Consider the following 55546-nt stretch of genomic DNA (forward strand, 5'->3'; position numbering starts at 1 on the left):
CGATACGGATCTGCTGGCCGCGGTAGCGCGCGAAGCGATAGCGCGGCACGTCGATGTCGAGCGTCGCAGGATCGGGGGCGGGCAAATCCGCATAGCCCGTCAGCAGGTCCGGGCCGACGGCGACGCGGTAATAGACGTTGTCGCGCTCGGTGTTCTCCAGCATCCCGAACGCCGCCGACGGCAGATCGAGCGTCACCTCGCCGCGCTCGACCTGCACCGTCTCCGCGATCGCGCCGAGCGCACCGCCGAGCACGCGGTCATTGGTGCGGCGGACGACGTCGGCGATCAGCGTCGCACCGACCACGCCGATCAGGATCGCCGCCGCCAGCAACGGCCCGAGCACCGCGACCAGCAGGCGCGTGCGTAGCGCTGGCGTTCGAGTCTCAGCCGGCATCGAGCATATAGCCGACCCCGCGGACGGTGCGGATACCGGGGCCGTCGGGCGCAAGTTTTCCCCGCAGCCGCGTGACATGGACCTCGATCGCATTGTCGCCGACCGGCTCGTCGAACCCGAACACCTCACCGATCAGCAACGCGCGGGGAACGACCCGGCCTGCTCGGGTTGCAAGTGCCTCCAGCACCGCGCGCTCCCGCCGACGCAGATCAAGCGCACGACCGGCGATGTCCGCGTCGCCGGTCGAGCGGTTGATCGTCAGCGTACCGACACTGAGCACCGGCAGCGGATCGCCGCCCCGCCGCCGTCCCAGCGCCCGAACGCGCGCCTCCAGCTCTTCGGGATCGAACGGCTTCCGCAGATAATCGTCGGCGCCGAGATCGAGCCCGCGCACGCGGTCGTCGAGCGCATCGCGTGCGGTCAGCATCAACACCGGCACCCGCTCACCGCGCCGCCGCAGCGTCTCCAACACGGTGAACCCGTCGATGCCCGGCAACCCGACGTCGAGGATCACCAGCGCATACGGCTCCCCCGCCACCACCGACAACGCGTCCTCGCCCGTCGCCACGTGATCGACCGCATTACCGCCCGCACGCAGCAACGCCGCGATGCTGCGCGCCAACGCCGCGTCGTCCTCGATCAGCAGGATGCGCATGAAAAACCATGAAAGGTTGGTGACAGGTTCGGTTCGTACTCCACCGTTGCAGTCTATCCGAACACAGAGACGGAAGGCGAGGAGAGTGACGATGGCACGAATTTTTCTGAAGATCGCACTGCTGGCTACGAGCTTCACCGCGACCGCCGTCGTGGCGCAGCGCCCTGCCAACTACCCGCGCTCCTACGACCAGCTGATCTCCGACGCGCGCGTCGAGCGACAAGTGCGGATCTATGGCAATGCCGATCGCGCCGAGCTGCTGCCGGTCGTTGCAGCATTCCGGAAGCGCTATCCGGGCATTACCGTGCTGTACGCGGACATCGGCTCGACCGAGATGTACCGCCGCTTCGTCACCGAGACGCGCGCGCGCCGCATGTCCGCCGACCTCGTCTGGTCGTCGGCGATGGACCTCCAGGTGAAGCTGATCAACGACGGCTTCGCGCAAGGCTATGCGAGCCCGGAAAAGCCCGCGCTGCCGCCCGTATCGGTGTGGAAGAACATGGGCTTCGGCGTCACCGCGGAGCCGATCGGGATCGTCTACAACAAGCGTCTCGTGCCCGCCGGACAGATGCCGCGCACGCACGCCGCGCTGGAGACATGGTTGCGGAAGAATGCGCGCGCCCTGACAGGCCGGGTGACCACGTTCGATCCGGCGCGCTCGAATGTCGGCTATCTGTACCTGTCGGAGGATCTCGCGATCACGCGCGACACGCGGTCGTTGCTCGAGGCGATCGCCGCGACCAAGCCCGTGCTGTCGCGGACCAGCGAGCCGATGCTGCGCGGCGTCGCCGAGGGGCGGCAGGCGATCGCGTACAACGTCATCGGCTCCTACGCGGTGGAACGGGCGCGGACCGATCCCCGCATCGGCGTCGCGTTCCTCCAGGACTATACGATCGTCACCTCGCGGATCGCGTTCATCGCGCGCGAGGCCGCGCATCCGGCGGCGGCCAAGCTGTTCCTCGATTTCCTGCTGTCGCGCGAGGGTCAGTCGCTGCTCGCCAGGCGCAGCCTGTGGCCGGTCCGCACCGACGTTGCTGCCCGCCGTCTCCCCCAAGCACAGGCCCGGCCGATCCGCGTCGGCCCGCAACTTCTCGTCAACCTCGACCGCGTCAAGCGCCAGCGTTTCCTGCGCGACTGGACCGCGATTCTCGCCACCGGAGCCCAACAATGACTCTCTTCCGTACCGGGTGCGCCGCACTCGCGCTGATCACCGCGACTCCGGCGCTGGCCCAAGCTCCGACCGACGCCGACCTCGCCGCACTGGTGCGTGCGCAGGCCGCCGAGATCGCGGCGCTGAAGTCGCGTCTCGATCGGCTGGAGAACAACGCCGCCGTCGCGCAGGCGTCCGTTCCCGCAGCCCCGTTGCAGCCGGCACCGCAGGCAGTCGCGCAGAACAACGAGCCGCGCCGCACCCTGCCGTTCGCGCCGCAATTGGCCCCTCCCGGCCCCGCCGATCGCAGCGTCGCGCAGGCGGTCGCCGCACGCGACAATCCGTCGGGCGTGACCACCGAGTGGGGCGCCGGCCTGCCCGTGTTCCACTCGGCGGACGGCGTCTACACGTTCAAGCCGCGCGGCCGCATCCTGACCGACGTCAGCTCGAGCTTCGGCTCGAAATATGACGGCCGCAACATCACGACGACGGGCATGCGCGCACTCCGCCTCGGTCTCGAAGGCGGCGTCGGCACGCATTTCTTCTACCAGTTCGAGAGCGATTTCTCGGAGAACGAGGTCGACGTCGTCACCGCGTTCGTCGGCTGGCGCAACAAGATCAAGCCGGGCCTCGACTACGACGTCCGCGCCGGCCACCTGTTCAACGATCGCGGCTTCGAAGGCTCAACCGGCTCGGATTCGACCCCGTTCCTGGAGCGCACCACGGTCGCCACCGCGATCATCCCGCAGCGCGGCTTCTACGGCATCGGCGTGATGCCGCGCATCTTCTGGAAGACCGGCCACGCATCGGTGACTATTACCGGCGACCGGATCGACGGCACGCAGACCGTCGGCGACAGCCGCACGGTGCTCGGCCGCGCGCACTGGAACCCGATCAAGTCCGATACCGGCGTGCTGCACATCGGCGCGTGGGGCTTCGACGAGTCGCTCTCCTCGGTCGCGGGCACGCTGACCCGCAACACGGTGATCGGCGGCCGCTTCAACGGCGCGCTGCGCGTGTCGACCGGGCCGCTGATCGGCGGCACCGGCACGACCGGCTACGGGGTCGAGCTCGGCGGCTATCGCGGTCCGTTGTGGGTGATGGGCGAAGCGGGCCGCCGCAACGCGCGGCTCGACGGCGGGCGTCCCGATTTCGTCAGCAAGGCGTGGAGCGTCTCGGGCGGGCTGTTCCTGACCGGCGACCTGCCGCCGTACAACCCGCGGCTCGGCAGCTTCGGCCAACCCAAGGTGTTGAAGCCTACGTTCGACGGCGGGGTCGGTGCGATCGAGCTGACTGCACGCTACGAAAGCCTCGATTTCGACAATCTGCTGACCGGCGGCGACGGCTGGGCGGCGACCGTCGGCGTCAACTGGTACCTCAACTCCTTCACCCGCTTCCAGGTGAACGCGATCCAGTGGAACACCGACAACCGCGCCGGCGACTATGTCGGCAACGACAGCGGCCAGACCCTCAGCGCCCGCGTCGGGGTGACGTTCTGATGCTGGCAGTCGCCAACACCCCTCCGTCACCCCGGACCGGTTCCGGGGTCCACCGTTCCGCAAGCCAAACTCTCATGATTTTGCGGTGCCGTGGATGCCGGAACGAGCCCGGCATGACGGAGAAGATAGCGCGTCCGTCGACCCGGACTGGTCGGCGTTGGGCGCCCGTATTCGACACTACGCCAACCCTATTCACGCCCTTTCCTAGGACGATGCGATGAACCTTGCCCTGCTCGGCTTCCTGATGGTCGCCACGTTCATGACGTTGATCATGACCAAGAAGATGACGCCGCTGGTCGCGCTCATCGTGATTCCGTCGATCTTCGGCGTGTTCGCGGGCGAGGCCGCGGGCCTCGGCCCGATGATGATCGACGGCATCAAGAACCTCGCGCCGACCGGCGTCATGCTGCTGTTCGCGATCCTGTTCTTCTCGACGATGACCGACACGGGCCTGTTCGATCCGCTGGTCGGACGGCTGATCCGGATGGTCCACGGCGATCCGATGCGAATCCTGATCGGGACGGTCGTGCTGTGCGCGCTCGTCAGCCTCGATGGCGACGGCTCGACCACCTACATCATCACGATCGCCGCGCTGTTGCCGCTCTACAAGCGCTTCAACATGAACCGGCTGTACCTCGTCTGCCTGTTGATGACGACGAGCGGGATCATGAACCTGACGCCGTGGGGCGGGCCGACCGCGCGCGCGGCGAGCGCACTGAAGCTCGATCCGGCGACGCTGTTCCTGCCGCTGATCCCCGGCATGATCGCAGGGCTCGCCTTCCTGATCGGCCTCGCCGTGTATTTCGGGCGCAAGGAGCGCGTGCGGATGGGTGAAGCGGGGATCACCGCGGACACCGAGTTCACCGGCATGGCCGTCTCGCAATATCCCGAGGCACGCCGCCCGAAGCTGATCTGGTTCAACGCCGCGCTCGTCATCACGCTGCTGACTTTGCTGGTCTGGGGCATCCTGCCCTTGTCGGTGCTGATGATGCTGGCGTTCGCGATCGCGATGATCGTCAATTACCCCGGCGTCGCCGACCAGAAGGAGCGCATCTCCGCGCATGCCGGCAACGTGCTGGCGGTGGTGTCGCTGATCTTCGCGGCAGGCATCTTCACTGGCATTTTGGGCGGGACCGGCATGGTCGAAGCGATGAGCAAGGCGGTGGTCGGCGTGATCCCGCCCGCGTTCGGGCCGTACATGGCGCCGATCACCGCGGTGCTGAGCATGCCGTTCACCTTCTTCATCTCGAACGACGCGTTCTATTTCGGGATGCTGCCGATCCTCGCCGAGGCCGGCGCGCATTACGGCGTCGCGCCCGAGGCGATCGCGCGCGCGTCGCTGATGGGCCAGCCGGTCCATTTGCTCAGCCCGCTGGTGCCGTCGACCTATCTGCTGGTCAGCCTGGTCGGGATCGACCTCGCCGATCACCAGCGCTTCACGCTCGTGCCCGCGATCGCCGTCTGCGTCGTGATGACGATCGTCGGCATGATCGCGCTCGCCTTCCCGTTCGTCGCCTGACGTGAGCATCCCCGCAACCCGCCGCTACCGGAGATTTCGCATGGTCCGACCGCGTACACCGTTGATGCTGCTCCCCGCGATGGGCTGCGACGGGCAGCTCTGGGCGCGCCAGATCGTCGACCTCGCCGCCGTCGCACAGGTCGAGTTCGGCGACCTGTCGCAGGACGATACGTTGTCCGAAATGGCCGCACGCGTGCTCGCCAGCGCACCGCCGCGGTTCGCTGTCGCGGGCGTCAGCCTCGGCGGCTACGTCGCGATGGAGATGGTGCGCCAAGCCCCCGACCGGATCGAGCGGATCGCGCTGTTCGGCACCCGCGCGTCGATGGAGGTCCGCCCGCGTACCGTTGTCGGCCAGGGCCTACTCGCCACCGCACCGCACGCCGACCCGCGCCTGACCGCGATCGTCGCCGGCCCCGCACAGGCGATGGCGGAACGCGTCGGCCAGACCGTCTTCGAACGCCAGCAACGCGCGCTGCTCGCCCGTCCCGACATCAGCGAGGCGATCGCCGCGATCCACGTCCCGACGCTGGTGGCGGTCGGCGACCGCGACCTGATCTGCACCCCCGACGACGCACGGGCGCTGAGTGCGCGGATCGAGGGGTCGCAGTTCCACATGCTGCGCTCCTGCGGCCACCTCGCACCGATGGAGCGTCCCGGCGAAGTCACCGCGCTGCTCCGCCAGTGGTTGAAGACCGGCTGATCAACTAGGAGGGCCCTCTGCCAGGACCGTGCAGGCGTCGTTCGCTCAACGGTCGGCACGGACCCTGCCCTTCGACGAAAGCGCATCATGACCTCGACCGACCACCGGCTTCGCGTATTGGCAATCCTGTGGTCGATCGGGCTCTTGGCATCCGGCTGGGCCCCCGCCGACCGCGCGACGTGGTGGATGGAGATCGCACCCGTCCTCATCGCCTTCCCCATATTGGTCGCTCTGCGACGCAGCTTCGCGTTCACGACGCTCGCCCTCGTGCTGATCGCGCTCCACGGCCTCGTTCTCATGCTGGGCGGCGCCTACACCTATGCCCGCGTACCGATCGGTTTCGCGGTGCAGGACTGGCTGCATCTTGCGCGCAATCCGTATGATCGGTTCGGCCATCTGATGCAGGGCTTCGTGCCCGCGATCGTCCTGCGCGAGATCCTCATCCGGACCGGCAGCATCGCGTCGCGCCGACTGCTGACGGTCACCGTCCTCGCCTACTGCCTGTCCGTCAGCGCCTTGTACGAACTGATCGAGTTCGGCGCCGCCGTCGCGCTCGGCCAAGGCGCGGACGCGTTTCTCGGGACGCAGGGCGACCCGTGGGATACGCAGTGGGACATGCTGATGTGCCTGGTCGGCGCCATACTCGCATTGCTCCTGCTATCCCGCGTTCACGACAGGCAGATTGCCCGCCTCAGACCTTGAGGCCCTGCAACAGCTTCGGGAGATCGCCGCTTTCACCGCGTGCCTCCGCCATGAAGCGGTCCTTGAGCGGCGGGATCGCGTTGACAGCGCTGATGCCGAACCGGCGGACGGCGCTGGCGGTCTTGCCAGGGAGACCGAACAGGCGGGTGAGCGTGTCGGTGGCGGCTGCGGTCATGAACGTGTCGAGCCCGCGCCAGCGCTGATACCGCGCGAGCAGCGCCGCGTCGCCGAGATCGAGGCCGAGCCGCTTGCCCTCGACCAGCACTTCGGCGAGCGTCGCAACGTCGCGGAAGCCGAGGTTAAGCCCCTGCCCCGCGATCGGGTGGATGCCGTGGCCTGCGTCCCCAACCAGCGCGAGCCGCGTGTCGGTGATGCGCGCGGCGTGGTGGAAGCCGAGCGGGTAGGACGAGCGTGGCGTCGCCATCGACAGCGTGCCGAGGAAGCCGCCCATGCTCTTTTCCGCTTCGGCGAGGAACGCGCGGTCGCCGAGCTTGAGCATGCCGGGGGCGTTCTTCGCGTCGACCGTCCAGACGATCGCCGAGCGATGGCCATCGGCGTCATCCGGCAGCGGGAGCAGCGCGAACGGGCCGCTCGCGTAGAAGATCTCGTACGCGACGTCCTCGTGCGAGCGTTCGTGGTGGAACGCGGCGATGATCGCGGTGTGCTCGTACGACCAGCGCGCGATCGTGATCCCGGCGGCCTCGCGCGTCGGCGAGTTGCGGCCCTCCGCGGCGATCAACAGCGGCGCGCGGATGACGTCGCCCGAGTCCAGCGTGGCGGTGACGCCCGATTCGGCACGGTCGACCGTCGTCGCGCGCGTCTGCATGCGGAGGTCGACATGCGCTGCGGCGGTCGCGGCGTCGAACAGCGTGCGGCGGAGGAGCTTGTTCTCGTACATCGTGCCGAGCGCGCCATCGTCCGCGGCGGGGACGAAATCGAGCGCGCCGGGTTCGAGGCCGTCGCTCACCCGGATCTGGCGGATCGCACAGCCCTGCCCCGCCAGCGTCGCGCCGATGCCGATCGCGTCGAGCATGCGGTGGCTGGCGCTTGCGACTGCCGAGGCGCGGCCGTCGAAGCCGGGCGCGAGCGTCACCGCGGGGTCCGCGGGGTCGATCACGATCGTCGAAATGCCGTGCACGTCGAGCGCCACGGCGAGCGTCGCACCGACCAGCCCGCCACCGAGGATGATTACATCTGTGTCCATGGCGCCCGCTTTATCCCGCCAGCCGGTCGCTGCCAACGACGTTCCCGACGCGGTTTAACCCGTGTTTCAGCGTGGTTGCTTGACGTCCGAGCAACCCAGCGCGATGCAAGATCACTATCAAAGTGAATCTGGAGAATACGGGTCATGGCCAGCCGCGCGCAGCCAGCCTTGTGGCGTGAGACGGTGAAGGCGGGTGCCGTCCGCAGCGGCGCGCTGATCGCGGCGATCGCCTTGTTCGTCGGCACGCTGCTGATGGCGCTGGCGCTGGCGAGCTATCACCCGAGCGACCCCGCGCTCAACACCGCGTCGGGCGGCGACCCCGCCAATCTGGTCGGGCCGCCGGGGGCGTGGTTCGCCGATATCGCGCTCACGCTGTTCGGACCCGCCGTCGCGCTGTTGCTCCCGATCGGGCCGATTCTCGGGATGCGACTGTGGCGTGACGCGCCGCTGGGGCATTGGGTGCGGATGGTGCGCGGCGCGGCGATAGGCGTCGCACTGATGGCGAGCGCGCTGGCGTTCGTGTCGGGCACGTCGGTGCTCGCGCTCCCCGCCGGCTGGGGCGGCGTGATCGGCCTGTCGGTGTCCAGCGCGGTGCATTGGGCGTTGAGCTTCATCGGCCAGCCGGTCGCCGAACTCTGGTCCGCGCGCGCGATCGGGCTGGTCGCGGCGATTGCGGGCGCGATCGTCTGGGGCAAGAGCATCGAGATCGATCTCGGCGAGCGCAAATGGCGCCTCCCCCGCCGCAACCGCACCGAGGCGCTGGGCTATGACGGCTTTGCGGAGATCGACGAAGACGACGACGAGCCGCTGACTCTGACCCGGAAACCGGTCGAGCCGCGTGCCGTGGCAGAGCCCGACCCGCGCCCTGCCCCGGTGATCGCGGATCGCCAGAACGCGCCGTCGCAGGCGAAACCCAAGGAGCGCCAGTCGTCGCTCGACCTGCGCGACAATTTCACGCTGCCGAGCCTCGACCTGCTGACGCCGTCGCCGCCGAGCCAGGGCAATGTGATCGACAAGGCCGGGCTCGAACGCAACGCACGGCTGCTCGAGAACGTGCTCGACGATTTCCACGTGAAGGGATCGATCATCGAAGTGCGGCCGGGTCCGGTCGTGACGATGTACGAACTCGAGCCCGCGCCCGGCATCAAGGCAAGCCGCGTGATCGCGCTGGCCGACGATATCGCGCGCAACATGTCCGCCATTTCGGCACGCGTCGCGGTGATCCCAGGGCGCAACGTCATCGGGATCGAGCTGCCCAACGCCCGGCGCGAGGCGGTGAGCTTGCACGAACTCGTCGGCAGCCAGACGTTCGAGGACCAGTCGGCGCAGTTGCCGATCATCCTGGGTAAGAACATCGCGGGCGATTCGGTGATCGCCGATCTCGCGCCGATGCCGCATCTGCTGGTCGCGGGCACCACCGGCTCGGGCAAGTCGGTCGGCCTGAACAGCATGATCCTGTCGCTGCTGTACAAGCTGACGCCGAATCAGTGTCGGATGATCATGATCGATCCGAAGATGCTCGAACTGAGCATGTACGACGACATTCCGCACCTGCTGTCGCCGGTCGTCACCGATCCGGCCAAGGCAGTGCGCGCGCTGAAATGGGCGGTCGAGACGATGGAGGACCGCTATCGCCAGATGTCCTCCGTTGGTGTCCGCAGCCTCGCCGGCTTCAACGACAAGGTGCGCGGCGCGAAGGCCAAGGGGCAGCCGCTCGGACGGAAAGTTCAGACCGGCTATCATCCCGACACCGGCGCGCCGATGTACGAGGAGGAGAAGCTCGAATACGACGTTTTGCCGCAGATCGTGGTGATCGTCGACGAGCTTGCCGATCTGATGATGACCGCGGGCAAGGAAGTCGAATTCCTCATCCAGCGGCTCGCGCAGAAGGCACGCGCGGCGGGCATCCACCTCATCATGGCGACGCAGCGGCCGTCGGTCGACGTCATTACCGGCGTCATCAAGGCCAACCTGCCGACCCGGATCAGCTTCCACGTCACCTCGAAGATCGATTCGCGCACCATCCTCGGCGAGCAGGGTGCGGAGCAGCTGCTCGGCAAGGGCGACATGCTCTACATGCCCGGCGGCAAGGGCATCGTCCGTGTCCACGGGCCGTTCGTGACCGACGACGAAGTGCGGCTGGTGGCGGATCACTGGCGCTCGCAGGGGCTGCCGGATTACATCTCCTCCGTCACTGAGGAGCCTGAGGAGAGCTTTGCGCTGGAGGGCTCGCCGACCGGTGAAGACTCCGCGGAGGACCAGCAATATCGCCAGGCGATCCAGCTGGTGTGCGAGTCGCAGAAGGCGTCGACCTCGTGGCTGCAGCGCCAGTTGCGGATCGGCTACAACTCGGCTGCGCGATTGATCGAGCGGATGGAGAAGGACGGCATCGTAGGTCGCCCGGATCATGTCGGCCGCCGCGAAGTGCTGCGCGATACCGAGGGGCATGCGATCTAGCGTCGGACTCGATCCTCCCCCGCCAGGGGGAGGTGGCTGGCACTTGCCAGACGGAGGGGGAGGCAAGCCACCACCTCGGCTCCGTGCCCTCCCCCTCCGTCACCTGCGGTGCCACCTCCCCCTGGCGGGGGAGAATTCCTGGAATCCCTTGGCTTGTCGAGGGTTTCGGACTGCGAAGGCCCGGTATACGGGATTGATACAGGTTACGAAAAACAGGTGGGCGTTATGGGAAATTGGCGGTTCTGTGCAGCAGCAGCGTTGACGCTCGCAATACCCGGTCAGGTCTCCGCGCAGGATACCGCCAAGCAGACCCCCGGCAGCAGTGCGACCGACACGCAGCACCGCCCGCGCTCCGGCGTGCGCCGTGACAGCGATCTCTCACCCTCTGCGCTGACCGCCGATACGCAGCGTACACCGCCCCCCGGCCTGTTCGCCGACTGGTTCAATATCCGCAAACGACTGGCCGATCGCGGTATTGGGCTCAGCGCGCGCTATGCCTCGGAAAGCGCGTATAATTTTTCCGGCGGCGACCGGAAGCTGCTGCGCGAGACCGGTCAGTTCGACGTCGGCGTGCTCCTCGATCTCGACAAGGTCGTCGGCCTCAGGGGCGGTGCGTTCCAGGCGACCGTCACCTACCGCCGTGGCCGCGATCTGGGTGCGGACGCCAATCTCGGCGTGCTGCAACAGGTGCAGGAAGTGTACGGCCGCGGCCAGACCGTCCGCCTCACGCAATTCTGGTACGAGCAGAAACTTGGCGAAAAGCTCGAACTCAAGATCGGCCGCACCAATCCGGGCGAAGATTTCGCGTCCTTCTCGTGCTATTTCCAGAACCTCAGCTTTTGCGGTGCGCCGCCGGGGAATCTGAATGGCGATTACTGGCAGAACTGGCCGGTCAGCCAATGGGGCGCGCGGCTGCGCTACGACGTCAACGATCACCTCACGCTGAAGACCGCCGCCTACGAAGTGAACCCGCGCAACCTCGAAAAGGACTTCGTGATCGGCCGGTTCCACGGCGCAACCGGCGCGCTGATCCCCGTCGAGGCCGAATGGCGGCGCGGCGACGACGACGGCCGGGTCGGCGCGTACAAGGTCGGCGGTTGGGTCAATACCTCGAACGGCGACGACGTGTTCTACGACCTGAACCGCCGGCCGATCGCGATCACCGGCCTCGAACCGCTCCGCCGCAGCGCGCGCTACGGCGTGTATTTCAACATCCAGCAACAGGTCACCGGCACGTCTAAGGACGGCAAGTCGGTCACCGGGCTCAGCGTGTTCCTCAACGCGACGCAGGCCGACCGCGCCACCTCGACCACCGACAACCAGATCGCTGCCGGGCTGTTCTACAAGGGGCTGGTGCCGTGGCGGCCGAATGACATCCTCGGCTTCGGCGTGGCGCGGACCAACGTGAACGGACGCGTAGCGAAGGGCCAGGCACTCGATCCGGCGCGGCCCGCGGTGCAGGATGCGGAATACGCGTCGGAAATCTATTACAGCGTCCACCCGACCAAGTGGCTCGAGTTGCGCCCGAACGTTCAGTTCATCCACAACCCCGGCGGCGTGCACGACGCGAACGACGTCGCGGTGCTCGGGCTGAAGGGCGCGATTACGCTGTAGCCGTACGCTCTGGCGGAACCCGCCGAATTCAGTGGCGGTTCAAGCGCGGGCGGGCAACGGTCGCGCCTTGAGGAGATTTCGATGTTCAATACCCGCCCCGCGGTGATCGCGACGATCGCCGCTTTGTCCGTCGCCGCCGTGCCCGCGCCGATCGCCGCGCAGGCGACCGGTGATCTCGCGGCTGTGCAGAAGCACCTGCAATCGGTCGAGACGATGACCGCGAATTTCTCGCAGGCGGATCGCAACGGCAAGGTGCTGACCGGCGTGCTGACGCTGAAAAAGCCCGGCAAGCTGCGCTTCCAGTACGAAAAGGGCGTGCCGATCCTGATCGTCGCGGAGGGCGGCGCGCTGACCTTCATCGATTATTCGGTGAAGCAGGTGCAGCGCTGGCCGATCAAGAACTCGCCGCTGGGCGTGCTGCTCGATCCGACCCGCGACATCACGCGGTATGCGAAACTCGTCCCCGGCTACGACCAGCGAATCACGTCGGTCGAGGCGAACGATCCCAAGCACCCCGAATATGGCCGGATCACGTTGGTGTTCGTCCGCAACGCGAGCGCGCCGGGCGGGTTAATGCTGCAGGGCTGGGTCGCACTCGACAGCCAGAACAACCGGACGACGATCCGCCTGACCAACCAGAAGTTTGGTGAACCGGTCAGCGACAACAGCTTCCGCTGGAACGATCCGCGCCGCACGGGTGTAAGAAAATAACATAAAATTCGTGTCATTCATGCAAGCGACAGGTTCGGCCTCCTAGAGAGTGGCTCGCGGATGTGGGGCATTCGGGATTTTTCCCCCTGTTGCCCGGATGGTTTCCCCATTTCTTGCCTGCGTGACGAACGCTGAGTTGGCCCTCGCTCCATGCCCCCGGAGCGGGGGTCTTTCGCGTAGAGCGGCAGGCAAAAAGATCTGCCTGACTCGCTCGAGCGCGGCCGACGGGCGATAGCCCGGTCGACGACATGGGCTTTGCCCGTGGCGCCTTCTGACCTTCTAAAACCGAAGCGTCGGATGCGTGGAAACCGACCCACCCCCTGCCCCTCCCTTTCAGGGATGGGAGACCGTTGCGCTTCAGACGCTTCCTTGTCCCCACCCCCCCGCAACGCTACATCGCGCCGGTGAAGATCGTCTCCTGGAACATCAACTCGGTCCGTTTCCGGATCCCCATCGTCGAACAGTTTCTGCGCGACGAGCAGCCCGACATCCTGTGCCTGCAGGAGACCAAGGTCATCGACGGCGACTTCCCGTTGGCGGCGTTCCGCGCGCTTGGTTACGAACACATCGTCCTGCACGGCCAGCGCATGCATCACGGCGTCGCGATCCTGAGCCGTGTGCCGATCGTCGAGGACGACCGGTTCGACTGGCAGGCGAACAGCGAGGCGCGCCACATCGGCGTCCGGCTGGAGAACGGCGTGCGGCTCGAGAACGTCTACGTCCCCGCCGGCGGCGATGTTCCCAATCGCGAGGTGAACCCCAAGTTCGGCCAGAAGCTCGACTTCATCGAGCGCATGACGACCTGGTCGGAAACCCTCCCCGGCCCCACCATCCTGGTCGGCGACTTCAACATCGCCCCGCTCGAATCGGACGTCTGGAGCCACAAGCAGTTGCTCGACGTCGTCAGCCACACTCCCATCGAGGTCGAGGCGCTCGGGAAGTTGCAGGCGGCAGGCGACTGGGTCGATCTCGGCCGCCATTTCCACCCCGCCCCCGCCCGCCTGTTCACCTGGTGGAGCTACCGAGCCAAGGATTGGGCAGCCTCGGATCGCGGGCGAAGGCTCGATCATATGTGGGCAACCGGTGCCGCGGCCGAAGCCGCGGTGTCGCATCACGTCTACGAACGCTGCCGGAGTTGGCTGAAGCCGTCCGACCACGTCCCGATCATGACCGAGTTCGCGTTTTGAGTAATCCTCGCGCAGCGGCACGCGCGGTCGACGCGCTGCGCCGCGGCTGGCCGATCGCGATCGACGGGCTGGTGCTGCTCGCCGTCGAGACGGCGGATGCCGAGCGGTTGGCGGCGTTCGATCCCGAAGCGAGTGGCAGCGTGCTGATCTCGTCGGGCCGCGCGGCAACGTTGAAGCTCGCGAACCAGCTCCCGGCCGCGGATCCGACCGAGCCCGTGCTCGTCGATCGCGCCCCCTGGATCGACTTCGCCGCCGCGACCGCGCTGGCCGATCCGCAATTCGACTTGGCCACCCCCCTCAAGGGTCCGTTCCAGACGCTCCCGCTCGCCGATCCGGACGCGGCGGCAGCTGCCTTGCGACTTGCCCGGATCGCGGGATTGCTGCCGGCGTTCTTCCTCGGCACGGGCGAACCCGAGGTCCGCATAACCACTGCCGATATAGACGCACACGAAGATGCGAACCGACTGACACTCGCGGCACGCGCGCGGCTTCCGGTCGAGGGCGCCGAGGATGCGGAGATCGTCGCCTTCCGTAGCCCCGAAAGCGCAGACGAGCACATCGCGCTGCTGATCGGCCAGCCCAACGGCCAGCCGCCGCTCGTCCGCCTCCACAGCGAGTGCCTGACGGGCGACGTGCTCGGCAGCCTAAAATGCGACTGCGGGCCACAGTTGCACGCCGCGATCCACGCGATCCAGCATGGCGGCTGGGGGATCCTGCTCTATCTGCGACAGGAAGGCCGCGGGATCGGCCTGGTCAACAAGCTGCGCGCGTATGCGTTGCAGGACCAGGGGTTCGACACGGTCGATGCGAACACGCGACTTGGCTTCGCGGTCGACGCGCGCGATTTCGGGGTGGCGGCGCGGATGCTGACGCTGCTCGGCCAGCGCGAAATACGGTTGCTGACCAACAACCCCGCCAAGGTCGCCGGGCTCGAAGCGGCTGGCGTGACGGTGATCGAACGCGTGCCGCATTTCCTGCCGTCGAACCCGCACAACGCGCAGTATCTCGCCACCAAGCGCGACCGCACGGGGCATCAGTTCTGACCGATATCCCACCCTCAAGACGCCTGATCGTGGTGTTCGGCGCGGCGGTTCGTCCCGACGGCAGCCCGAGCCCCACCCTCGCCCGCCGCATCGCGTTCGCAGCGGCGGCGGCGGCGCGCTACGTCGATGCGGACCTGTTCTGCTCCGGCGCGAAGGGGACGCATGGCCCGTCCGAAGCGTCGGTGATGGCGGGTGTGCTCGCCGAGACGGTCGATCGTTCGCGAATCCATCTCGACGAGGTGAGCGTGGATACGTTGCAGAGTGTCGTGGCCGCGACCGCGTTCGCGCGCGCGGGCCACTATGCGCAGTGCATGATCTGCACCGACGGTTATCACCAGCCGCGCATCCGTATGCTGTTCGCAATGCTCGGCATGCCCGCGAGTGCGATCCACGTGCCGCATGGCGGGAGCCGGCGGTACCAGCTCAAGATGCGGTCGCGGGAAGCGGCGGCAATTCCGTATGATCTGGTTGCGGGGATCGGTGCGATCTGGCGGCGTAAGCGGGGCTAGCGGTTCTCCTGCGAACGCAGGAGCCCAGGGTACCGAGCCCAGTCCGTGGTTACCCTGGATTCCTGCGTTCGCAGGAAAACGGTTTTGCAGCCCCGATACCTTCTCCGTCACTCTGGCATGACGGGGCAAGCCGCTAGTGTGCCTCGATCAACCGCGCGACGTCCTCAAAACTCTCCGCCAGCGCATCGACACCGATCGCCTTCAACCGCGCACCATGCTCGGCATTGCAATGTGACCCCGCCGACAAGCCGATAACATAGCCCCCCGAAGCCACAGCCCCAGTCGCACCCACAGGCGAATCCTCAAGGATAGCCGTCCGCGCAATATCGACGCCAAGTTGCCGCGCGCCGAACAGATACAGATCAGGCGCGGGCTTGCCGTTCGTCACATGCTCCCGCCCGCTATAGAGGTGATCACCGAACGCATCGCGCAAGCCGATATGCTCCAGATGCCGCGCGATCCACGAGACGGGGCTCGACGAAACGATCGCCTTGGGCAAATCGGCAGGGAGAGAGCGGACGAACGCAACCGCGCCCTCGATCGCATCGACGCCAGCCGCCATCACCCGCTCGTCCTCGGCCTTCCGCGCGGCGTAGAACTCCTCGGGCAGCGGCCGGTCGATCCAGCGCTCGATCGCGTCGATGAACTGAGGCCCGGCAAGCCCCATGAAGTTCGCCATCGAATCTTCGGCGCTGGTCGGGTGCCCCGCGGCGGTCAGCCATTCCGCGATGTGGCGATTGCCGACGGCTTCGCTGTCGATCAGCACGCCGTCGAAGTCGAACAGCAGCGCATCGAACCGAACTGGAATGCTCACACGCCCGTCCCCCGCGCGCCGAACAACGCGCTGCCGATCCGGACGTGAGTCGCGCCGATCGTCACCGCGGTCTCGAAATCGTCGGACATGCCCATGCTGAGCCCAGTCAGCCCGTGATCACGCGCCAGCTTTGCGAGCAACGCGAAATACGGCGCCGGCTCGATATCCGCGGGCGGCAGGCACATCAGTCCCGCGATCGGCAAACCGGCGGCGCGCGCCTGCTCCACCAGCGCGGGCAGGTCCGCGATCGCGCACCCACCCTTTTGCGGCTCATCGCCGATGTTGACTTGAAGGAAGCAGTCCGGCCGACGATCGCTCGCCTCCATCGCCTTCCCCAGCGCGGCGACCAGCGACGGGCGATCGACCGCATGGATGCAGTCGAACAACGCCACTGCCTCGGCTGCCTTGTTCGACTGGAGCTGCCCGATCAGGTGCAGCTCGACGTCGGGATACGCCGCACGCAATGCCGGCCATTTCTCCGACGCTTCCTGCACGCGATTCTCGCCGAACACGCGCTGGCCCTCGGCGAGCAGCGGCTCGATCGCCTCGACCGGATGCGTCTTGGAGACAGCGATCAGCGTCACGTCGTCCGCGCGGCGATCCGCGATCTCGGCGGCCTTGGCGATCCGGGTGCGGATGGCCTGCAATTTGGTGGTGTCGTCAGCAATCATGCGGCGCGCTATAGGCAGCGGCGTGGCCCGTCGTAACCCCATTCCCGCGCGCTGGCTGATGACCGACGAGCGGATGGGCGACGCCTTGTGGCGTGCGTTGAGGCGATTGCCCCCCGGATCAGGGGTGGTGTTCCGGCATTATGCCACGCCCGAGCGAGATCGGCGGGTATTGCTGCGGCGGGTTATTCGCATCGCGCAAGCGCGCCGGCTAGTCGTCGTGGTGGCCGGAAAGCCTGTGATCGCGGCCAACGGTGTGCATGGTCGAGGAAAGACTCACGGGATCAGAACCTGGCCAGCGCATTCGAGAGGCGAGGCCTTGGCTGGCAAGCGCGCTGGGGCTGCTGCCCTGTTCGTGTCGCCGATCCATCCCACCCAATCGCACGACGGCACGGCGGGGATCGGTCCGGCGCGGGCTATGCGGATCGGACGGGGACTCGGGGGGATACCGATGATCGCGCTAGGCGGAATGAGCGAGTTGCGCTGGCGGCGCATCCAGCGTTTCGGCTTCCACGGCTGGGCCGCGATCGATGCCTGGATGCCTAGTACGCCGTCATCCTGACGAAAGTCAGGATACAGAGTAACCGATCACTGCGTCTCATGGCACTGGATCCTGACTTTCGTCAGGATGACGGGAAGGGAGAGTTGCGCACCACCCCAATCCAGCTAGCTACTATCGGTCTCTGTTTCCGACGAGCCTCGCTCTGTCGGACGCTTAGAACCGGAACGCAGTGCCCAGGTACACGGCTTGGCTGTCACGACGGTCATCATCGACCTTCACGAAGCGCTCGCGGTCCGACCGGTACCGCACGCCAGCCGTCACCGCGAGGCTACGCGTCAGAGCGTAGGACCCGCCAAGATCGACCGAATAGCTCGGCGCATCCTCGACGAGGCGCGGCGCGCTCGACAGCGGACGATCCGCCGCAGCCTTCACCGTCCCGCTGAAGCGCTTGGCGCTATAGCTCACCGCAAGGTCAGCCGCCTCGCGCCCACCCGGCATCACGCCGAGATCAAGCTTGTTCACGTCACCCGAGATCGCGAACCGCTTCCACCCGACCGACATGCCGAGGTTGTAGGCGATCGGCGCAATACCGACGGTCGGCGTGGTCGAAGCGAGGCTGGCCGTGTTCGCGACACCGCGGTTGGTCTGCGCACGGACCGCGACGGTCACCGCGCGGTTGTCCTGGCGCGTTTCGGCGGGCGTGAACTTGAAGCTGCCGGCGTCGAAGCCACCGCGCGCGAACATCGCGGCAAGGCGGGGGTCGGCAGCGGCCGGCGTGAACGATCCGATACCGCGAACCGCGGCGACGTTATGCTTGGCGATCCGGGCGGGCTGTTCGCTAGCGCCAAAGGCAGGCGCGACGATTGCGGCGGTGGCGACAAGCGCCCCGGCAACCACCCCAACTATTCCCCCACGCGTCATCACAACGAATCTGTCCTTCGAATCCCGTAATCGGATCCTGTTAAACCGCATCTAACATTAATTGATCCACAGCAAAGGCCGCAGAACCGCCCATTCCCACCCTTCGTCGCCGAATTGTCGGACAGTGTTGCAATCAGCACACAGATCGCCGCGATAGCGCTACCGAATCGGTCGCTTTCCCGGATCGGCCAGCCCCCCGCGCATACGCTCGTCGCGCACGCCGGCGTCTGCTTGCGGGCACGCGGGCTCGCCTGTAGAGCAAGGGCTGATTTTCTTGCCAGGATGATGCCCATGTTCCGCCGCTCGCGTATCGCAGTCGTGCTGTTTGCCCTGCCTCTCGTCGCTTGCGGCGGCGGATCGGCACGTCCCAAGGCGGATCTCGCCGCGTCGAAGATCACGACGATCGGCGTGAACAGCTACCTGTGGCGCGCAAGCCTCGACACGCTGGGCTTCATGCCGCTGCTCCAGACCGACTCCAATGGCGGCGTGATCGTCACCGACTGGTACATCAATCCGCAGACGCCGACCGAGCGCATGAAGGTCACCGTCTCGATCCTTGACCAGGATCTGCGCGCCGATGCGCTGCGCGTCGCTGCCCTGCGCGAAGTCAATCGCAACGGCCAGTGGGTCTCGTCGCCGGTCCAGGCAGCGACCACGCAGAAGCTCGAGGACATCATCCTGACCAAGGCCCGCGACCTGCGCCGCGCCTCGATCGCGGGCTGAGGACTGATATAATGGCGTCGCGTTTCAATGCGTTGAAGGCGGACGCGGCGTGGCAGAAGGTCTGGGACGAGCGCAAGACGTTCGCCGCCGACGATCTGTCGACCAAGCCGCGTTCGTACGTGCTCGAGATGTTCCCCTATCCGTCGGGGCGCATCCACATGGGGCATGTCCGAAACTACACGATGGGCGACGTGCTCGCGCGGTTCCGTCGGATGAAGGGCATGGAAGTGCTCCATCCGATGGGCTGGGACGCGTTCGGCATGCCCGCCGAGAACGCGGCGATGGAAAAGGGCGTGCATCCGGGCAACTGGACGCGCGCCAACATCGCGACGATGAAGGCGCAGCTGAAGCGGCTCGGCTTCGCGCTCGATTGGACGCGCGAACTGGCGACGTGCGAGCCTGAATATTATGGCCACGAGCAGGCGCTGTTCCTCGACCTGTTCGCGGCGGGGCTGGTCTACCGCAAGGAATCGGCGGTCAACTGGGATCCGGTCGACATGACCGTGCTCGCCAACGAGCAGGTGATCGACGGTCGCGGCTGGCGCTCGGGCGCGCTGGTCGAGCGGCGGAAGCTGTCGCAGTGGTTCCTGAAGATCACCGACTTCGCCGACGAACTGGTCGACGGGTTGGGCGCGCTCGAACATTGGCCCGACAAGGTCAAGCTGATGCAGGAAAACTGGATCGGCCGCAGCCAGGGCCTGCAGTTCAAGTTCGACCTCACTGCTCCCCTCCCGCGAGCGGGAGGGGTCGGGGGAGGGCTTGACACGAACGCGGCGGCAGCGTCCGAGGATGCCTCCCCTCCCCTGACCCCTCCCGCAAGCGGGAAGGGAATAGAGAGCGTCGAGGTCTTCACCACGCGTCCCGACACGATGTTCGGATCGAGCTTCGTCGCCGTCGCCGCCGATCACCCGATCGCGCGCGCCATCGCCGAGACGAACCCCGATGCGGCTGCGTTCATCGAACTCTGCAAGCGTGGCGGCACTACTGCGGCCGAGCTCGATACGCAGGAGAAGCTAGGCTTCGACACCGGTATCCGCGCGGTACATCCGCTCGACAAGAAATGGCACCTCCCCGTCTACATCGCCAACTTCGTGCTGATGGAATACGGCACCGGCGCGGTGTTCGGCGTCCCCGCGCACGACCAGCGCGATCTCGATTTCGCGCGCAAATACGACCTGCCCGTCAAGCGCGTCGTCAGCGAAGGCGATGACGAAGCCCCCGTGTTCGTCGGCGACATCGCCTGGACCGGCGCCGGCACGATCGTGAACTCGCATTTCCTCGACGGCATGGACATCGAGGACGCCAAGCGCGTCGTGATCGAGCGCGCCGAGAGCGAAGGCTGGGGCAAAGGCACGACCGTGTTCCGCCTGCGCGACTGGGGTGTCAGCCGCCAGCGGTATTGGGGCACGCCGATCCCGATCATCCACTGCGACGCATGCGGCGCGGTGCCGGTGCCCAAGGACCAGCTGCCGATCGTCCTGCCCGAGGACGTCAGCTTCGACATCCCCGGCAACCCGCTCGATCGCCACCCGACCTGGAAGCACGTCCCCTGCCCGTCCTGCGGTGCGAACGCGCGGCGCGAGACCGATACGCTCGACACGTTCGTCGATTCGTCGTGGTATTTCATCCGCTTCGCCAGCCAGCCGGACGCGAAACCGTTCGACCGGACGGGCGCGGAGAAGTGGCTGCCGGTCAACCAGTATATCGGCGGTGTCGAGCACGCGATCCTGCATCTGCTCTACGCCCGCTTCTGGACGCGCGCGCTGAAGCATATCGGCATGCTCGACATCGCCGAGCCGTTCGCCGGGCTGTTCACGCAAGGCATGGTCACGCACGAGACGTATAGCCGAGGCGACGCCGGCGACGCGCTGCCGGAAGCCGACACCGACGACGACGATTCGAGCGACGCACCGGTAAAGACGAAGTGGCTGTCCCCCGACGAGGTCCGCAAGACCGACGCGGGGTATATCGAGATCGCGACCGGCGGCCCTGTGACGGTCGGTCGCGTGACGAAGATGTCGAAGTCGAAGAAGAATACCGTCGATCCCGAGCCGATCGTCGACCAGTATGGCGCCGACGCGGTGCGCTGGTTCGTGCTCTCCGACTCGCCCCCCGAGCGCGATCTCCCCTGGAGCGAATCCGGCATTGAAGGCGCATGGCGGTTCGTCCAGCGTCTCTGGCGCCTGATCGAGTCCGACGACACCGCCAAGGCCGAGGGCGACGACATTGCCCTTCGCAAACTCTGCCACCGCACGACCGTCGGTATCGAGAGCGATATCAACGCCTTGCAGTTCAACAAGGCGGTCGCGCGGCTCTACTCGCTGTGCAGCGCGATCGAGAAGGCGGCGCCCTCCGCAGACCGCGAACAGGCGATCCGCACGTTGCTGTTGCTCGTCAGCCCGATGGTCCCGCACGTCGCCGAGGAAGCTTGGGCGACCGCCGGAAACGACGGCCTGATCGCCGACGCCGCCTGGCCGATCGTCGATCCGGCGATGCTGGTCGACGACGAGGTCACGATCGCGGTGCAGGTCAACGGCAAGCTCCGCGACACGCTCGTCTTCCCCAAGGGCGCACCGAAGGACGAGGTCGAAGCCGCCGCGCTCGCCTCCGAAAAGATCGTCCGCCTGCTCGAGGGCAAGCCGCCCCGGAAAGTGATCGTCGTGCCCGACCGTCTCGTGAACATCGTCGCATGAAGCGCCTAGCGATCCTCAGCGCGTTGGCGCTCGCTCCCGCGCTGTCGGGCTGCGGCCTGCACCCGCTCTACGCGGGCGGCAGCAGCGGCCCGGTCGCCGGCGCGCTCGGCCAGGTCGAGATCGCACCGATCGCGGGCAAGAACGGCTGGCTGATGGCCACCGCGCTGCGCGACCGCCTACCCTCGAACGGCGCACCGGCGCTCTACCGGATCGACATCCGCCTCGACGACACGATCAGCGGCCTCGGCGTCCGCACCGACGACAGCGTCTCGCGCGAACGCCGCACGTTGCGCGCGCGTTATCAACTCGTGCGGATCGGCGACAATTCGGTGCTGCTCGACGCGACCGCCGGCTCCGACGCCGGCATCGACGTCGTCCGCTCCGAATATGCGACGATCGCGGCCGAGAACACTGCGCTCGAACGCCTGTCGCAGATCGTCGCCGACCAGATCGTCGCGCGCGTTGCGCTGTATGCACGCAACACGCCTGCGGTCGCCGCGGCGCAGGCCACTCCGCCCGCCAAGTGAAGGCCAGCGCCGGCCAGATCCGCGGTGCGCTGGCCAAACCGGGCGGCGACATCCGCCTGTACCTGCTCCACGGCCCCGACGAGCCCGGCGCGAGCGACCTCGCCCGCGTGCTGGCCAAGGCGATGGGCGCGGATGCCGAGCGCGTCGATCTCGACGGCTCGACGCTGAAAAGCGACCCCGGCCGGCTGACCGACGATGCCGCCTCGCTATCGTTGTTCGCCGGCGCAAGGTTCGTCCGCGTCGCCTCGGCAGGCGAGGAAAGCCTCGAAGCGTTCACCAACCTCTTGGCCGCCGAACGCGTCGGTAACCCCGTCGTCGCGATCGCCCCGACCGTCAAATCCACCGCCAAGATCGTCAAGCTCGCGATCGACTCGCCACGCGCGATGGCGTTCGCCTGCTACGCCCCGACCGCGCAGGACGCCGAACGCCTCGCGACGACGATCGCCAACGAGAACGGCCTCCGCCCCGCCCCCGGCGTCGCCCGCCGCCTCGTCGATACGACCGGCGGCGACCGCGCCGTCATTTCGCGCGAGATCGAGAAGCTCGCGCTATACCTCGATGCCGCACCCGATCGCCCCGCGGACCTCGATCACCACGCACTCGATGCCGTCGGTGCAGACCTCGGCGATGCGGAAATGAGCCGTGCGATCGATGCGGTGATCGAAGGCCGGGTCGACGATCTCGGTGCCGAACTCGCCGTGCTCGAAGAAGCCGGCACCTCGCCGATCCCCTGGCTCCGCCAACTCGTCCGCCGCCTGATCGCGCTCGCCGACATGCGTGGCGAAATCGACCGCGGCGAAGCAGTCGACGCGGTGATGAAACGCCACCGCGTGTTCTTCAAGGAAGAGGCCAGCACGGCTAGGTCGCTACGCCGCTGGTCACCGGTAATGCTCGCCACCGCGATCCAGCGCGTCCGGACCGCCGAGCGCGCGATCATGGCGTCGGGGAATGCCGGCGGGGTGGTGGCGGAGGCAGCGGTGGTGGCGCTATCCCAAGCGATCGCACGGCGAAACTAACGCATTTGCCCCCCCCCGTTCGTGCTGAGTAGAGACCGAGTAGCTCCGTCAGGAGCGTATCGAGGGCTCGTATCGAAGCATGGGTTCCGCGCGCCAACCTGTCCTTCGATACGCCATCTCGATACGCGGCAATGCCGCTACTCGATGGCTACTCAGGACGAACGGGGTTGAGATCCGTCGCCACTCAGATCGCCCCACCCGTAAGCCGCTGGCAAACCATATCGAGCTGGTCCAACGTCGAGTAACTCAACGTCAACGTCCCCCCAGTCTCGGTATGCGCAACCCGGACCTGCAACCCCAGCAGATCCGCCAACTGCCGCTCCAACGCCGCGATATCCGCATCCGGCACCCGAGGCTCGGACGACCCACCGCCGCCACGACTCCGCCCAGGCTTCGCATCCCGCGCCAGCTTCTCGGTCTCGCGTACCGACAGCCCCCGCGACACGACCTGGTCCGCGAGCGACTCCACATCGGGCGACCCGAGCAAAGCCCGAGCATGCCCCATCGACAGCGACCCATCGACCACCTGCGACTGCACCTGCGCAGGCAGCTCCAGCAGCCGCAGCAGGTTCGCGACATGACTGCGCGACTTGTGGACGATCTTGGCGAGCACCTCCTGCGTATGCCCATATTCGCCCGCCAGCCGCTGATACGCCTGCGCTTCTTCGATCGCGTTGAGATCCTCGCGCTGGATGTTCTCAATCAGAGCGATCTCAAGCGTCTCGGCGTCGTCGAAGTCGCGGACGACGACCGGCACCTCGTGCAGACGCGCACGCTGCGCCGCCCGCCAGCGCCGCTCGCCCGCAACGATCTGAAAGTCATGCCCGTGCGGTCGCACCACGATGGGCTGGATCAGCCCGCGCGACGCGATCGACGCGGCCAGTTCGTCGAGCATCGCTTCGTCGAAATGGCGACGCGGCTGATCGGGATGTGGCGATAGCGAACTGACCGGCAGCATCCGCACACCCGACGATTGCTGCGCCGCACCATCGGCTGAAACCGGCGTCTCGCGCGCCATCTCGCCGAGCAGCGCGTTGAGGCCCCTGCCCAAGCCCGGCCGACCGCGTTTGTTACCGTCGCTCATGCCGCAACCTGCGCAGTTGCCGGAAGCCGCCCGATAAGTTCGCGGGCGAGCGCAATATACGCCTGCGACCCCGAACACCGGTGATCGTAGATCAGGGCCGGCAACCCATGGCTTGGCGCCTCCGAGAGCCGGACGTTGCGCGGGATCACCGTCTCGAAAACGACCTTGCCCAACACGGCGCGAACATCCGCCGAGACCTGATCGGTCAACCGGTTCCGGCGATCGAACATTGTCAGCGCCACGCCCAAAATCGACAGGCCTGGGTTAAACCGCTGGCGGATGCGCTCGACCGTACTCAACAACTGCGACAACCCCTCAAGCGCGAAAAACTCGCATTGCAGCGGCACCAGCAGTGAATCCGCCGCGACCATAGCGTTGATCGTCAGTAGCCCCAGCGACGGCGGGCAATCGATCAGCGCAATGTCCCACGGCCCCTGCGCCGCCTTCACCGCGCGATCGAGCCGGTGCGTCCGCGCGTCGAAATCGACCAACTCGATCTCCGCCCCCGACAGGTCCACGGTCGCCGGCACGATATCGAGCCGCGGCACGCGCGTATGCACCACCGCTTCCTCGATCGACGTTTCGCCTACCAGCACATCGTAGCTCGACCGTTCGCGCTGCGAATGGCCGATGCCGAGGCCGGTCGATGCGTTGCCCTGCGGATCGAGATCGACCAGCAGCACGCGCATACCCGTCGCCGCGAGCGCGGTCGCGAGGTTGATGGCGCTGGTGGTCTTGCCCACCCCGCCCTTTTGATTGGCGACCGCGATGGTGATCATCGCGCGCTTACCCGATCCAGAACCACGATCGACGACTCCGGGTTCGTGACGCTTTGTTCCACGTGGAACATAAACCGCCAATGCTGCTTGAGCGCGGCCAGCTCCTCCTCGTCGAAACGCCCCCGAGGAAGCAACCACCGCGTCTCCGTTGTGGCGCAGTGCGCCGCGCCACGCAAAAGGTTTTGCAACGACGCGACCGCACGAGCGGAAATGATCGAAGCGTCCGCGGTCATATTTTCGACTTTCGAGGCGTGAACGCGGACCTGCTCTCCAAGCCCCAGCCGGGCGACACACAGCTGAAGAAAGTCCGCACGCCGGCGCCGGGGCTCGACCAGATCAACCGGCCCCTCGCGAACCAGTGCAACGACCATACCAGGAAATCCCCCGCCAGTGCCGATATCGAGCCAGCGCTTCGACGACGTATCCGCCCCTGAAAGCGCAACCAACTGAAGCGAATCCACCACGTGCCGGTCCCAGATCGTCGGGATCGTCGACGGCGCGATTAGGTTCTGATGCGGCGCTTCCTCGACGACCATCGCCACGAACGCGTTCAAGCGCTCGGTCGCTGCCGCCCCGAACCGCTCCTTGGTCCAGCCCTGTGCGTCGTCTTCAGTCATGCTGGCACTCGTTTCGTATGCAATAGAACAGCCGACAAAGCCGCCGGGGTGATCCCCCGCACCCGCGCCGCCGCCGCCAGCGAGGTCGGCCGCGCAGCGCTCAGGCGATCGATCATCTCGTTCGAAAGGCCCGGCACGCGATCATAGGCAAGGTCCTCCGGCAAACGGATCGCCTCGTCGGCCCGCAACCGCGCGACCTCCTGCGCCTGCCGCTCGATATACGGAGCGTAGCGCGCGTCCTCTAACACTTCGTCAACGACCGCCATCGGGATTCCCGCCGCAGCGTCCGGCGCGACATGCGCGAGCGTCACGCCCTCAAACCGGAGCCAGTCGAAGGCCGTCCGCCGCGCGCCATCTCGACCAATCGCCACACCCTGATCGGCCACGTGGGTTGCAGTCCGCTCGCAGTCGAGTGCCGAACGGAAACGAGCACGATCCTCGGCCAGCGCATGCTGATGTGCCAACCGCTCGGGTCCAAGACACCCCGCCGCCTCCGCAATCCCGCCCAGCCGAGTCTCCGCATTGTCCGCGCGCAACGACAACCGGAACTCCGCCCGTGCCGTCAGCATCCGATACGGCTCGGTCACCCCCTGCAGCGTAAGGTCGTCGATCATCACCCCAAGATAGCTCGACGCACGATCCAGGATCACCGGCGCCAGCTCGCACGCATACGCCGCCGCGTTTAGCCCAGCGACGAGACCCTGCCCCGCCGCTTCCTCATACCCGGTCGTACCGTTGATCTGCCCCGCGCAGAACACGCCCTCGATCGCACCCAACGCAAGCCGCGTATCGAGCGCGCGCGGATCGATATAATCATATTCGACCGCATAGCCCGGCATCGTCATAGTCACCCGCTCAAGCCCGGGAATGCTGGCCAGCATCGCCGCCTGAACCTCGACCGGCAGCGACGTCGACAACCCGTTCGGGTAAACCGTCGCATCATCGAGCCCCTCGGGTTCGAGGAAAACCTGGTGCCCGTCCCGGTCGCCAAACCGATGCACCTTATCCTCGATCGAAGGACAGTAACGCGGCCCCGCCGCCTCGATCGCACCGGTGAACAAAGGCGACCGGTGGAACGCCTCACGAATAATCGCATGCGTCCGATCGGTCGTCCGCGTGATGGCACACGCGACCTGGGGCAATGGACGCGCACCGGTCATCGGCGACATAGTCCAGGGATCGAGGTCCGACGGCTGTTCGGCAAGCGCGCCCCAATCGATCGTCCGCCCATCGAGACGGGGTGGTGTCCCGGTCTTGAGTCGCGCCATCGGCAGGTCCCGCGCGCGCAACTGGTCCGCGAGTGGCTTGGCGGCCCGTTCGCCGATCCGGCCCCCTTCCTCGCGGTCATCCCCCCGGAATATACGTCCCCCAAGGAATGTCCCGGTCGCCAATACGACCGCTCGTGCTGCGACGATCGAGCCATCCGCCAGCACGACACCCGCCAAGCGATCGCCGTCAAAGTGCAACTCAGTCGCCTCGCCCTCGACGATCGAAAGCCCCTCGGTGGCCGCAAGCATCGCCTGGATCGCTCCCGAGTAAAGGCGGCGATCAGCCTGGATCCGAGGCCCCTGCACCGCCGAACCCTTGCTGCGATTGAGCATCCGATAATGGATCGCGGCAGCATCGGCCGCGCGTCCGATCAGCCCGTCGAACGCGTCGACTTCGCGAACCATGTGCCCTTTTCCGAGCCCACCAATCGCCGGATTGCACGACATCGCGCCAATATGCGCAGCGTCGAACGACACGAGCGCAGTACGCGCGCCCCGCCGCGCCGCCGCGGCTGCGGCTTCGGTTCCGGCATGGCCACCGCCAACCACCACTACATCGAACATGCTATGGCCGTAGAACGCCGCGACCTACGCGTCAAAGTTGTTCCACGTGGAACATCACTTCCCAATGCAGAAACGTCCGAACAGCGCGTCGAGCATCTCCCCCGTCGCGTCGAGCCCAAGTACGCCAGCAAGAATCGCGCAAGCCTGTCGAAGGTGTTCCGCGACAATAAGCGCATCGGAGCTTCGATACCGAAGAGCCTCGACTGCCGCAGCGCATTGCCGGCGCTGGTGCTGCTTCAATGTGATCTCATCACCACGCGGCAGCATCGCAATCGCTCGCCGATGCAGTTCCCCCCAAAGGGCATCGAGCGATTCCCGGTCGGTGTGCGAGACCGCCAATGTCCGGTCAGCGGGCAGTTCCCCCCGCCCCGGCAGATCGGCGCGCGCATGAATCCAGATCGCATCGGCGCGGCTCGGCGCGGTATCGGCCAGCCACATCACGATGTCCGCCGCGGCGAGCGCACCTTCCGCACGCGTAACGCCGATCGCCTCGATCGGGTCGAGCGTATCGATCAAACCCGCGGTATCGGTCAGCACATAGGCAACCCCGTTCCGCATCACCGGCACGTCGATGCGGTCGCGCGTCGTTCCCGAGATCGGCGAGACGATCGCCGCATCGCGCTCGCCGAGCAGGTTGAGCAGCGTCGACTTGCCGCTGTTGGGAGGACCACCGATGACCACGCGCAGCCCGTCCTTGAGCCGCTCGACCGGCGGGGCATCGACCACCGCCTCGATCTGCGCCGCGAGCGCAGCGATCTCCGAGACGATCGCATCGAACGCCGCGGTATCGCTTGCGACGTCGTCCTCGTCGGCGAAGTCGAGCATCGCCTCGATCCGCGCAGACAGCATCGCGACCGAGTCCATCCAGCCGCGGACGGCTTGGCTCACGCGACCTTCCGCCGCGGTCATCGCAGCGACGCGCTGGCTCTCGGTCTCGGCTTCGAGAAGGTCGGCGAGCCCTTCGGCTTCGGTCAGGTCGATGCGGCCGTTGGTCAGCGCGCGACGCGTGAACTCGCCCGGCTCGGCATGACGAAGGCCGGGCATCCCCGACAACGCACGCTCCACCGCCGCAATCACTGCCCGACCACCGTGGCAGTGAAACTCGACCAGGTCTTCGCCAGTCGCCGTCGCGGGTCCCGGAAACACGATTACCAGCGCGCGGTCTAGCAACGCCCCATCGGTGTCCCGCAGTCCCCGGAGGCTGGCATGGCGCGGCACCGGCAATGGTCCCGCCAGCGCCTCGGCCGCAGCAAACGCCTGACGCCCGCTCACCCGAACGACGGCGATCGCCGCTGGCGGTCGCCCGCTCGATACCGCGAAAATCGTCTTCACGGGAAACTCAGCCGCTTTTCGTCGCGCTGTCGAACAGCCGCTTCCACATCGCCATCCCCGCCTCGCCCATCGGCTGCCAGCCGCGCATCATAGATTCGAGCATTTCCGGCTTCATCTGGCCGTCCGGAATAGCCTCCATCATCATCGCGATGTAGCGGTCGTGGATCGGCGTCAGGTCGGGCAGCCCGACCGCGCGACGTGCTTCTTCGGGGGTGCATTCGATCTCGATATTCATCTTCATGTGACGCACCCTCGATGACGCTTGAGCGGTCCATCGCGGCGCTGCATAGCGGGGGAATGTATGCGCGCGATGCCGCCTCGATCGCAACGCCTATCGGTCTGGTCCGCGTGACCGGCACGGGGGACCGGATCGACGCGATCGATATCGGCGTGGAGGATGGTTCGACCAGCGATGCCCCCGCGATCCTGGAAGCACTCCGCCAGATCGAAGCATATTTCGCCGGACGGCTGACCGAGTTCGACCTACCACTCGCGCTCTCCCCTACCCCGCGCGGTGCCGACCTTCGCCAGGCGATCGTCGACATCGCCTACGGGGAGACGGCCAGCTACGGCGCACTCGCCAAGGCGATCGGCTCGAGCCCACGCGCGATCGGCCAGGCGTGCGCACGCAATCCTTTTCCGATCATCGTCCCCTGCCACCGAATCCTTGGAGCCGGCGGAGCGCTTGGTGCGTACTCCGCGGGGGACGGCCCGATCACCAAATCCCGGCTACTCGACCACGAGCGGCCTCCAGGAGGACTGTTATGACGAACACTACCAAGATTGCCACGCTCGCGGGCGATGGCGAATTCACCGCGTATCGCGCGACGCCAGCGGGCACGCCAAAGGCCGCGATCGTCGTGATCCAGGAGATCTTCGGCGTGAACGCCGGGATCCGCCGCAAGTGCGATACGCTCGCCGAGGCCGGCTATCTCGCAATCGCCCCCGACCTGTTCTGGCGCCTCGAGCCGGGCATCGAGCTCGATCCGGACATCAAGCCCGAGTTCGACCGCGCGCTCGGTCTGATGGGTCAGTTCGACCAGAATAAGGGCATCGCCGATATCGAGGCGACAATCCGTGCGGCGCGCGCCGAACTCGGCGACGACGCCAAGGTCGGCGTGGTCGGCTACTGCCTCGGCGGGCGCCTCGCGTTCATGACCGCGGCACGTACCGACGTCGATGCGAGCGTCGGCTATTACGGCGTCGGGATCGACGGCCTGCTCGGCGAAAAGCACGCGATCGCACATCCGGTGCTGTTGCACGTGCCGGAGGAGGATCACTTCGTCGACAAGGCCGCACAGGCAGCGATGCACGCCGGGCTAGACGATCACCCCAAGGTGACGATCTACGATTACGCGGGCGAGGATCACGGCTTCGCGACCGAGTTCGGCGAGCGTCGCTCGGACGCATCGGCCAAGCTGGCGGACGAGCGTACGGCAAAGTTCTTCGCGGAGAATCTGGGCTAACCACGCCCTCCCCGTCACTCCTGTTCCGGGGTGACGGGGTGCTGACGACAGACATGAAAAAGGCCTCGCCGGACGATCCCGGCGAGGCCTTTTCCTTATCCCACTCGCACCGCGATCAGCGCAGCAGCGAGATGATCCCGAGCGTCTCGCCGGTGCCGACCCAGCCCTCGTAGATCATCTTCAACGCGACCACGAGGATCACCGCGAGGCCCATATACGCGATCCAGCGATACTTGTTGATCACGCGCGCGATGTAGTTCGCCGCGAGACCCATCATCGCGACCGACAGCAGCAGGCCGATGACGAGGATACCGGGATGCTCGCGCGCCGCGCCGGCGACCGCCAGGACGTTGTCGAGGCTCATCGAGACATCGGCGACGGCGACGGCCCAAGCAGCGCTCGCAAAGCCCTTCGAGGAGCGGATACCCGATCGCTCGTCGCCCTCGATCTCCTCGGAGCCCGCATTCTCCGCGCCCTCGCGGATTTCGCGCCAGAACTTCCAGCTGACCCAGAGCAGCAACAGGCCGCCCGCGAAGATCAGCCCTACGATCCCCATCAGCCACGTCACGATCAACGCGAAGAAGATGCGCAGCACGAGCGCGGCGCCGATGCCGATCAGGATGACCTTCTTGCGCTGGTCGGTGGGCAGCCCGGCGGCGAGCGCGCCGACGACGATCGCGTTGTCGCCCGCGAGGACGAGGTCGATCATCAGGACCGATCCGAACGCGGCAAGCGCCTTCGGGTCGCCGAGGTTGGAGAAGTCGGCGACGATGTGCTGCCAGATCTCCAGCGGCGAGCCGGGGCCCGCGGTGCTCGATGCGGCGGCGGCCAGCATGGCGATGATACTCAAGATGTCAGCTCCCGGTGACGTGGGTCACCAGCGGCGAGCGATGGTGACGGATTATAGGGCGTTTAATAGCGAAACGGCACGCGAAAGCCATTGCTCTCGCGTGCCGCTTTTGCTTGGCCGGACATGGGCAAAGCCCATGTCGTCGGTCGGGGCCCTGCCCCGCCGGCCGGATCGATGCGAGTCCCGCTGCAGCATGCAGCGGGCCGCATTCGATCATTGATTCATACTGTCGAAGAAATTCTCGTTGGTCTTCGAATCCTTCATCTTGTCGAGCAGGAACTCCATCGCGTCGATCGTGCCCATCTGCATCAGGATGCGGCGCAGGACCCACATCTTGCTGAGCTTGGCCTTGTCGACCAGCAGCTCTTCCTTGCGGGTGCCCGACTTGCCGACGTCCAGCGCCGGGAAGATGCGCTTGTCCGCGACCTTGCGATCCAGCACGATTTCCGAGTTGCCGGTGCCCTTGAACTCCTCGAAGATCACCTCGTCCATGCGGCTGCCCGTATCGATCAGCGCGGTGGCGATGATCGAGAGCGAACCGCCTTCCTCGATGTTGCGTGCGGCACCGAAGAAGCGCTTCGGACGCTGCAGCGCGTTCGCATCGACACCACCGGTCAGGACCTTGCCCGACGACGGCACGACGGTGTTGTAAGCACGACCCAGACGCGTGATCGAGTCGAGCAGGATCACGACGTCCTTCTTGTGCTCGACCAGGCGCTTGGCCTTTTCGATCACCATTTCAGCGACCTGCACGTGGCGCTGCGCGGGTTCGTCGAAGGTCGAGCTGACCACCTCACCCTTCACGCTGCGCTGCATGTCGGTGACTTCCTCGGGGCGCTCGTCGATCAGCAGGACGATCAGGAACACCTCGGGGTGGTTGTCGGTGATCGCCTTGGCCATGTTCTGCAACATGACCGTCTTACCGACGCGTGGCGGTGCGACGATCAGCGTGCGCTGGCCCTTGCCCTGCGGCGAGACGATGTCGATCACGCGTGCCGACTTGTCCTTGACGGTCGGGTCGGCGGGATCGAGCGTCAGCTTGCTCTCGGGATAGAGCGGCGTGAGGTTGTCGAAATTGACGCGGTGGCGGACGACGTCGGGGTCGTCGAAATTGACCGCGGTCAGCTTCACCAGCGAAAAATAGCGTTCGCCATCCTTCGGCCCGCGGATTTCGCCCTCGACCGTGTCACCGGTGCGCAGCCCGAACTTCCGGACCTGGTTCGGCGAGATGTAAATGTCGTCCGGACCGGCGAGATAGTTCGATTCCGGCGAGCGCAGGAAGCCGAAGCCGTCGGGCAGCACTTCGATCGTGCCGAGCCCCATGATCTGGTCGCCATTGTCCGCCTGGACCTTCAGGATCGCGAACAGCAGGTCTTGCTTACGCAGCGTCGAGGCGCTCTCGACCCCCAGTTCCTCGGCCAGCTGGACCAGCTCGGCGGGTTTCTTTTTCTTCAGGTCTTTGAGATGCATGGGGATTTCCGGATAGCAATCAACGGGAGAACGCTCGGTCGGCGGTGCGCTTGGGAAGCGGAACTGGGCGAGACGAGTCTGGCAAGACACGACCGGGCAGGACGCCAGGAGGCCGTGTTGGGAGAAGGGGTTAGAATTGGGGGGCGGGTTAGTCAAGCGGGCCTTTACCCCCCTCCCTGGAAGGGAGGGGTTGGGGGTGGGTCGGCCAGTTTAAACCACGCGCGTCCGTCATGCGGAAGCGAACCCACCCCCGGCCCCTCCCTTCCAGGGAGGGGGGAAGATTAGAACGGCTTAACGATCACCAACACGACGATCAGCGTCACGGTTACCGCGGGGATCTCGTTCAGCATCCGCAACTGCTTCCCCGCCAGTGTCGGCTTCCCCGCGGCGAGCTTCTTCGCATAGCCGACCGCCCAGCCATGATACCCCGACAGCAGCAACACCAGCACCAGCTTCAGGTGCAGCCACCCCAGCCCCGGCGCACCGTCCGCCAGCCCCAGGTTGAGCGCCAGCGCGATCCCAAGCACCCAGACGACGATCATCGCCGGCGTCAGGATGATGTGGCGGATCTTGCTCTCGCGCTCGACCCAGTTCGCCGCCTCTGTCGTATTACCGGCCGCCAGCGCCTCCTGATGATAGACGAGATAGCGCGGCAGCATGAACAGCCCCGCCATCCAGAAGATCACGAAGATCAGATGCGCCGCCTTCACCCAGTCATACGTGCCACCAAGAAAACCGCTCATGTCGTGCTCCTTACGCGGGCGATCAGCTGCTCGACATGCGCGATGGGCGTGTCGGGCAGGATGCCGTGGCCGAGGTTGAAGACGTGCGGACGCTCGACGAATGCCGCGAGGATCCGGTCGATCGCCGCGTCGAGATCCGCCCCGCCTGCGATCAACGCCAGCGGATCAAGATTGCCCTGCACCGGCATGTCCGCAGGCAACGACGCATGCGCCCAGACCGGATCGACCGTCTCGTCCAGCCCGATCGCATCGACGCCGGTCTCGCGCGCATAGGCAGGCAGCTTGCCCCCGGCCCCCTTCGGAAAGCCAATGATCGGCACGCCGGGGCAGCGCACGTGGAGCCGCTCGACGATCGACGCGGTCGGCGCGATCACCCAGCGCTCGAACTGCGCGGGCGAAAGTGACCCCGACCAGCTGTCGAACAGCTGCACCACGTCGACGCCCGCCTCGACCTGTCGCGCGAGATACTCGACGGTGTTGTCGGCGATCGCATCGATGATCGCACCGAACGCCTCGGGGTCGCGATACGCGAAACGCCGCGTCTCGGACTGATCCTTCGAGCCCTTCCCCGCCACCATATAGGTCGCGACCGTCCAGGGAGACCCCGCAAAGCCCAGGAAGGTCGTCTCTGGAGGCAATGCCGCAGCGACCTTCGCGACGGTGCCGTAGACCGGCTCCAGCCGCCCCATCACCGGCTGCAACCGATCGAGCGCATGATCGACCAGCGCCGGCTCGAGCCGTGGCCCCTCGCCGACCCCGAAGCTCAAATCCTGCCCTAGCGCCCAAGGGATCATCAGGATGTCCGAGAACAGGATAGAGCCGTCGAACCCGAACCGCCGGATCGGCTGCAGCGTCACTTCGGCGGCTGCGTCTGGATCGGTGGCAAGCGCGAGGAATCCACCCTTCTCGGCGCGGAGTTCGCGATATTCGGGGAGATACCGCCCCGCCTGCCGCATGAGCCACAGCGGCGGCATGGCCTGACGCTCTCCGCGAAGGGTCGCCAGGAGTGGCTTGAAGACAGGCGAGTTGGGGGTCGGATCGGTCAGCGGAGCACCCTTCTTCTACTATAAGAAGATTCAAGAAATAGGTTGTTGCAGTGGTTGGGCGGTTGAACCCGGGACTTATGCGGTGATCCCGGAAATGCCAACAGCTTGACCCCTCGGCACGCCCACAAACGCGCTGATTCGATTCAAGGCTCCCCGTTACCCACAGCCTGTGGATAAAATCGCCCCCTGTGCGCGGGCGTGTGGATAGAATGGGTGTTATCCACGGCACACCGGTCGCTTGGCGAGGGGGATGAGTTACGCTAGCCCTTCTCCCCATGTTATCCACAGATTCACGCCCAGGGACCCCGTCGCTGGGGACAAGATGCCGATGATCCGGCTCCACCTTCATTTGCTGTCGGATTCGACCGGCGAGACGCTGGAGAACATCGCGAAGGCGGCGCTGGCGCAATATGACGACGTCGAGACGGTCCGCCATTTCTGGCCGATGGTGCGGACCGAGGCGCATCTCGAGCGCATCCTTCAGGAGATCGCGCAGAACCCGGGGCTGGTGGTCTTCACGCTGGTGAACCCGGCGACGCGGCGAATTCTCGAGCAGAGGTGCCTCGCGTTGGGGTTGCCCGCAGTCGCCCCTCTCGACCCGGTGAACGACGCGCTTTCCGGGTTGCTCGGGCAGCAGGCAAAGGCGCGACCTGGCCGCCAGCACGTCCTCGATGCAGCGTATTTCGCGCGTGTCGATGCGATCCAGTGGACGATCGCCCACGACGACGGGATCGCCTCGGAAGAATGGGAGGAGGCCGATATCGTCCTGGCGGGCGTGTCGCGTTCGTCGAAGACGCCGACCTCGATCTATCTCGCCAATCGCGGCTACAAGACCGCGAACATCCCGATCGTCGTGGAAAGCCCACCACCGCTAAACCTCTACAAGCTCGCCAACCCACTGATAGTCGGCCTGACGACCAGCGCCGACCGACTGATCCAGGTCCGCCGCAACCGCCTGCTGTCGCTCAACCAGCAGCCCGACACGTCCTATGTCGAGGAGGAAGCGGTGATGCGCGAACTCGCCTTTGCGCGCCGCATGTTCGCCGACAATGGCTGGCCGGTGATCGACGTTACGCGCCGCTCGATCGAGGAAACCGCGGCGGCGATCATCGCCTTGTGCAACCAGCGCCGCGCCGACGCCGCTCCGAAGGTCGAGTCATGAGCCTGATCCTCGCCTCGCAAAGCGCCTCGCGCCGCGCGATGCTGACCGCTGCGGGCGTACCGTTCGAGGCGACCTTCGCCGGCGTCGACGAGGATGCGGCGAAGGCGGCGCTACGCGACCTGTCGCCGCGTGACCTCGCCGATGCGCTGGCCGAACTGAAGGCGCTGAAGGTTTCCGCAAGGCTGCCCGGCTATCTCGTCCTCGGCAGTGACTCGCTGGTAGCACTGGAAGACGGCAGTATCCTCGACAAGCCCGTCGACCGCGCCGACGCGGCGGCGCATCTGCAACTGATGTCCGGCAAGCGCCACGACCTCTGGAGCGCCGCGGTCATCGCCGAGAACGGCCAGGCGATCTGGCGCCACGTCGAGCGCGCTAAGATGCACGTCCGCCCGCTATCCGACGCGTTCATCGAGACGTATCTCGATGCGGAATGGCCTGCGATCTCGGGCTGCGTTGGCTGCTACCGGATCGAAGGCCCCGGCGCGCAGCTGTTCGCCAGGATCGAAGGAAGCCAGTTCACGGTACTCGGCATGCCGCTGCTCAACGTCCTAGATTTCCTCCGCGTGCGTGGCGAGTTGCCGACGTAATCTCAAACGGGACGACGCACTGTAATCCTCCCCCGCCAGGGGGAGGTGGCTGGCGCTTGCCAGACGGAGGGGGAGGCATGCGAAACGCGCGTTCCGTGTCCTCCCCCTCCGTCACCTTCGGCGACACCTCCCCCTTGCGGGGGAGGATTGAATGACCGTCGCGCATGGCATTCCGCGTCCGCTAGACTAAACCTCGTTCACCCGCGAAGGCGGGTGCCCAGACTGGATCCCCGCCTCCGCGGGGAAACACGGAGCCTTGAATGACCCGTCCCTATGCAGAAGTGATCGGCGATCCGATCGCACAGTCGAAATCGCCTTTGATCCACAGCTTCTGGCTAGACGCGCTCGGGATCGACGCGGAATACCGCCACAAGCTCGTGACCGCCGAAGACCTCCCCGCCTATTTCGCCGAACGCAAAGCCGACCCCGCCTGGCGCGGGTGCAACATCACGATGCCGCACAAGATCGCCGCGCTCGACCACGTCTCCGATCCCGGCAACGTCTGCGGGACGATCGGCGCGATCAACACCGTGTTCCGCAACCAGGCGGGCGACTGCATCGGCACCAATACCGACGCCGCCGGTTTCTGGGCACCGATCGACGATCTCGACATCGCCGGCCAGCCCGTCACGGTGATCGGCGCCGGCGGTGCAGCGCGCGCAATCCTGTTCGCATTGTCGCGGATGGGTGTCGGCCCCGTCACCATCCTCAACCGCAATCCGCTCAAGGGCGCGGCTTTGCTGTCGACGTTCGGCCTCAAAGGTCAGGCGCTCCCGATCGGCCCCGCCGCCCCGCCCTCGCGACTGCTCGTCAACGCCAGCGTGCTTGGCATGGCCGGTCAGCCACCGCTCGACATCGATCTCGGCGCGCTCGAACCGGACTCGCTCGTCTACGACATCGTCTACTCGCCGCTCGAAACCGGTCTCCTGAAAGCGGCGCGCGCGCGCGATCTCGAAACCGTCGATGGCCTGGAGATGCTGATCGGCCAAGCGGCGGTAGCGTTCGAGATATTGTTCCACGTGGAACCACCCCGTGATCGCGACGACGAACTCCGCGCTCTGCTGACAAAATGATCATCGCCCTCACCGGCTCGATCGGCATGGGCAAGTCGGCCGTCGCCGCGATGTTCGCCGACGAGACCGTCCCCGTGTTCGACGCCGACGCCACCGTCCACCGACTGCAAGGCATCGGAGGGCGACTCGTCCCCGCGATCGAAACCGCTTTCCCCGGTATCACCGCTAACGGCGCAGTCGACCGCGCGAAACTCGGGGCGGCGGTCTTTGGCGACGACGCCGCGATCAAGCGGCTCGAAGCGATCGTCCACCCCGCGGTCGGCGAAGAGCGCGCCGCCTTCCTCGCCCAGCACGCCGGCAAGCGAGTCGTCTTCGACGTCCCCCTGCTGTTCGAGACCGGCAGCGACCGCAACGTCGACGTGATCGTCGTCGTCTCCGCCGCCCCCGATGTCCAGCGCGCCCGCGTCCTCGCCCGCCCGGGCATGACCGCGGAGAAGTTCGCCGCGATCCTCGCGCGCCAGACCCCCGACGCCGAAAAACGCGCCCGTGCGGATCACGTCATCAACACCGACACCAGCTTCGACGCAACCCGCGCGCAAGTCCGGGCGGTGCTTGCATCCTTGGAAATCTGAGCCGATACCATCGGGATGCGGGAGATCGTCTTCGATACCGAAACCACCGGCCTCAGTTTTTCCGGCGGCGACCGCATGGTCGAAATCGGCTGCGTCGAGATGCTCAACCGGGTCGAGACCGGCCGCACCTTCCACGCCTATTACCATCCCGAACGCGACATGCCGGTCGAGGCGTTCAACGTCCACGGGCTGAGCGCGCAGTTCCTCTCCGACAAGCCGAAGTTCGCCGACGCGGTCGAGGATTTGCTCGAATTCGTCGGCGACGCGCCGATGATCGCGCACAATGCCGGCTTCGACTTCTCGTTCCTCAACGGCGAACTGACCAAGTGCGGCCGCCAGATCGTCCACATGAAGCGGATGGTCGACACGCTGCAGATCGCGCGCAGCCGTCACCCCGGCGCCAAGCATTCGCTCGACGCACTCTGCTCGCGGTTTGGAATCGATCGCAGCCACCGCGTCCTGCACGGCGCGCTGCTCGACGCGCAGTTGTTGGCGCAAGTTTACGTCGAGCTGATGGGCGGTCGCCAGATCGGTCTCGGCCTGCTGAGCGATACCGGCAGCGCCGCCGCGGCTCCGATCGTCGCACAGGCGCCTCGGGTCGTTCGCCCTGCCCGCGTTTTCGCGGTGAGCGAGGGAGACCTTGCGGCCCATGCTGCGTTTATGAAGGGGATCAAGGATCCGATCTGGGGGGCCGTGGCGTCCGGATGACGCTGGCAGGGTGGAGCCAATAGGACCGCCCGAAGACTGTAACGCCGACAAGGAGACGACAATGGATATCCGGATTTCTGGTCATCAGGTTGACACTGGCGAAGCACTCAACAGCCACGTGGAAGACCGACTCCAGGGTATCGCCGACAAGTATTTCTCGCGCGCCATCTCGGCGGAAGTCACGTTCGGCAAGGGCCCGCACGACGCCGGTTTCAAATGCGACATCGTCTCGCACGTGATGAAGGGCCTCGTGATCAAGGGGCACGGCGACGCCTATGACGCGCGCGCCGCGTTCGATGCCGCCGCCGCCAAGATCGAGACCCAGCTCCGCCGCTACATGCGCCGCCTGAAGGATCGACATGCCGGCGAAGCGGTCGCGATCGCCGAGAGCAACGGCTACGACAATGCCGGCTACACGCTGTTCCAGGAAAGCATCGAGGAAGACGATGTCGCGGACGCACCGCTGATCATCGCCGAAACGCGTGTCGATATCCCCGAGGCCAGCGTGTCCGACGCGGTGATGATGCTCGATCTGCGCAACACCGCCGCGTTGCTGTTCATGAATGCGGGCACCGGCGCGCACAACATGGTCTATCGTCGCGGCGATGGCACGATCGGCTGGGTCGAGCCACAGCGAGCAGCGGCCACCCCGGCCCAATAAATAAGGGTCCATAAAGGCGCGGGTCTCAAGGCCGCGCCTTTACGCCCCCGCGCAACCCGCTAAGGCGGACGCGCGCGGGGGCGCTTGAGACATTGAACACAATGACCGATTTTAGTGACATGCTGCGTCCCGACGCAGTGCAGACGGGCGTGATCGCCAAAAACAAGAAGGCAGTGTTCCAGCATCTCGCCACGGTTGCGTCTGAGATACTCGATGCAGACCCCAAGATGATCGCCGACCGGCTGGCTGCGCGCGAGAAACTCGGCTCGACCGGGTTCGGCGGCGGCGTCGCGATCCCGCACGCCAAGCTCGAAGGGCTCGCGCAGGTAACCGGCGTCTTCGCGCGCCTGACAGAGCCGGTCGACTTCCAGGCGGTCGACGATCTCCCCGTCGATCTCGTCTTCATGCTGCTCTCCCCCACCGATGCCGGCGCGGTCCACCTGAAGGCGCTCGCGCGCGTCTCGCGACGCCTGCGCGACAAGGCGTTCCTCGAGAAACTGCGCGGCGGCGGTTCGCCCGACGCGGTCTACGCGCTGTTCACCGCCGACGAGGTCCGCGATGCAGCCTGAGTCGGCTCCCAGTTCGGCCCCAAACACAGCCGGCGCAGACGCACATTTCCGCGCACTGGGGTCGCTCTACGCGCAAGCCCCGATCAACCGCTTCTTCGACTCCTCGCTGGAAATTCCCGAAGCCGGCGTCGCACGCATCCATTTCACGATCGACGAGCGCCACTACCATGCCGGCGGCGCCGCGCACGGCACCAGCTATTTCAAGATGCTCGACGACGCCGCGTTCTATGCCTGCAACAGTCTGGTCACCGACCGCTTCCTGCTCACCACGGCCTTCAATCTCCTCCTCACACGCCCGCTGAAGATCGGCCCCGTGATCGCCGAAGGACGTTGGATCAGCGGCAAGCGACGCGTCTTCGTCGCGGACGCCCGGCTGATCGACGCCGACGGCGAAGAAGCGGCAAGAGGCACCGGCACGTTCATGCGCTCGCGGATCGCGCTCGCCGGCCTCCCAGGATACCGCAGCGCAGCATGAGCGGTCGTCTCCCCAGCGGCGTGCTCGTCAGCGCCCTGCTGCGGCGCGTCAACGACGCCGGCGGCTTCGGTGCGGTAATGGCGAAAGGCGACCCCCAAGGCGGCGCGATCCTGGTCATCGCGGTCGACAAAGGCGCCCCTCCCCGCCTCCTGGAACGCGGCATCGGACCCGACGGACGGACCGCGCTGATCGACTCCACCCCGCTCGAAGATCTCGACGGATATTGGCGTCGCCGCCGCGCAAGCGACCCGGATCTCTGGGTAATCGAGGTGGACATCGCAGCGGCGGAACGGTTCGCCGCTGAAACGATCCTCGACGATTGACTCGAAAGCCCCCCCAATAGAGGGGAATTGCAACATTGATTGGCGTTGTGCTGGGACGGGTGCGATCCGGATCAGTTACGCAGTCGGGGGGATGCCTGGACGATCGGCTCGTACGATTGCTTCCGCGGTCCAACCGCATCTGAATAAGTTTGAATGACGATTCTTCAGCGGGCTGCGACGATCGCGGTCATGACGTTTTCTCTCGCCGGCCTGGTCGGCAACAGCGCTCCCGGTCAGGCAACCGGTATCGATCGCTCGACCACTAATCTCACTGCTCTCGCCAATCTAAACGCGCTCTCGCCGCAGAATGTTCCGCAGATCGCTCCAGTTGCCACCGCCGTCGCACCCGTCGAGACGAACGCCGAGAACACCGCAGTTAGCCCTGCCGTCGCAGAAGCCGAAGAATTCGACACGCTCGCCCAGGCCGTTGCCGCGCAGGATAGCGCCGCCGCCGACGAAGCGCTCCAGTGCCTTGCCGGCGCGATCTACTTCGAATCCAAGGGTGAGCCGCTGACGGGCCAGCTCGCCGTCGCCGAAGTCATCATCAACCGCGCCAAGTCGGGTCGCTTCCCCGCCAACGTCTGTGCCGTCGTCAAGCAGCGCGGCCAGTTCAGCTTCGTCCGCGGTGGCCAGATCCCCAACATCAACGCCGGCACCGCTTACCGCACCGCGATCGCGGTCGCCAAGGTCGCGCTCGCTGACGCGTGGAACAGCCCGGCCGACAAGGCGCTCTACTTCAACACCCCCGATCGCCGCCCCAGCGTCCGCGCGATCAAGGTCGCCTCGATCGGCAACCACATCTTCTATCGCTGATATCCCCCGGATATCGCTGAAGTCCGACCCCGTCCCGCACCCAGCGGGGCGGGGTTTTTCATATCCGCTGACGTTTCAGCCTACCGCAGCACTCGTGCCGCCAACTCCGAACAATCCGCATCTCTAGCCGTCGGTCCCTGCTTGCCCGTGATCGCCCGGCCGATCGCCTTGAAGATATTCCCCACCGATTTCACCTCCGGCGGGATCGTCACGTGCGGCTGCTGGATCGTCCCGGTCATGTACGCCGATCCCGGCAACTGCAGCAGCGCATGTTGCTTCGGCGCGCCGCTCAGCCGAATGTCGACCGCCTCGGCGGGAAACACCACGCTCCCCTGCCCGCGCAACTGGCTGGCGGTGGTATCGACGATCATCGGATCGACGCGCCCTCGCCCCCGCGTCACGTCGAGTTTCACCACCACGCAACGCAGCCCCGCGCGCTCGCCATCTTTCGCCAGCAACGCGCGCGCCGCATCGAACCCCAGCGCCGCGGCGATCCCCTGCGGCAACTGCCCGTCCCGCGCGACGAACCCGATGCTGCCATCGGCGTTCCCGACCGCAGCCCGGATCGTCTCGCCCGGCCCCGTCAGCCGCACCCGTGCGCTCACGTTCCCGCTGAAGTCGCCGCGCCCGCCTGCCAGCGCCTGCACGCTGCTACCCCGCAACCGCAGGTCGATCGCGACGGTCGGCGTCTTGCGATCGCCCCGCTGGTCGACCGTGACCTTGCCGGTAACGGTCCCCTGCGGCAGCCTCGCGACGAGCCGGTCCAGCGTCAATAGCTGGTGATCTATCGCGATCGTCCCCTTGGCGGAGACGATCGGCGACTTGCCCTTCGCTGCGACGATATGCTGGATGCGGAACCCGAACTCAGCGTCGGTGCTGTCGATCTTGCCGATGTCGATCCGCGTATTCGGCACCAGCCTCGGCCCGATCGCCCGCTCCAGCGCGGCGCCCTTGGCCTGCGCCTCGTCCGACGACAGGTCCGCGAAGTCGAACTGGCGCGAGACGATGTCGCCGTTCACCTTGCTCCGCCCGTGCCGCTTGTCGACCGTCACATGTCCTGCGAAATCCGACCGCCCGACCACGCCCTTCAACTGCGTGATGGTCCATTTCGGCGCATCGTGGCGGACGTGCGCGCTGAACGACACCGGCTGCGTCCGGAACAGCCCCGCCTCGATCACCGCGTCGATCAGCTTCAGGTCGGTCGCGCGCGCCGTCACGTCGAGCGTCATCGCATCGGTATCGAGCGGCCGGTCCATCACGCCCTTTGCCGAGATCGACAGTCTGTCCCCGTCGATCGACGCGGTGAACGGCCACGGCTTGCCCTGCGATCGCTCGATCGACGGCCCCGAGACGGCGATCCGCACCGCCGCACCGCGCACGGTGCCGGTGCCGTTCGCACGGATGCCCGTAACCGGATCGGACGAGAATTGCGCGGTGACCTGCCGCCCCTGCTTGGCATCGCGGTAGGAGACCACGCTGTCGCGGATGACGAGCCCCTGCAGGTCGTTCGAACTTCCGCCGCTCTTGGCCTTGCCCGGCCGATCCCAGTTGGTCCGCCCCTGCTTGTCCCGGACCAGCGCCAGGTACAGCCCGGACGCCTTCACGTCGCGCGGGCCGAACCCGCCCTTCAACAGCGACAGCGCGGAGAAGGTCGCCTCCGCCTCGCGCAACCGCACGAAATCGCCGCTACCGGCCCACGCCGCCTGCGGAATACGGACCTGCGTGATGCGGATCGTCGGCGAGAAACCGAACCCGTCGACGCGCTCGATCCCGCCGATCGTCACCGGTCGCCCGAAACGCGCGGTCAACTGCCGCTCGATCACGCCTTTCAGCGATCCCCAGGGAAATACGGCGAGCCCGATTATGACCGTAGCCATCACGGCCACGACGACGATGCCGGTGACTTTCACCCAGCGCTTGGCGACCCATCTTCTCATCTACTGCGGCGACGCGTCGAAACGAGAAACGTTCCGCAAGCGTCAGGACCGCTGCCGCAGAATGACCGCGGCGCGTAGGGCTCGCTAGACCCGCACGCCCTTCGGCGCCAACCGGCGGATGTCGAGGACGTCGACCTGCGCGAGCATCACCGCGCCCAGCGCCTTGTCCCCGGTCTCGACCAATATCCCCTCGTGCGTCGCGCGCACCGTCCGCCACGATACCTCGCGCACTGTCAGGGTCTTGCCGATCCGCTTCACCGCAGCGACACGCCCGTCATCCGCGATCGCCAGCGCGCCCTGCCCGTCCGCTCCGACAACGGCACCAGCCACCGCAAACCCGCGAAGCTGTGCCTGCGCCGCGTCCGCCGCCTCTTCCGGTGTCTCGATCTTCACGACCCGCCGCATCCGTACGACCACCCAGGCCAGACCCGCGAGCAGCAGCACAACGACGGCCACGATGCCGCCGACGATGGCAGGCGTCATCGCGGCCCTGCGAGCGCGTCCAGCATCGGTCGGATTCCGCGCAGGTCATATCCGGCGTCCTCGGCCTGCGCGAGCAGCAGGTTCGGGTTCCGCCCCGCCTTCGCCGCCGCCAACGCCCACAAATTGCAGCTCCGCGTCCCCGATCGGCAATAGGCCAGCACGGGCCCGTCCGAATCCGTCAGCGCCTCCGTCATCGCGTCGATCTGTGGATGCGAGAACCCCGCATGCGTCACCGGAATCGAGACGTATTTCAGCCCGGCCGCTTCCACCGCGGCGCGGATCGCATCACCCGAAGGCTGCCCCGCATCCTCGTCGTCGGGTCGGTTGTTGACGATCGTCTTGAACCCCGCCGCAGCGATTTCCGCGACTTGCTCGACCGCGATCTGTGGCGCGACCGAAATACTTTCGTTTATTTGCCGTATCATGCGGACTCGCGGATGACCTGGAGGAAGGCATCCCCATAGGCGTCGAGCTTGCGCGCGCCAATGCCTGATAACAGGCTCAACTCGGCACGCGACGCCGGCCGCTGCCGCGCAATGTCACGCAACACCGAATCGTGGAAGATCACATACGGCGGAACGCCCGCTTCCTTCGCCAGATCGCGCCGCCGCACGCGCAACGCCTCGAACAGCGGATCGTCGACCGGGTTCGGCACAGCGCCAACCGCGCCCTTGCGCCGCCGCTCGCGCTTGGGCGGCACGACGATCGACACCGCCGCCTCGCCCTTCAGGATAGCCTTCGCGGCCGGCCCGAACTCGAGGCCCCCATGAGGATTGGTGCGCAGCGCATCCTTCAGCATCAGCGCCCGCGACACCGGCTTCAGCAACGCGACCTCGTCGCCTTCGACAATCCCGTACACCGACAGCGCCTCGTGCCCGTTCATCAGGCTCCGCTCCGACGAGACGCCGGTGAGGATGCCCTCGATATACCCGACGCCGTACATCTGCCCTGTCCGGAACACCGCCGACAGGAATTTCCGCGCCGTCTCGGTCGCATCGACCGCATCGACGTTACCGAGACAATTGTCGCAATTCCCGCAATCCTCGAGCCGCTCCTCGCCGAAATGCTTGAGCAGGATGCGCCGTCGGCACCCGGCCGTCTCGACCAGCCCGCCCATCGCGGTCAGCCGCTGTCGTTCACCCGCCTGCCGCTCGGGCTCGACCTCGCCGATCCGCTGCCGCGCGCGCGCGAAATCCTCCGCGCCCCAGAACAGATGCGCGATCGCCGGGTCGCCATCACGCCCCGCGCGGCCGGTCTCCTGATAATAGGCCTCGATCGATTTCGGCAGCCCGGCATGCGCCACGAACCGCACGTCGGGCTTGTCGATCCCCATCCCGAACGCGACCGTGGCGCAGATCACCATGTCCTCGCTCGCGACGAAATCCGCCTGGTTCTTCGCCCGCACCTGAGGATCGAGCCCGGCATGATACGCTCGCGTCGGCCGCCCGCTCCGCCCTAGCGCCTCCGCCAGCTTCTCGGTCGCCGCCCGCGTCTGCGCATAGACGATCCCCGGCCCCGGAATCTTCTCCAGGATGTCCGCGATCTGCCGGTTGACGTTGTCGCGCCCCGAGATCGCATAGCGGATGTTCGGCCGGTCGAACCCCGACACGATCAGCCCCTCCTGCGAGATCCCCAGCTGCTCGAGGATATCCGCCCGAGTATGCGCATCCGCGGTCGCCGTCAGCGCGAGGCGCGGCACGTCCGGGAAACGGTCGAGCAGAGGCCGCAGCAACCGATAATCCGGCCGGAAATCATGCCCCCATTCGCTGACGCAATGCGCCTCGTCGATCGCGAAGAGCGACAGCTTGGCCTGGCTGAGCAGGTTCCGAAAACTCTCATTCGAAGCCCGCTCCGGCGCGACATACAGCAGGTCCAGATCGCCAGCCCGAAACCGCGCGATCGTCTCCTCGCGATTGGTATCGACCGACGTCAAAGTCGCCGCCTTGATCCCGACAGCAGTCGCCGCCCGCAACTGGTCATGCATCAACGCGATCAGCGGCGACACGACCACGCACGTCCCCTCCAGCATCGTCGCCGGCAACTGATAGCACAGCGACTTCCCCGCGCCCGTCGGCATGACCGCCAGAGTCCGCTGCCCCGCGAGCACCCGATCGACGACATCGCGCTGCACGCCACGAAAATCAGGAAAGCCGAAGATGCGCTGGAGATCGGGAAGAGGGTCGAGTGCCATTGCCATGCGATCTAGGCGTCGCGCAGTCGCCCGTCGAGGGGCGAGCCTGCATTGGTTATCCAATCATTACCGATCATAAATTCGTTGCGAATACGATATGACGCGGCAAGATCGCGGCGCCTGACGCCGGAGACCTTACGATGATCGCCAATATCCTTAGAACCGGCGTGGCGGCATCGGTCCTCGTGAGCAGCGTCGCGCTAGCCGGCGACACGGCCCCGGCCATCCGCGACGTACCGGTCGGCGGGATGATCGCCGCAACGATCGACGGCAAGCCCGTCACCCTGCGCGTCGACCCCGCCGCACCCGGCCTGGTCTTCGTCACGACCGCAGTCGCCGAGCGACTTGCGCTGAAGGGCGGCGCGTTGGGACTCGGCTATTCGGTCGGCGGGCAAGGCGCGATGCAGGCGACGACGGTCCGCCCGATGACGTTCGGGATCAACGCGGTGAAGCGGCGGATCGGCTTTCCAAGCCACAAGCACGAGACCAAGGGCAAGGCTGCCGACCCGCGCTGGGTCGGGCGGCCCTATGCCGATGTCGGCGACGGCAGCATCGGCCCGGCGTCGCTGCCCGAACCCGTCGTGCGCATCTTCCTGAACGCGCCGCGCGCTGGCGAGCGGACCGTCGCGTTGCCGATGGTCGACGGCGGCGGCCTGCTGGGCAAACTCTCCGGGACCTTCGCGCAGATCACGATCGGCGGCCAGCCGATCCGGGTCCGCTTCGATCCCTATCATCCACGCACGACCGTCACCGCCAACGCCGCCACGCTGATCGCGCAGGCGCAGCGCGGCACGCTGGCCGGCCTCACCGCACCGGTCGAGATCGCCTTCGGTATCGCCCGACCCGTTCGCACGATGATGCTCGCCACCCCGCTCCTCGTCGGCCCGCTCGCGCTATGGTCACTCGGCGTCCGCACCACCGACGTCGGCAGTGCCGCCGCGATCCCCGACGCCGACGCGCCACCACCCGACCCCGACGAGATCGTCGTCACCGCCAAGGGCAAGCGCGACGCCAACCGCGACCGCCTGACGCTCGGCGCCGATCTGCTCGACCGCTGCTCCAGCATCGTCTTCGACAAACCCGCCAAGCAGATCCGCCTGACCTGCGGGTAGACTCGGTCCGTTGATGGTGGGGGAAACGCACAAGTCCCAGGACGCCGTCGCCAAGCTTGTTTCCCCGCGACGGCGGGGACCCAGACTGGGCTCCCGCCTTCGCGGGAGAACAAGGAAGGGAGGCTGCCGTTCGAATGCGACCGCCGTACTTGCGTCATGGGATGAGAACGGAACACGTCCGACGCGCTGCGGGAGCGGCGGCGTGGGCGTGAGCGCGCCTATAAACGACGGCTACGCACGGCGGCCCGCGCCCCTACTCCGCTGCCAACGCCCCATCGTCATCCCCGGCGCGCTCCTGCGCCTGCCGGTTCCACATCTCCGCATACACGCCACCCTGCCGCAGCAGCTCCGCGTGCGTCCCCTTCTCGACGATCCGCCCCGCCTCAAGCACGACGATCTGGTCCGCATGCACCACGGTGGACAGCCGATGCGCGATCACGATCGTCGTACGCCCGCGCTCGATCGCCTCCAGCGTGTCGAGGATTTCGGCCTCGGTCCGGCTGTCCAGCGCCGACGTAGCCTCGTCCAGGATCAAAATCGGCGGGTTCTTGAGCAGCGTCCGGGCGATCGCCACGCGCTGTTTCTCGCCGCCCGACAGCTTCAACCCACGCTCGCCCACGCGCGTCTCATACCCGAGCGGCTGACGCTCGATGAACCCGGCAATCGCCGCACCCTTCGCCGCAACCTCGACCTCGGGCATCTCCGCGCCCTCGCGACCATAGGCGATATTGTACCCGATCGTGTCGTTGAACAGCACCGTATCCTGCGGCACGATCCCGATCGCCGCGCGCAAAGACGCCTGCCGAACCTGCGCGATATCCTGCCCATCGACGGTAATCCGCCCGCCTGTCAGATCGTAAAACCGGTACAGCAACCGCGCGAGCGTCGACTTGCCCGCCCCCGACGGCCCAACGACGGCCAGCGTAGATCCCGCCGGCACGTCCAGCTCCAGGTCGCGAAGGATCGGCCGCCGCGCGTCATACCCGAACGACACGTTCTCGAACCGCACATGCCCCGCGCTCACCGCCAGTGCAGGCGCATCCGGTGCATCCACCACGGTCGCGGGCGTATCGATCAGGTCGAACATCGCCGCCATGTCGAGCGCACCTTGCCGGATCGTGCGATACACCATCCCCAGCAGGTCGAGCGGCCGGAACAACTGCGCCAGCAGCGTCAACACGAACACCACGTCGCCCGCCGACGCCTCGCCGCGGCTCCACCGCCACACGACGAAGCCCATGCCGCCCGCCAGCATCACGTTGGTGATCAGCGCCTGGCCGAGGTTGAGCCACGCGAGCGAATTCTCGCTCTTCACCGCAGCCTCGGAATACGCGGTGATCGCGCTGTCGTAGCGCCGCGCCTCGCGCTCCTCCGCGCCGAAATACTTCACCGTCTCGAAGTTCAGCAGCGAATCCACCGCATGCGCGACCGCGCCGGTATCGAGGTCGTTCATCCGCGCGCGCAAGGCGTTGCGCCAGTCGGTCACCATCCGCGTGAAGAGGATGTAGCCGACCACCATCACGACGGTCGCGACGACCAACGGCCAGCCGAACTTGGTCCAGAACAGCCCGAGCACCAGCACCAGTTCGAAGACGGTGGGCGCGATGTTGAACAGCAGAAAATACAGCATCGTGTCGATGCTCTTGGTCCCGCGCTCGACCACCTTGGTGACCGCGCCCGTCCGCCTGGACAGGTGAAAATCGAGGCTCAGCGCATGCAGATGGCGAAACACCTGCGCCGCCAGTCGCCGCGACGCGTCCTGCCCGACGCGCTCGAACACCGCATTGCGCAGATTGTCGAACAGCGTCGTCCCGAACCGCGAGGCGGCATACCCCACCACCAGCAACACGACCAAGGTCAGCGCTCCGCGATCGTTCCCCGCCATCCGGTCGACCGCATATTTCAGCGTGAACGCCGCGCCGAACACCTGGATCAGCTTCGACGCGATCACGAGCAGCATCGCGACGACGATCCGCGCCTTCAGCTTGGGCTGCCCCGCCGGCCATAGGAACGGCAGGAAGCGACGGAGCGTCGGCAGCAAGGGCTGGTCCGCGCGGGTGGAGGTGTAGGTGTCAGGTGGCATGGATCGATGCGATGTAGGCGCAGTCAAGCCCCGGCGAAAGCAGTTGGGGGAACAATCCTGCCACTTCGTCGCTTTTGTTATCGTGTCCGATGTCGGCCACGTCGCCTGCCACCGCGAGCCACTGGAGAATGAAATGGAACCGCTGTTCTACGTCATGGCCATCATGGGCTGCGGTGACGGCAATGTGAATTGCACCGAGGCGCGGGTCATTCCGGCGCGCTACGAGACGATGGCGCAGTGCCGTGCGGCGCTGCCCGACCAGTTGGCGCAGAACACGGACGTTCCGTACCCGATGATCGGCGCGAATTGCCGTGCGCAGGGCCAATTGATGGCGAAGGCCGGCAAGGCCAAGCCACAGGGCTAGACTGTTTCCCCGCGAAGGCGGGGACCCAGACTGGGCTCCCGCCTTCGCGGGAGAACAAATTACCGTCGATGATTACCTAGGCCGCGTCCACAACCGCGCATCCCGCGCTGTCCGCGGATACAGCGTATCCCGCCGAGCCGCTTCCCGCGCCGCCGTCACGATAAACCCCAGCTTCTGCATCCCCGACGTCGTCACCCGGTGATCCCACGCATGCTCACCCCGAGCCGCCACGGTCCGCCCGATCGCCCCATAAATCCCCGCCGCCGACAGAACCGCCCACGCCGAACGGAACGATAGCGCCGGCGTCCCCTCCCGCGCACTCGCCTCGAACGCCGCAGCCCGATCCGCCATCCGCTTCGTCAACACCGCGAGGCGCGAGCGAAACGGCGGCTTCATGTGCTGACCCGGCGGAAAGTCCATCTCCACCAGCCAGTCCTCGGGCAGATAGCATCGCCCGACCCGATCATCCTCCTCGACATCGCGCGCGATATTGGCGAGCTGGAACGCCATCCCCAAGTCGCACGCACGATCGAGCGTGTCCTCGTCGTCGGGATCGACGCCCATCGCGATCGCCATCATGCACCCGACGACACCCGCGACATGGTAGCAATATTTGTAGAGGTCGTTCTCCGACCGCGGCCGCCACTCGCGCGCATCCAGCGCGAATCCCTCGACCAGATCGCGCGCGAACCGCTTCGGCAGCCGGGTCTCGGCCGCAAAGATCCGCAACGCATCGAACGCCGGCTCGCCCACCACCTCGCCCGCGAGCGCCTGCTCGGTCATCGCCGACAAAGCCACCAACCGCGCCGGAGCGTCGTCGACCACGGTCATGCCGTGCCCATGATCCTGCCCATCCGCGATATCATCACACCGCCGACACCAAGCATACAGCAACCAAGCCCGCTCCCGCGTTGGCTTGTCGAACAACAGGCTGGCTGCCGCAAAACTCTTCGACCCACGCGAGATCGACTCATGCGCGGTCGCGACGATCGCCTCGCGCGAGGGGAGGGGGTGGGTCACAACCTACCCCCTAGCGCTACCACCATTGCAGGCACCACCCCGGCGAAGGCCGGGGCCCAGTTGGGGGACATCAATTGGCTGGCGCTGCGCGTCGTTACTGCAACCTTCCCTACTGGGCCCCGGCCTCCGCCGGGGTGGCGGCGAACATTGGGATGGCGGCAGGTGCTGGAGTGAGCCCGCAACCTCACAAATCCGACGCGTTCATCCGCACGATCGGCTGCGTCGGCACGTGGCTCGCCATCCGGTCGAGCAACACCTCCAGCGTATCCGCCACGATCAGCAGATCCCGGTGCTGCGGCCGCAAAAACCCAACCTCGCCCATCTTCTCCCAAAACGCGATCAGGTGATCGTAATACCCAGCGGTATTCAGCAACCCAACCGGATCCGCATGATACCCAAGCTGCGCCCAGCTCAGCGCCTCCCACAGCTCGTCCATCGTTCCCGTCCCACCCGGAATCGTCACGAACCCGTCGGAGAGATCGGTGAACATCTGCTTGCGCTGATGCATGCCGCTGACGACGTGCAACTCGGTCAGCCCCCGATGCGCAACCTCCGCATCGACCAAGGCCTGAGGAATGACCCCGATAACCTCGCCGCCGCCTTCAAGCGCCCCATCCGCGATCGCACCCATCAGCCCGGTCCGCCCGCCGCCATAAACGAGCCCAATCCCCCGCTCGGCAAACGCGCGTCCGAGCGCCCGAGCGCCCTCGATATAGGTGGGATCAGCCGGCGTCGCCGACCCGCAATACACAGCAAGTCTCTTCATCCCGCACCGCTAGGGGAAGCGCGCGGGGTGCCGCAAGGAAAGAATGGGTTCACGCGGAGACGCGGAGACGCGGAGGTGTTGCGTTCCGGACAGCGCTCGCGCTGTCTTCACCCGAGTTCCGCAAATCGTTGAAGACACGGTCGCTAAGCGACAAGCGCAACACCTCCGCGTCTCCGCGTCTCCGCGTGAACAAACCTTACTTCTCGCCTTCCAGCATCAACCGCGCCGTAGCCTTCGCACTCCCCACAACCCCCGGAATCCCAGCGCCCGGATGCGTCCCAGCGCCCACGAAGTACAAATTCGGAATATGCTCGTCGCGATTATGCACCCGGAAATACGCGCTCTGCGTCAGCACCGGCTCCAGCGAGAACGCCGACCCCAGATGTGCATTCAGATCCTCCGCGAAATCCTTCGGCGCGTACGAGAACTTCGTCACGATCCGCTCATGGATGTCCGGGATCAACCGCCGCCCGATCTCGTCGAGGATGCGCTTCTCCAGGATCGGCGCGATCTCGTCCCAGTCGACCGGGAATTTCCCGAGATGCGGCACAGGCGCCAACGCATAGAAAGTCGAATGCCCCTCCGGCGCCAGCGAAGGATCGGTCACGGTTGGATGATGCAGGTACAGCGAGAAATCTTCCGACAGCACGCCGTGGTCGTAGATGTCCTCGAGCAGCCCCTTATAGCGCGGCCCGAACAGGATCATGTGGTGCGGGATGCCCGGCCACGTGCCCTTGATCCCGAAATGCACCACGAACAGCGACGGCGAATATTTCTTCCGCTCGAGCGACCCGGTCTTCCGCTTGGCGCTGCGCGAGGTCGCCAGCAGGTCGCGGTAGGTGTGCATGATGTCGCTGTTCGCCGCGATCGCGTCCGCCTGGCCCGACCAGCCGCTCGCGGTCGTCACGCCGGTCGCACGGTCGCCCAGCGTCTCGATCGACGTCACCGGATCGTCGAGCCGCAGCACGCCGCCCAGCCGCTCGAACTGCGTCACCAGCGCCGCCACCAGCCGGTTGGTCCCGCCACGCGCGAACCACACGCCGCCGTCACGCTCCAGCTTGTGGATCAGCGCATAGATCGCGCTCGTCGTCATCGGATTGCCGCCGACCAGCAGTGTGTGGAAGCTCAACGCCTCGCGGAGCTTCTCCGACTTCACGAAGCTCGACACGATCGAATAGACCGACCGCCACGCCTGATACTTCGCCAGCGCCGGCGCCGCCTTGATCATCGATCCGAAGTCGAGGAACGCGACATGGCCGAGCTTCTCATAGCCCTCGTGAAACACCCCCGCCGAATATTGCAGGAACTTCTCGTATCCCGCCCAGTCGCCGGGATGCAGCTTCTCAATCTCGGCGCGCATCTGCACGTCGTCGTTGGTGTAGTCGAAGTTCGTCCCGTCGGGCCAGTTCAGCCGGTAGAACGGCAGCACCGGATCGAGCGTCACGTCCTCGCTCATGTCACGCCCGGTCAGCGCCCACAATTCGCGCAGGCAGTCCGGATCGGTGATGACGGTCGGGCCCGCATCGAAGGTGAATCCGTCCCGCTCCCAGAAATACCCACGCCCGCCCGGCTTGTCGCGGCTCTCGACGATCGTCGTCTGCACGCCCGCGGATTGCAGCCGGATCGCGAGCGCCAGCCCGCCGAAACCTGCGCCGATGACTATTGCGGTCTTCATGATGACATACTGCCTGCGATGGCGCGGACGGCGCGCACGATGGGGACGGGGGGCTTGCCGGTCAGAACCCGAGCCTTGTCGGAAAGCGTCGAGCGTCCGGCGTAGAAACGGCCGATAAGCGAGGGGGAGAGGCGGTAAAAGCGCTCGAGGATGCGGTAGCGTTCCTCCGGCTCGGCGGCGCGGAACAACATCGTGTCGAGCATCCGGTAGAATCCGCGCGACTTCCACGTCGCCCGCGCCATCGCATGCGTCGCATCGTGGAGTTTCGCGCCCGAGAAATCGCCGAGGCCCGCAAGCATGGAAGCAGTCCGAACCGCGTCGGGCAGCGAGTACCCCGTGGTCGGATGGAACATCCCCGCGCGCATGCCGGCCTTCGCCACCCGAGCACCGCCCGACCGCCAATACGCCTCGAAATCGCCCCCCATCGCGACCGGAAGCACGCCGGACTCTTCGCGTACGACGCTCTCGACCGACCAGCCGCGCCCGGCAACATAGTCGTCGATCCGCGCGCCCAGCACCGGAATATCGAGATCGGGCGTGTCGCTGTAATAGGTGTCCTCGACGAACATCCGCTTGGCCGAGAACGGCAGGCAATAGACGAAGCGATACCCGTCGATCTGCGGAATGGTCGCGTCCATCACCATCGGCCGCGGGCTTTCGTGCGGCACGCTCAACGCCAGTTCGCGCCCGAGAAACTTCTGCCACGCGAGATCGAGCAGCGACAAATCGCCCGCCCCCCGCGCGTCGATCACGCCAGTCGCCTCGATCCGGTCGCCATCGGCCAGCACAACCGCGGTCGCACTCGCCCCCGACACCTTCCGCCCGAGCATCAAAGCATGCGGCGGAAGTACGCGGCGAACCTCGCGGTCGAGCCGCGTGCTCTCGATCGAATAATAGGTCGCATCGATCGTCCGCTCATGCGCCGGGAAGCGCACGTCGTATCCGCGCCACGCATGCACCACGAGCGGCGCGACGATCCAGCGATCGCCTTGCGCCACGTCGCTGCCGAAGAACGACCAGAGATGATTGCCGCCGACGACTGGCGCAGCGTCGATCAGCCGCACGTCCAACGCCGGATGCTTTGCTTTCAGCGCCAGCGCAATCATCCCGCCGGCCAAACCCGCGCCAACGATCGCAACGTCGCAGGAGATCGTCGATGCCATGCCTCCGACTAGCGCAAAGCGGGGGACACGAAAACAACCTTTCCGAACCAATCGCCCGCGAAGACAACCTGCGTTGCCGGAGGTGGGGGCAGGGACTCCCTTAGTATCCTCCCCCGCCAGGGGGAGGTGGCTGGCCCTAGCCAGACGGAGGGGGAGGAAAGGGAAACGTGGGTTCTGCATCCTCCCCCTCCGTCACCTCCGGCGACACCTCCCCCTGGCGGGAGAGGATCGAACGATTAAGCATAGCGGCGTGCGAACGTGCGAACGTGCGAACCGTACGAAGAGAAAAAGCCCAACCTGCCCCCCTCCCTGAAAGGGTGGGGCTGGGGGTGGGTCGGCTTCCGCAAGTTCGAACGCTTGCGACTAAGGGGGGTAGGGGGGACTGGCCTCCTCAAACCGGAACGCCAGTGGCTCAAGCTGGCCGACCCACCCCCGACCCCTCCCTTCCAGGGAGGGGAGAGTGCGCGGCGACGGATACCCTTCCACCAAGATCGCTCTTAGACAGTACGAATGCCTACATCCGCCCCCAAACTAACCACCGCCCGCCTGACCCTAACCGCCCACGCCGCCACCGACCTCGAAGACTGCGCCACGATGTGGACCGACCCGCGCGTCTACACGATGATCGGTGGCCAGCCGCGCACCCGAGAGGACGTCTGGATCCGCCTCCTCCGCTCGATCGGCCAATGGACGCTGTTCGGCTACGGCAGCTGGATCGCGCGAGACACCGCCGGCAACCTGATCGGCGAACTCGGCCTCATCGAAGCCCGCAGAGCCATCGAGCCCCCGATCGACGCCACCCCCGAAGTCGGCTGGACGCTAGCCGGCGACGCGCAAGGCAAGGGCTACGCCTCCGAAGCGCTCGCCGCGATCCTCGCCTGGACCGACGCGCGCATCCCCGCGACAACCTGCATCATAGACCCCGCCAACGCCCCCTCGATCCGTCTCGCGGAACGGCTGGGCTACGGCTTGCGCACCACGGGCACCTACCGAGACGCCCCGATTCTGATCTTCGACCGAGTCGCGGCGTCGCAAAGTCCCGGCGCTATTTCTGCGCAGTAACCACCGGAGTCTGCACCGACGCGATCGGCATGGGATCGCCCGCCCGATCGTAGAACGCCATCAACACCAGCCCCAGCGCCAATATACTCCCCGCGATCACATAGATCAGGCTCTTGTGATCCCTGCCGGAATTAGCGCTGGTATTCGTGCCGGTATCCCCGCGCGCGGCGTTTTGATGTGCCATGCATCTCTCTCCGTATTGGCAGGTCGTCCTGCTCTGGAGAGGGAGGCTATCAGGTTTCGCCGCACTGCATAGAGGCTAATGCAACCGCATCGAACGCGCCGGGAAAACACCGCCCGACCTACGCCAATCCCGGCGC

At 66.3% G+C, this 55546-nt stretch carries 58 protein-coding genes (2 of these 58 running past the window's edge); 31 read left to right on the forward strand and 27 right to left on the reverse strand.

Annotated features, from left to right (window positions below):
* Together ASE69_RS13495 and ASE69_RS13500 are read right to left on the reverse strand one after the other, a co-directional pair.
* Positions 1 to 394: the start of a sensor histidine kinase gene (locus tag ASE69_RS13495; protein WP_056487539.1), read on the reverse strand. It extends 1001 nt beyond the left edge of the window; only the first 394 of its 1395 coding nucleotides appear in the window; its start codon is at positions 392 to 394; its stop codon lies beyond the left edge, outside the window.
* Positions 384 to 1049, reverse strand: a complete 666-nt coding sequence (locus ASE69_RS13500; protein ID WP_056487542.1) for a response regulator transcription factor — start codon at positions 1047 to 1049, stop codon at positions 384 to 386. The genes ASE69_RS13495 and ASE69_RS13500 overlap by 11 nt, the downstream gene beginning before the upstream one ends.
* A gap of 91 nt (positions 1050 to 1140) precedes the next feature.
* Here ASE69_RS13500 and ASE69_RS13505 point away from each other — a divergent pair, with 91 nt between their 5' ends.
* From ASE69_RS13505 to ASE69_RS13525, 5 genes are all read left to right on the forward strand, one after another.
* A complete protein-coding gene (locus ASE69_RS13505) occupies positions 1141 to 2220 on the forward strand; it encodes an ABC transporter substrate-binding protein (RefSeq protein ID WP_056487544.1) in 1080 nt (359 codons plus the stop codon).
* Positions 2217 to 3698: an OprO/OprP family phosphate-selective porin gene (locus ASE69_RS13510; RefSeq protein ID WP_056487547.1), complete on the forward strand. Its 1482-nt coding sequence runs from the start codon at positions 2217 to 2219 to the stop codon at positions 3696 to 3698. The genes ASE69_RS13505 and ASE69_RS13510 overlap by 4 nt, the downstream gene beginning before the upstream one ends.
* A gap of 217 nt (positions 3699 to 3915) precedes the next feature.
* Positions 3916 to 5217: a CitMHS family transporter gene (locus ASE69_RS13515; protein ID WP_056487550.1), complete on the forward strand. Its 1302-nt coding sequence runs from the start codon at positions 3916 to 3918 to the stop codon at positions 5215 to 5217.
* Positions 5218 to 5257: 40 nt separating this feature from the next.
* On the forward strand, positions 5258 to 5917 hold the full coding sequence (locus tag ASE69_RS13520; protein ID WP_082453117.1) for an alpha/beta fold hydrolase: 660 nt from the start codon (positions 5258 to 5260) through the stop codon (positions 5915 to 5917).
* Positions 5918 to 6004: 87 nt separating this feature from the next.
* Entirely contained in the window at positions 6005 to 6619 is a 615-nt protein-coding gene (locus ASE69_RS13525) for a DUF2238 domain-containing protein (protein WP_056487557.1), read from the forward strand.
* Here ASE69_RS13525 and ASE69_RS13530 read toward each other — a convergent pair.
* Positions 6609 to 7823 carry a UbiH/UbiF/VisC/COQ6 family ubiquinone biosynthesis hydroxylase gene (locus ASE69_RS13530; protein ID WP_056487559.1) on the reverse strand — a complete coding sequence of 405 codons (1215 nt, stop codon included), beginning with the start codon at positions 7821 to 7823 and terminating at the stop codon, positions 6609 to 6611. The two genes, ASE69_RS13525 and ASE69_RS13530, sit on opposite strands and share 11 nt — an antisense overlap.
* 144 nt (positions 7824 to 7967) lie before the next feature.
* Here ASE69_RS13530 and ASE69_RS13535 point away from each other — a divergent pair, with 144 nt between their 5' ends.
* The 6 genes from ASE69_RS13535 to ASE69_RS13560 all read left to right on the forward strand — a co-directional run bounded on the left by ASE69_RS13535 (position 7968) and on the right by ASE69_RS13560 (position 15344).
* Positions 7968 to 10280: a DNA translocase FtsK gene (locus tag ASE69_RS13535; RefSeq protein ID WP_056064299.1), complete on the forward strand. Its 2313-nt coding sequence runs from the start codon at positions 7968 to 7970 to the stop codon at positions 10278 to 10280.
* Positions 10281 to 10505: 225 nt separating this feature from the next.
* On the forward strand, positions 10506 to 11894 hold the full coding sequence (locus ASE69_RS13540) for a carbohydrate porin (protein ID WP_056487562.1): 1389 nt from the start codon (positions 10506 to 10508) through the stop codon (positions 11892 to 11894).
* Positions 11895 to 11975: 81 nt separating this feature from the next.
* Positions 11976 to 12605, forward strand: coding sequence for a LolA family protein (locus tag ASE69_RS13545; protein ID WP_056487565.1), 630 nt, complete (start codon positions 11976 to 11978; stop codon positions 12603 to 12605).
* Positions 12606 to 13009: 404 nt separating this feature from the next.
* Positions 13010 to 13792, forward strand: coding sequence for an exodeoxyribonuclease III (locus ASE69_RS13550; protein ID WP_056487568.1), 783 nt, complete (start codon positions 13010 to 13012; stop codon positions 13790 to 13792).
* On the forward strand, positions 13789 to 14835 hold the full coding sequence (gene ribA, locus ASE69_RS13555; RefSeq protein ID WP_056487571.1) for a GTP cyclohydrolase II: 1047 nt from the start codon (positions 13789 to 13791) through the stop codon (positions 14833 to 14835). The genes ASE69_RS13550 and ribA overlap by 4 nt, the downstream gene beginning before the upstream one ends.
* A 29-nt stretch (positions 14836 to 14864) precedes the next feature.
* The gene (locus ASE69_RS13560) at positions 14865 to 15344 is read left to right on the forward strand and encodes a YdcF family protein (RefSeq protein ID WP_162236888.1); all 480 of its coding nucleotides are present in this window, start codon (positions 14865 to 14867) and stop codon (positions 15342 to 15344) included.
* A gap of 133 nt (positions 15345 to 15477) precedes the next feature.
* Here the strand turns inward: ASE69_RS13560 and ASE69_RS13565 are convergent, their stop codons facing one another.
* Complete coding sequence (locus ASE69_RS13565; protein ID WP_200924174.1) at positions 15478 to 16158, reverse strand: HAD family hydrolase; 681 nt, start codon at positions 16156 to 16158, stop codon at positions 15478 to 15480.
* Entirely contained in the window at positions 16155 to 16829 is a 675-nt protein-coding gene (locus ASE69_RS13570; RefSeq protein WP_056487576.1) for a YggS family pyridoxal phosphate-dependent enzyme, read from the reverse strand. The genes ASE69_RS13565 and ASE69_RS13570 overlap by 4 nt, the downstream gene beginning before the upstream one ends.
* A gap of 22 nt (positions 16830 to 16851) precedes the next feature.
* Here ASE69_RS13570 and ASE69_RS13575 point away from each other — a divergent pair, with 22 nt between their 5' ends.
* Positions 16852 to 17388, forward strand: coding sequence for a thiamine phosphate synthase (locus ASE69_RS13575; RefSeq protein WP_235518774.1), 537 nt, complete (start codon positions 16852 to 16854; stop codon positions 17386 to 17388).
* Between the two features lie 153 nt (positions 17389 to 17541).
* Here the strand turns inward: ASE69_RS13575 and ASE69_RS13580 are convergent, their stop codons facing one another.
* On the reverse strand, positions 17542 to 18249 hold the full coding sequence (locus ASE69_RS13580; protein WP_192976718.1) for a hypothetical protein: 708 nt from the start codon (positions 18247 to 18249) through the stop codon (positions 17542 to 17544).
* A 291-nt stretch (positions 18250 to 18540) separates the two neighbouring features.
* Between ASE69_RS13580 and ASE69_RS13585 the strand changes: the two genes are divergently transcribed.
* Genes ASE69_RS13585 through holA form a run of 4 tightly spaced genes read left to right on the forward strand, consistent with a single transcriptional unit; the run spans position 18541 to position 23208 of the window.
* Positions 18541 to 18972: a DUF3576 domain-containing protein gene (locus tag ASE69_RS13585; RefSeq protein ID WP_056053843.1), complete on the forward strand. Its 432-nt coding sequence runs from the start codon at positions 18541 to 18543 to the stop codon at positions 18970 to 18972.
* Positions 18973 to 18983: 11 nt separating this feature from the next.
* Positions 18984 to 21665: a leucine--tRNA ligase gene (leuS, locus tag ASE69_RS13590; protein ID WP_056487582.1), complete on the forward strand. Its 2682-nt coding sequence runs from the start codon at positions 18984 to 18986 to the stop codon at positions 21663 to 21665.
* Positions 21662 to 22192 carry an LPS assembly lipoprotein LptE gene (gene lptE, locus ASE69_RS13595; RefSeq protein WP_056487585.1) on the forward strand — a complete coding sequence of 177 codons (531 nt, stop codon included), beginning with the start codon at positions 21662 to 21664 and terminating at the stop codon, positions 22190 to 22192. The genes leuS and lptE overlap by 4 nt, the downstream gene beginning before the upstream one ends.
* The gene (holA, locus tag ASE69_RS13600) at positions 22189 to 23208 is read left to right on the forward strand and encodes a DNA polymerase III subunit delta (protein WP_056487586.1); all 1020 of its coding nucleotides are present in this window, start codon (positions 22189 to 22191) and stop codon (positions 23206 to 23208) included. The genes lptE and holA overlap by 4 nt, the downstream gene beginning before the upstream one ends.
* A 184-nt stretch (positions 23209 to 23392) precedes the next feature.
* Here holA and ASE69_RS13605 read toward each other — a convergent pair whose 3' ends face one another.
* The 6 genes from ASE69_RS13605 to ASE69_RS13630 are packed head-to-tail and all read right to left on the reverse strand — an operon-like array spanning position 23393 to position 29093.
* Positions 23393 to 24292, reverse strand: a complete 900-nt coding sequence (locus tag ASE69_RS13605; RefSeq protein ID WP_056487589.1) for a ParB/RepB/Spo0J family partition protein — start codon at positions 24290 to 24292, stop codon at positions 23393 to 23395.
* A complete protein-coding gene (locus tag ASE69_RS13610; protein WP_056487592.1) occupies positions 24289 to 25071 on the reverse strand; it encodes a ParA family protein in 783 nt (260 codons plus the stop codon). The genes ASE69_RS13605 and ASE69_RS13610 overlap by 4 nt, the downstream gene beginning before the upstream one ends.
* Complete coding sequence (rsmG, locus tag ASE69_RS13615; RefSeq protein ID WP_056487595.1) at positions 25068 to 25688, reverse strand: 16S rRNA (guanine(527)-N(7))-methyltransferase RsmG; 621 nt, start codon at positions 25686 to 25688, stop codon at positions 25068 to 25070. The genes ASE69_RS13610 and rsmG overlap by 4 nt, the downstream gene beginning before the upstream one ends.
* A complete protein-coding gene (gene mnmG / locus ASE69_RS13620; RefSeq protein ID WP_056487599.1) occupies positions 25685 to 27520 on the reverse strand; it encodes a tRNA uridine-5-carboxymethylaminomethyl(34) synthesis enzyme MnmG in 1836 nt (611 codons plus the stop codon). Before mnmG ends, rsmG begins: the two co-directional genes overlap by 4 nt.
* 54 nt (positions 27521 to 27574) lie before the next feature.
* Positions 27575 to 28852: a tRNA uridine-5-carboxymethylaminomethyl(34) synthesis GTPase MnmE gene (mnmE, locus tag ASE69_RS13625; RefSeq protein WP_056487601.1), complete on the reverse strand. Its 1278-nt coding sequence runs from the start codon at positions 28850 to 28852 to the stop codon at positions 27575 to 27577.
* 7 nt (positions 28853 to 28859) lie between these two features.
* Positions 28860 to 29093, reverse strand: a complete 234-nt coding sequence (locus tag ASE69_RS13630; RefSeq protein ID WP_056053820.1) for a DUF6489 family protein — start codon at positions 29091 to 29093, stop codon at positions 28860 to 28862.
* A gap of 14 nt (positions 29094 to 29107) precedes the next feature.
* Here ASE69_RS13630 and ASE69_RS13635 point away from each other — a divergent pair, with 14 nt between their 5' ends.
* Complete coding sequence (locus ASE69_RS13635) at positions 29108 to 29620, forward strand: methylated-DNA--[protein]-cysteine S-methyltransferase (RefSeq protein WP_414883109.1); 513 nt, start codon at positions 29108 to 29110, stop codon at positions 29618 to 29620.
* On the forward strand, positions 29617 to 30318 hold the full coding sequence (locus ASE69_RS13640; RefSeq protein WP_056487609.1) for a dienelactone hydrolase family protein: 702 nt from the start codon (positions 29617 to 29619) through the stop codon (positions 30316 to 30318). The genes ASE69_RS13635 and ASE69_RS13640 overlap by 4 nt, the downstream gene beginning before the upstream one ends.
* 115 nt (positions 30319 to 30433) lie before the next feature.
* Here ASE69_RS13640 and ASE69_RS13645 read toward each other — a convergent pair whose 3' ends face one another.
* The 4 genes from ASE69_RS13645 to hemE form a co-directional block, all read right to left on the reverse strand.
* Positions 30434 to 31153 carry a TerC family protein gene (locus tag ASE69_RS13645; protein WP_200924177.1) on the reverse strand — a complete coding sequence of 240 codons (720 nt, stop codon included), beginning with the start codon at positions 31151 to 31153 and terminating at the stop codon, positions 30434 to 30436.
* Positions 31154 to 31381: 228 nt separating this feature from the next.
* Positions 31382 to 32638, reverse strand: coding sequence for a transcription termination factor Rho (gene rho / locus ASE69_RS13650; protein ID WP_031395107.1), 1257 nt, complete (start codon positions 32636 to 32638; stop codon positions 31382 to 31384).
* Between the two features lie 281 nt (positions 32639 to 32919).
* On the reverse strand, positions 32920 to 33381 hold the full coding sequence (locus ASE69_RS13655) for a CopD family protein (RefSeq protein ID WP_056487610.1): 462 nt from the start codon (positions 33379 to 33381) through the stop codon (positions 32920 to 32922).
* Positions 33378 to 34427 carry a uroporphyrinogen decarboxylase gene (gene hemE, locus ASE69_RS13660; RefSeq protein ID WP_056487613.1) on the reverse strand — a complete coding sequence of 350 codons (1050 nt, stop codon included), beginning with the start codon at positions 34425 to 34427 and terminating at the stop codon, positions 33378 to 33380. Before hemE ends, ASE69_RS13655 begins: the two co-directional genes overlap by 4 nt.
* A 328-nt stretch (positions 34428 to 34755) precedes the next feature.
* Here hemE and ASE69_RS13665 point away from each other — a divergent pair, with 328 nt between their 5' ends.
* The 10 genes from ASE69_RS13665 (at position 34756) to ASE69_RS13710 (ending at position 41370) form a co-directional block, all read left to right on the forward strand.
* Complete coding sequence (locus tag ASE69_RS13665) at positions 34756 to 35589, forward strand: pyruvate, water dikinase regulatory protein (RefSeq protein ID WP_056488303.1); 834 nt, start codon at positions 34756 to 34758, stop codon at positions 35587 to 35589.
* A complete protein-coding gene (locus ASE69_RS13670; RefSeq protein ID WP_082453120.1) occupies positions 35586 to 36176 on the forward strand; it encodes a Maf family protein in 591 nt (196 codons plus the stop codon). The genes ASE69_RS13665 and ASE69_RS13670 overlap by 4 nt, the downstream gene beginning before the upstream one ends.
* Before the next feature lie 260 nt (positions 36177 to 36436).
* Positions 36437 to 37249 carry a shikimate dehydrogenase family protein gene (locus ASE69_RS13675; RefSeq protein ID WP_056487616.1) on the forward strand — a complete coding sequence of 271 codons (813 nt, stop codon included), beginning with the start codon at positions 36437 to 36439 and terminating at the stop codon, positions 37247 to 37249.
* Complete coding sequence (coaE, locus tag ASE69_RS13680; RefSeq protein WP_056487619.1) at positions 37246 to 37821, forward strand: dephospho-CoA kinase; 576 nt, start codon at positions 37246 to 37248, stop codon at positions 37819 to 37821. The genes ASE69_RS13675 and coaE overlap by 4 nt, the downstream gene beginning before the upstream one ends.
* A gap of 15 nt (positions 37822 to 37836) precedes the next feature.
* A complete protein-coding gene (dnaQ, locus tag ASE69_RS13685; protein WP_056487621.1) occupies positions 37837 to 38529 on the forward strand; it encodes a DNA polymerase III subunit epsilon in 693 nt (230 codons plus the stop codon).
* Positions 38530 to 38590: 61 nt separating this feature from the next.
* Entirely contained in the window at positions 38591 to 39190 is a 600-nt protein-coding gene (hpf, locus tag ASE69_RS13690) for a ribosome hibernation-promoting factor, HPF/YfiA family (protein ID WP_056064359.1), read from the forward strand.
* A 101-nt stretch (positions 39191 to 39291) separates the two neighbouring features.
* The gene (locus tag ASE69_RS13695; RefSeq protein ID WP_056487625.1) at positions 39292 to 39759 is read left to right on the forward strand and encodes a PTS sugar transporter subunit IIA; all 468 of its coding nucleotides are present in this window, start codon (positions 39292 to 39294) and stop codon (positions 39757 to 39759) included.
* Positions 39749 to 40234 (forward strand): PaaI family thioesterase, encoded by a 486-nt coding sequence (locus tag ASE69_RS13700; RefSeq protein WP_056487627.1) that lies wholly within the window; start codon positions 39749 to 39751, stop codon positions 40232 to 40234. The genes ASE69_RS13695 and ASE69_RS13700 overlap by 11 nt, the downstream gene beginning before the upstream one ends.
* A complete protein-coding gene (locus tag ASE69_RS13705; protein WP_056487629.1) occupies positions 40231 to 40557 on the forward strand; it encodes a DUF1491 family protein in 327 nt (108 codons plus the stop codon). The genes ASE69_RS13700 and ASE69_RS13705 overlap by 4 nt, the downstream gene beginning before the upstream one ends.
* A 153-nt stretch (positions 40558 to 40710) precedes the next feature.
* A complete protein-coding gene (locus tag ASE69_RS13710; RefSeq protein WP_056487630.1) occupies positions 40711 to 41370 on the forward strand; it encodes a cell wall hydrolase in 660 nt (219 codons plus the stop codon).
* An 80-nt stretch (positions 41371 to 41450) separates the two neighbouring features.
* On the opposite strand, the gene ASE69_RS13715 is transcribed toward ASE69_RS13710, so the two are convergent.
* The 4 genes from ASE69_RS13715 to recQ form a co-directional block, all read right to left on the reverse strand.
* Entirely contained in the window at positions 41451 to 43307 is a 1857-nt protein-coding gene (locus ASE69_RS13715) for an AsmA family protein (protein ID WP_056487633.1), read from the reverse strand.
* 84 nt (positions 43308 to 43391) lie between these two features.
* Positions 43392 to 43790: a hypothetical protein gene (locus ASE69_RS13720; RefSeq protein WP_056487636.1), complete on the reverse strand. Its 399-nt coding sequence runs from the start codon at positions 43788 to 43790 to the stop codon at positions 43392 to 43394.
* Positions 43787 to 44215, reverse strand: a complete 429-nt coding sequence (locus ASE69_RS13725) for a TIGR01244 family sulfur transferase (protein ID WP_056487639.1) — start codon at positions 44213 to 44215, stop codon at positions 43787 to 43789. Before ASE69_RS13725 ends, ASE69_RS13720 begins: the two co-directional genes overlap by 4 nt.
* Positions 44212 to 45981, reverse strand: a complete 1770-nt coding sequence (gene recQ / locus ASE69_RS13730) for a DNA helicase RecQ (RefSeq protein WP_056487642.1) — start codon at positions 45979 to 45981, stop codon at positions 44212 to 44214. The genes ASE69_RS13725 and recQ overlap by 4 nt, the downstream gene beginning before the upstream one ends.
* A 140-nt stretch (positions 45982 to 46121) precedes the next feature.
* On the opposite strand from recQ, the gene ASE69_RS13735 reads away from it, so the two are divergent.
* Complete coding sequence (locus ASE69_RS13735) at positions 46122 to 47093, forward strand: hypothetical protein (RefSeq protein ID WP_056487644.1); 972 nt, start codon at positions 46122 to 46124, stop codon at positions 47091 to 47093.
* A gap of 253 nt (positions 47094 to 47346) precedes the next feature.
* On the opposite strand, the gene ASE69_RS13740 is transcribed toward ASE69_RS13735, so the two are convergent.
* Positions 47347 to 49176 carry an ABCB family ABC transporter ATP-binding protein/permease gene (locus ASE69_RS13740; RefSeq protein ID WP_056487647.1) on the reverse strand — a complete coding sequence of 610 codons (1830 nt, stop codon included), beginning with the start codon at positions 49174 to 49176 and terminating at the stop codon, positions 47347 to 47349.
* Positions 49177 to 49309: 133 nt separating this feature from the next.
* Between ASE69_RS13740 and ASE69_RS13745 the strand changes: the two genes are divergently transcribed.
* Positions 49310 to 49540 (forward strand): hypothetical protein, encoded by a 231-nt coding sequence (locus ASE69_RS13745; RefSeq protein WP_056487649.1) that lies wholly within the window; start codon positions 49310 to 49312, stop codon positions 49538 to 49540.
* A 72-nt stretch (positions 49541 to 49612) separates the two neighbouring features.
* Here ASE69_RS13745 and ASE69_RS13750 read toward each other — a convergent pair whose 3' ends face one another.
* The 4 genes from ASE69_RS13750 to crtY form a co-directional block, all read right to left on the reverse strand.
* Positions 49613 to 50560 (reverse strand): phytoene/squalene synthase family protein, encoded by a 948-nt coding sequence (locus ASE69_RS13750; protein WP_082453121.1) that lies wholly within the window; start codon positions 50558 to 50560, stop codon positions 49613 to 49615.
* 184 nt (positions 50561 to 50744) lie between these two features.
* Complete coding sequence (locus tag ASE69_RS13755) at positions 50745 to 51326, reverse strand: TIGR00730 family Rossman fold protein (RefSeq protein WP_056487652.1); 582 nt, start codon at positions 51324 to 51326, stop codon at positions 50745 to 50747.
* Between the two features lie 196 nt (positions 51327 to 51522).
* On the reverse strand, positions 51523 to 53001 hold the full coding sequence (locus ASE69_RS13760) for a phytoene desaturase (protein ID WP_056487654.1): 1479 nt from the start codon (positions 52999 to 53001) through the stop codon (positions 51523 to 51525).
* Entirely contained in the window at positions 52998 to 54164 is a 1167-nt protein-coding gene (gene crtY, locus ASE69_RS13765) for a lycopene beta-cyclase CrtY (protein WP_056487657.1), read from the reverse strand. Before crtY ends, ASE69_RS13760 begins: the two co-directional genes overlap by 4 nt.
* Positions 54165 to 54674: 510 nt before the next feature.
* Here crtY and ASE69_RS13770 point away from each other — a divergent pair.
* A complete protein-coding gene (locus ASE69_RS13770) occupies positions 54675 to 55226 on the forward strand; it encodes a GNAT family N-acetyltransferase (protein WP_056487659.1) in 552 nt (183 codons plus the stop codon).
* On the opposite strand, the gene ASE69_RS13775 is transcribed toward ASE69_RS13770, so the two are convergent.
* Positions 55210 to 55410 (reverse strand): hypothetical protein, encoded by a 201-nt coding sequence (locus ASE69_RS13775; protein ID WP_056487663.1) that lies wholly within the window; start codon positions 55408 to 55410, stop codon positions 55210 to 55212. The two genes, ASE69_RS13770 and ASE69_RS13775, sit on opposite strands and share 17 nt — an antisense overlap.
* Positions 55411 to 55528: 118 nt before the next feature.
* Positions 55529 to 55546 carry the final stretch of a glycoside hydrolase family 127 protein gene (locus tag ASE69_RS13780; protein ID WP_056487666.1) on the reverse strand. Its footprint extends 1944 nt past the window's final position, so only the last 18 of its 1962 coding nucleotides appear in the window; its start codon lies off the right edge, out of view — the gene reads right to left on this strand; its stop codon occupies positions 55529 to 55531.

The organism is Sphingomonas sp. Leaf208 (assembly GCF_001421415.1).
Taxonomy (GTDB): domain Bacteria; phylum Pseudomonadota; class Alphaproteobacteria; order Sphingomonadales; family Sphingomonadaceae; genus Sphingomonas.

What these genes read in the sequence shown, in the direction of transcription:
- ASE69_RS13500 (WP_056487542.1), bottom strand. Translation starts at nt 1,049, where the DNA reads ATGCGCATCCTGCTGATCGAGGACGACGCGGCGTTGGCGCGCAGCATC.
- ASE69_RS13505 (WP_056487544.1), top strand. Translation starts at nt 1,141, where the DNA reads ATGGCACGAATTTTTCTGAAGATCGCACTGCTGGCTACGAGCTTCACC.
- ASE69_RS13510 (WP_056487547.1), top strand. Translation starts at nt 2,217, where the DNA reads ATGACTCTCTTCCGTACCGGGTGCGCCGCACTCGCGCTGATCACCGCG.
- ASE69_RS13515 (WP_056487550.1), top strand. Translation starts at nt 3,916, where the DNA reads ATGAACCTTGCCCTGCTCGGCTTCCTGATGGTCGCCACGTTCATGACG.
- ASE69_RS13520 (WP_082453117.1), top strand. Translation starts at nt 5,258, where the DNA reads ATGGTCCGACCGCGTACACCGTTGATGCTGCTCCCCGCGATGGGCTGC.
- ASE69_RS13525 (WP_056487557.1), top strand. Translation starts at nt 6,005, where the DNA reads ATGACCTCGACCGACCACCGGCTTCGCGTATTGGCAATCCTGTGGTCG.
- ASE69_RS13530 (WP_056487559.1), bottom strand. Translation starts at nt 7,823, where the DNA reads ATGGACACAGATGTAATCATCCTCGGTGGCGGGCTGGTCGGTGCGACG.
- ASE69_RS13535 (WP_056064299.1), top strand. Translation starts at nt 7,968, where the DNA reads ATGGCCAGCCGCGCGCAGCCAGCCTTGTGGCGTGAGACGGTGAAGGCG.
- ASE69_RS13540 (WP_056487562.1), top strand. Translation starts at nt 10,506, where the DNA reads ATGGGAAATTGGCGGTTCTGTGCAGCAGCAGCGTTGACGCTCGCAATA.
- ASE69_RS13545 (WP_056487565.1), top strand. Translation starts at nt 11,976, where the DNA reads ATGTTCAATACCCGCCCCGCGGTGATCGCGACGATCGCCGCTTTGTCC.
- ASE69_RS13570 (WP_056487576.1), bottom strand. Translation starts at nt 16,829, where the DNA reads ATGATTGCTGACGACACCACCAAATTGCAGGCCATCCGCACCCGGATC.
- ASE69_RS13580 (WP_192976718.1), bottom strand. Translation starts at nt 18,249, where the DNA reads ATGACGCGTGGGGGAATAGTTGGGGTGGTTGCCGGGGCGCTTGTCGCC.
- ASE69_RS13585 (WP_056053843.1), top strand. Translation starts at nt 18,541, where the DNA reads ATGTTCCGCCGCTCGCGTATCGCAGTCGTGCTGTTTGCCCTGCCTCTC.
- leuS (WP_056487582.1), top strand. Translation starts at nt 18,984, where the DNA reads ATGGCGTCGCGTTTCAATGCGTTGAAGGCGGACGCGGCGTGGCAGAAG.
- lptE (WP_056487585.1), top strand. Translation starts at nt 21,662, where the DNA reads ATGAAGCGCCTAGCGATCCTCAGCGCGTTGGCGCTCGCTCCCGCGCTG.
- ASE69_RS13605 (WP_056487589.1), bottom strand. Translation starts at nt 24,292, where the DNA reads ATGAGCGACGGTAACAAACGCGGTCGGCCGGGCTTGGGCAGGGGCCTC.
- ASE69_RS13610 (WP_056487592.1), bottom strand. Translation starts at nt 25,071, where the DNA reads ATGATCACCATCGCGGTCGCCAATCAAAAGGGCGGGGTGGGCAAGACC.
- rsmG (WP_056487595.1), bottom strand. Translation starts at nt 25,688, where the DNA reads ATGACTGAAGACGACGCACAGGGCTGGACCAAGGAGCGGTTCGGGGCG.
- mnmG (WP_056487599.1), bottom strand. Translation starts at nt 27,520, where the DNA reads ATGTTCGATGTAGTGGTGGTTGGCGGTGGCCATGCCGGAACCGAAGCC.
- ASE69_RS13630 (WP_056053820.1), bottom strand. Translation starts at nt 29,093, where the DNA reads ATGAAGATGAATATCGAGATCGAATGCACCCCCGAAGAAGCACGTCGC.
- ASE69_RS13635 (WP_414883109.1), top strand. Translation starts at nt 29,108, where the DNA reads ATGACGCTTGAGCGGTCCATCGCGGCGCTGCATAGCGGGGGAATGTAT.
- ASE69_RS13640 (WP_056487609.1), top strand. Translation starts at nt 29,617, where the DNA reads ATGACGAACACTACCAAGATTGCCACGCTCGCGGGCGATGGCGAATTC.
- ASE69_RS13645 (WP_200924177.1), bottom strand. Translation starts at nt 31,153, where the DNA reads ATGCTGGCCGCCGCCGCATCGAGCACCGCGGGCCCCGGCTCGCCGCTG.
- rho (WP_031395107.1), bottom strand. Translation starts at nt 32,638, where the DNA reads ATGCATCTCAAAGACCTGAAGAAAAAGAAACCCGCCGAGCTGGTCCAG.
- ASE69_RS13655 (WP_056487610.1), bottom strand. Translation starts at nt 33,381, where the DNA reads ATGAGCGGTTTTCTTGGTGGCACGTATGACTGGGTGAAGGCGGCGCAT.
- ASE69_RS13665 (WP_056488303.1), top strand. Translation starts at nt 34,756, where the DNA reads ATGATCCGGCTCCACCTTCATTTGCTGTCGGATTCGACCGGCGAGACG.
- ASE69_RS13670 (WP_082453120.1), top strand. Translation starts at nt 35,586, where the DNA reads ATGAGCCTGATCCTCGCCTCGCAAAGCGCCTCGCGCCGCGCGATGCTG.
- ASE69_RS13675 (WP_056487616.1), top strand. Translation starts at nt 36,437, where the DNA reads ATGACCCGTCCCTATGCAGAAGTGATCGGCGATCCGATCGCACAGTCG.
- coaE (WP_056487619.1), top strand. Translation starts at nt 37,246, where the DNA reads ATGATCATCGCCCTCACCGGCTCGATCGGCATGGGCAAGTCGGCCGTC.
- dnaQ (WP_056487621.1), top strand. Translation starts at nt 37,837, where the DNA reads ATGCGGGAGATCGTCTTCGATACCGAAACCACCGGCCTCAGTTTTTCC.
- hpf (WP_056064359.1), top strand. Translation starts at nt 38,591, where the DNA reads ATGGATATCCGGATTTCTGGTCATCAGGTTGACACTGGCGAAGCACTC.
- ASE69_RS13695 (WP_056487625.1), top strand. Translation starts at nt 39,292, where the DNA reads ATGACCGATTTTAGTGACATGCTGCGTCCCGACGCAGTGCAGACGGGC.
- ASE69_RS13700 (WP_056487627.1), top strand. Translation starts at nt 39,749, where the DNA reads ATGCAGCCTGAGTCGGCTCCCAGTTCGGCCCCAAACACAGCCGGCGCA.
- ASE69_RS13705 (WP_056487629.1), top strand. Translation starts at nt 40,231, where the DNA reads ATGAGCGGTCGTCTCCCCAGCGGCGTGCTCGTCAGCGCCCTGCTGCGG.
- ASE69_RS13710 (WP_056487630.1), top strand. Translation starts at nt 40,711, where the DNA reads ATGACGATTCTTCAGCGGGCTGCGACGATCGCGGTCATGACGTTTTCT.
- ASE69_RS13715 (WP_056487633.1), bottom strand. Translation starts at nt 43,307, where the DNA reads ATGAGAAGATGGGTCGCCAAGCGCTGGGTGAAAGTCACCGGCATCGTC.
- ASE69_RS13720 (WP_056487636.1), bottom strand. Translation starts at nt 43,790, where the DNA reads ATGACGCCTGCCATCGTCGGCGGCATCGTGGCCGTCGTTGTGCTGCTG.
- ASE69_RS13725 (WP_056487639.1), bottom strand. Translation starts at nt 44,215, where the DNA reads ATGATACGGCAAATAAACGAAAGTATTTCGGTCGCGCCACAGATCGCG.
- recQ (WP_056487642.1), bottom strand. Translation starts at nt 45,981, where the DNA reads ATGGCACTCGACCCTCTTCCCGATCTCCAGCGCATCTTCGGCTTTCCT.
- ASE69_RS13735 (WP_056487644.1), top strand. Translation starts at nt 46,122, where the DNA reads ATGATCGCCAATATCCTTAGAACCGGCGTGGCGGCATCGGTCCTCGTG.
- ASE69_RS13740 (WP_056487647.1), bottom strand. Translation starts at nt 49,176, where the DNA reads ATGCCACCTGACACCTACACCTCCACCCGCGCGGACCAGCCCTTGCTG.
- ASE69_RS13745 (WP_056487649.1), top strand. Translation starts at nt 49,310, where the DNA reads ATGGAACCGCTGTTCTACGTCATGGCCATCATGGGCTGCGGTGACGGC.
- ASE69_RS13755 (WP_056487652.1), bottom strand. Translation starts at nt 51,326, where the DNA reads ATGAAGAGACTTGCTGTGTATTGCGGGTCGGCGACGCCGGCTGATCCC.
- ASE69_RS13760 (WP_056487654.1), bottom strand. Translation starts at nt 53,001, where the DNA reads ATGAAGACCGCAATAGTCATCGGCGCAGGTTTCGGCGGGCTGGCGCTC.
- crtY (WP_056487657.1), bottom strand. Translation starts at nt 54,164, where the DNA reads ATGGCATCGACGATCTCCTGCGACGTTGCGATCGTTGGCGCGGGTTTG.
- ASE69_RS13770 (WP_056487659.1), top strand. Translation starts at nt 54,675, where the DNA reads ATGCCTACATCCGCCCCCAAACTAACCACCGCCCGCCTGACCCTAACC.
- ASE69_RS13775 (WP_056487663.1), bottom strand. Translation starts at nt 55,410, where the DNA reads ATGGCACATCAAAACGCCGCGCGCGGGGATACCGGCACGAATACCAGC.